This is a genomic window from Tsuneonella troitsensis (assembly GCF_001441535.1).
In the GTDB taxonomy this organism is placed as follows: Bacteria; Pseudomonadota; Alphaproteobacteria; order Sphingomonadales; family Sphingomonadaceae; genus Tsuneonella; species Tsuneonella troitsensis.
On record NZ_LMAU01000001.1, the window covers coordinates 112,545 to 166,289 of the forward strand.

Genomic DNA, 53,745 nt, shown 5'->3' on the forward strand with positions numbered 1-53,745 from the left:
TCCGCAGTTCGATACCCCAGTCGGTTTCGCTGGATGCACGGTCGTTAAGATCCGCCTCGCGGATCGGACCGTCCTGCAGCGACTGAAGAGTGGCATTCGCGGCGGAGAGGATCGAACGCTTCCATTCGAGAAGCAGCATCCGGAAGTAATCCTGCTGCGCCGGGCTCATGTACTCCTCGTCTTCCGACGGAGCGTAATCGGGCGCCAGCGACCGCCGGGCTTTTTCGAGTACATCGATGTCTTCGCTCGCCAAGGTGGCCATCGTCGCCCTCAATAATCCTGTCCCGCCAGGCCCGCTGCCCCGGGCGTTCCCGGTGGCACCATCCCGGCGGCCTCGGCGCGCCTATAGGGACGGGTCCGGACGGGCACAAGCCAACTCGCCGGTAGCGCGCCCCTAGGCGGGGAAAACTTAAGCGGGGCCGAACAAATCACGCTGTGGCCGATATTTTTCCGGCGCGCCGTTAACGACTTGTTGACCATAAAGCGGTGAAGTCGGGCCAACGGCGGCATGGGGGCCTGCCGGAGTTGGGGGGAATAACCGATGGAACTTCGCCGGATAGAAAGCGGGTCGATACTCAAGGGACCGACTGCCGCGGACATGCTTTTGGCGCACTGCCTTGCCGCCGCGGCGCAGGGCGATACGTCAGCGCTATACGACCTTGGAGTGGCCTACTCGACCGGAAGCCACGGCGTAAGCTGCGACCTGATCGAAGCCCACAAGTGGTTCAATCTTGCCGCGGTGCGCGGTCACGAGGAAGCGGCCTGGTGCCGCGCCGACATCTCCGACGAGATGACCGCTCGCGATATCGCTGAAGCCCAGCGCCGGGCGCGCGAATGGCTGCGGACCGGAGAACGCCGCGCCGCGTGATCGGCAGAACGCCTATCCCTTCTTGAAAGGCGTGCGTTCGGCCAGCCATTCGGCATCGACCGCCACGCCTTCGCGCTCGCGCTCGAGAAAATCGGCCACCGCCGCGCGGAAGCCGGGATCGGCGATCCAGTGGGCCGAGGTGGTCTGGACCGGGCCATAGCCGCGCGCGATCTTGTGCTGGCCCTGCGCGCCGGCCTCCACCCGCGACAGGCCCCGCTCGATCGCTTCGTCGATCGCTTGGTAATAACACAGCTCGAAATGCAGGAAGCGCCGGTCTTCCACGCAGCCCCAGTACCGCCCATACAACGCATCGTCGCCCGCGAAGTTGAGCGCACCGGCCACCGGCCGCTCGCCTTCGAACGCCATGACCAGCACGATTCGCGATCCCATCCGCTCACCCAGCAGATCGAAGGCCTCGCGTGTGAGGTACGGGCTGCCCCATTTGCGGCTGCCGGTATCCTGGTAGAACACCCAGAACGCGTCCCAATGTTCCGGCAGGATGTCCGCGCCCGAAAGGCGGCGTATCACCACCCCCTCTTGCGCGGCGGCGCGCTCCTTGCGGATCGCCCGGCGCTTGCGACTGGCGAGATCGCCCAGGAAGTCGTCGAACGAGCCATAGCCGCGGTTCTGCCAGTGGAACTGGATGTCGTGGCGGATGAGCCAGCCGGATGCCTCGAACAGCGGAACCTGCGCGGGTCCGACGAAAGTCGCGTGGATCGACGACAGCGCGTTCGCCTCGGCGAACTTCTCGGCAAAGCGCAGGAGATGCGGCGCCAGCGCCGGCTCCCGCGACAAGATGCGCGGACCGCTCGCCGGCGTGAACGGCGCGGCGATCTGGAGCTTGGGATAATAGCGCCCGCCGGCGCGATGCCACGCGTCCGCCCAGGCGTGATCGAACACGTATTCGCCCTGGCTGTGGCCCTTGAGATAGGCCGGCAGCGCGGCGACGAGCCTTCCCGCATCCTCCAGCACCAGCGGGGTCGGCAGCCAGCCGGTTCCTTCGCCCACGCTGCCCGAATCCTCGAGCGCGGAGAGAAACGCATGGGTCATGAAGGGATTGCTTCCGCCAGTGAGCGCGCCCCACTGATCTTCGGGCAGGCCGGCAACGCCGTCCGCCATGCGCGCGACGAGGGCACCGTCGCTCATGCCAGCCCCGCCCCTTCGGCGATCGGCGCGTCGGCATGGGCCGCCGCCCGCGCGCGCAGGTCCGGTGAGCGCACGGTCCAGGTCAATAGCGGCACGCCCCGCGCGCGGTGCGCGGCGGCAAAGGCGCTAGGAAGATCGCGCACGTCATAGGCCAGGAAATGGGGCCGAGCATGGCGGAATGCCAGTCGGCGTCGCAGGCGACCGGCCATGCCACGATCGTTTTCTTCGGTCACGACCAGACCGCGCACCACGCCGGGCGCATGATCAGCGAACCATTTCGGCACACGCGGGTCGAAACTCATAACCGCAACTGCGCCTTCGTGTGACCGCAGTGCTCGCTCGACCGCCGCACACAAGGGCACGGGATCAAACTCCCGCTTCGACTTGATCTCGATCAGGAGCGGAACCAGCCCCCCGACCTGCGCCAGCAACGCCTCGATCGTCGGAATGCGCTCTCCGCCCACGCGCAGAGCGATCCGTTCCAGCTCCGCGCAGTCGCGCGCGGCGACATCGCCCGCCTCATCCGTCAGCCGCTCCAGCGTCCAGTCGTGGAACACCATCGCGCGCCCGTCGCGGCTGATCTGGACGTCGCACTCGATGCCCAAGCCGCGGGCGATCGCGCCCTCGAACGCGGCAGTCGAGTTCTCGGCGACGCCATCGCCATGCAAGCCGCGGTGGGCGTATTCCCAATCGCGCAGCCAGCCGGCCCGCCCGGCGGCGGAGGCCGCAGCCTGCATTCGATCAGTCGGCGCGGATGGCGACAATCGCATCGACCTCGACCGCGGCGCCAAGCGGAAGCACCGGCACGCCGACCGCGCTGCGGGCGTGCTTGCCCGCCTCGCCGAACACGTCCGCCATGAGTTCGCTCGCGCCGTTGGCGATCTTGGGCTGGCCTTCGAAATCGGCGGACGAACTGACGAACGCGCCCAGCTTCACCACGCGCTCCACCCGGTCGAGCGATCCGAGCGCGGCCTTGAGCTGCGCCAGGATCATCAGCCCGCAAGCCCGCGCGGCGGCGACACCGTCTTCCATCGGCACGTTCTCGCCCAGCCGCCCCTTCACCAGCGCGCCGTCCACGAACGGCAACTGGCCAGAGACATAGGCCACGCCGCCATGGACGACGACGGGAACGTAGGCCGCGACCGGCGCGGCTGCGACCGGCAGCTCGATCCCAAGTTCGGCGAGACGGGCGTCGATACTCATGTGGTTTCCTCTTCGCGTATGATTTCGTCGAGCAGCCAAGGCAGGGCATGCTCCCAGGTATCGATCCGCGCATGGGCGTCGCCGACCCGATGCGCGCAGGTGATGCGCTCCGCCAGCATCGGCTCGCCGCACAGGTGCAGGCGGCGGATGTGCGGCACCTCGCTGCCGACCGAGGCGTGGTGCTGCGCCAGGTCGTCGATGAAGACCGCGCGGCTCGGCGCGTATTCGTCCATGATCGCCTTGAGCGCGGGCCCCTTGGGGCCCTGGTTGGTGAACACCCGCGTGTGAATGCCGTGACCCGCAAGCTGTTCGAAGCGCATGTCCCGGTGGCGATCGGTCAGGTTGGTAAGCACGACGACGTCGGCATGCTCGGCTAGCCTCGCCATGCCCTCGACCGCCCCCGGGATCGGGGTCTGGCGGTGCATTTCGGTGTCGAAGAATCCGCGCAGCAGGCGCCAGATCTCTTCTGGCGGGACCGGCGCATCGCCATCGGCATATTTCATCGCGCCGGCAAAATCATTGCCGACCATCTCGAAGCGGACACCCTGGCTCTCGTGCAGCCAGTCGCGAAAGGGCGCGACCATGTAGAGCAGGACCTCGTCGCAGTCGGAGATCACCAGCGGCCGGCTCATGCGGTAAGCTCCCGGTGCGCGGCGACAAGCTTTTCCGGTGGCACGTTAAGGGCATCGGCGGCGAGGAGCAGGTCGGGTTCGTGCCCGGCCAGATATTCGAGCACGGCGGCAAGCGTCGTGCGGTCGGTCAGGTTGTCGCGCAGCACGTCCGGCGTAAGGCCGGTGAGCGACAGCAGACGCTCCGCCCGATCGTCGTCGGCCAGCACCCAGCCGAGTGCCGACAGCGCGAGGGTATCGGCATCTCCGGGTCGATGATGAATTTCGGCGGTGATCGTCAGCGTCCCATTGTTTCGGTGAACCGTAGGCCCTAGTCGCGCCGAAGCCCGAGGTTCGGGCGCAACCGGGAGTGGCTCACGCAGTGGCAAAGAGAATCCTCGTTGTCGAGGACAACGACCTCAACCGCAAACTGTTCTGCGACGTGCTGCGCGCCAACGGTTTCGAGGTCGAGCCGGTGGCCGACGGGGAGTTGGTGCTGAATGCCGCACGGGCGTTCGCGCCCGACCTCGTGATCATGGACATCCAGCTGCCCGGCGTGTCCGGGGTGGACCTGATCGCGGCAATGCGGCGCGACGCGATGCTGAACGACACCCCCGTCCTTGCCGTGACCGCCTATGCCGGTAAGGGTGACGAGGAGCGCATCCGCGATGCCGGGGCGACCGGCTACCTGTCGAAACCGGTGTCGATCGGCCCGTTCATGGCGGCGGTCAAAGGGCTCGTTCCAGGCCAGGGACCGGCACCCGCCGCTTGACAAGCGCGCCTCCTGAACGCTTTCACCGCCGACGAACAACAGGACACCCCTTCCCATGACCCGCGATCAAGTCGACGCCCGCATCCGTGCCATCGCCGAGCCCTTCAACAAGAAGGGTGTGGAAATCGACGAGGACACGACGTTCGCCGGCGATCTGGAATTCGACAGCCTGACGGTGATGGATTTCGTCGCCGCGATCGAGGACGAGTTCGACATCATCATCTCGATGAACCAGCAGGCCGAGATCGAGAGCTGGGGCGACCTGGTCGACACGGTCGCAAAAATGGCTTCGCAGTGAGCGAGGGCGTTTCCCAGCCGGACCAGCCGCAGGCGCTGGCGGGAGAAGGGCGCGACCTGTTCTCCAAGTTCGATCCGCTCATCGCGATGCGCGAAGGATTGCTGGCGGGCGGCCAGGAGGATCCGTTCAACCTGGTGATGGAGAAAGTCCTCTCCCCCACCCGCGCCATCTGCAACGGGCGGGACACGATCCTGCTCGGCACCTACAACTACATGGGCATGACGTTCGACGAAGACGTGATCGCCGCGGGCAAGCAGGCGCTCGACGAGTTCGGCAGCGGCACGACCGGAAGCCGAGTCCTCAACGGGACCTACCAGGGTCACAAGGAGTGCGAGGACGCCTTGCGCGAGTTCTACGCCATGGATCACGCCATGGTGTTCTCGACCGGGTACCAGGCCAACCTCGGCATCATCAGCACGATCGCCGGCAAGGGCGATTACATCGTGCTCGACATCGACAGCCACGCCAGCATCTGGGACGGCTGCAAGCTGGGCGACGCCGAAGTCGTGCCGTTCAAGCACAACGACATCGAGGCGATGGACAAGCGGCTCGGCCGGATACCCGAGGGCGCGGGCAAGCTCGTGATCCTCGAGGGCGTCTATTCGATGCTCGGCGACGTCGCCCCGCTCAAGGAGATGGTCGCGGTCGCCAAGAAGCACGGCGCGATGGTGCTGGTCGACGAGGCGCACTCGATGGGCTTCATCGGCGAGCACGGGCGCGGTGTCTGCGAAGCGGCGGGCGTGATCGACGACTGCGACTTCATCATCGGCACCTTCTCCAAGAGCGTCGGCACGGTCGGCGGCTTCTGCGTCTCGAACCACCCGAAGTTCGAGATCATGCGGCTGGTCTGCCGCCCCTACGTGTTCACCGCCAGCCTCCCGCCGAGCGTGGTGGCGACCGCGGCGACATCGATCCGCAAGCTGATGCACGGCTCCAACAAGCGCGCGCACCTGTGGGAGAATTCCAAGCGCCTCCACGGCGGGCTCAAGGCGCTCGGCTTCCAGCTCGGCACCGAGACGCCGCAGAGCGCGATCGTGGCGGTCATCATGCCCGACCTCGAACGCGGCGCGATGATGTGGGAGGCGCTCCTCAAGGAAGGCCTCTACGTCAACCTCGCCCGCCCGCCGGCAACGCCCGCCAACATGACGCTGCTGCGCTGCTCGCTGTGCGCCGAACACTCGGCCGAGGAAGTCGAGACGGTACTCGGCATGTTCGAGCGCGCCGGCAAGGCGGTGGGGATCATCGAAGGCTAGGCTGAGGCGGGGAGCGTGCGCCGGGCGCGGTGCCGACAAATGCGGGGCAACCCGCCGAGGCTGCAAAGACGGTGGAGGATGCGCGAAGCACCCCCACCGCCGCGCCCGAAGGGGGGCGGCTCGTAGCGGCCGCCGCTCCTCCAACTGGTCACGCGACCGCGATCGCGGTTCGGCGCTAATGGGCGACACCGCGGGCAGCCCGTCGAGGGCCGCCGCAGCGGGTTCTGGATCCGAAGATGTTCTGGCGGCGGGCTCAGCCCCCGGGCGGGGCGAGTGGCGACGGCCGACGCGATGTGTGCTGCTCGATTCGCGCGCCGTATATAAGATTTTTCTTGATTAGCAAACGCTAATGCAAAGTGCCTGATTCGGCTATGCTTTCGCGAGCGACAATCGCGTCAGGCGCGCTCCACCAGCGTTGCCTGCGAGCACTTGTCGGTGGCCGCATCGTCGCCGTCGGACAGATAGGCCAGCGCGACGAAGCCGCCGACCAGCAGTACCGCGAAGATCGTGGTGAGCGTGCCCAGGTACTTGTCGATCATCCGCTTGATCGGCGCGCCGAACACGCGGAAGAGGATACCGACCGTCATGAAGATCAGCGCGCGCCCGGCGATGCTGGCCAGGATGAACGGCACCAGCGCCATCTCGATGAAGCCGGCGGTGATGGTGAGCAGCTTGAACGGAACCGGCGTCGCCCCGGCCAGGAAGATCACCTCCCAGTCGCGCTCGCGCAGGTGGCACGCGGCCACCGGGAAAGCTTCGGTGAGGCCCAGCATCCCGAGCATCGCCTGCCCCACGGTGTCGTAGAGCAGGTATCCGATCGCGTAGCCGAACAGGCCGCCCGCGACCGAGGCGATCGTCGCCACCGCGGCGAAGCGGATCGCCTTCTTCGGTTCGGCCAGGCACATCAGGCCCAGCAGCGGATGCGGCGGGATCGGGAAGAAGCTCGCTTCGATGAAGCTGATGAACGCGAGCCAGCCCACGGCGTGCGGGTGCGCGGCCTTGTCCATCGTCCAGTCGTAGAGCGCGCGCAGGGGTCTCATCACCATGATGCGGCGCGCGTTAGGCGGGCAGGCCCGGATAGGCAAGCAGCCGTTTATAACCTATTTGGCACTGAGCGGCGTGCTCGCCGCGCCGCCCGGAGCCCTCGCCCCCGAATTTGAGCAGTCGCTGCGGCGGCTGACCGCGCCCAACGGCGCTCAGGCTTATCTGTATTCGGCGGAAGAGCCCGAAACCTTGCGCGGCCCGCAGCACAGTCACACTCGCAGGTCAGGCACAGAAGGAATTCTTCGTGAATGCCGCTATCTCGCGGGCCGATGTCCTGTTGCGCCCCCTCATCGAGGCGGAGGTCACAAATCCACCGGAAGATCCCGTAGAGGGTTACTGCTGGCTCATCGCGGCGGATGCCACAGGAGAATGCGCCGAAATGCAGGGCAAGCTGGCGTATCGCCAGGCGGGCGAATGGCGGTTTGCAGAGCCTAGCGTCGGCATGCGCGTGTATGACCGGTCGAAAGGACAGTTCCTCATTTACCACACCGGGTGGACCTGCGCCGATCCCGTGGAAGAGCCGCAGGGCGGTTCCGTAGTGGATACCGAAGCGCGCATAGCGATCGGCCTCATGCTGGAGGCCTTGAAGGGCCAAGGGATTCTCCCGCAAATTTGACGGGAACCGCGCCACCGAAACTACGTTTAGGCCGCACAAGGAGGGCTTCAGCGCCAGATTATTCCGGACAGGCACCCAAACCGATGCTTATCTGCAACAGTTCGGTGCTAAAGCCTGCTTGCCACCCATGTGGGGAAAAGTTAGAAAATGATCCGCTCGATGGCTCAAATTCGCTAAAAAGGGGAATACTATAATGCGGAAACTCGTCATTGGCATGGCGCTGGCATCGACTGCCATCGCTTCGCCCTCTCTCGCCCGCGACGGCGCATGGTATGTCGAATTGAACGGCGGACCGATGATCGTCGAAGACATCGAATTCGATGTCGGCGCAATCGATAACGCCGTGACTGTCGACACCAAGAAGGGTTACGACTTCGGTGGCATCGTAGGTTACGACTTCGGCTTCATCCGCCTCGAAGCGGAAGGCAGCTATCGCTCGGCCGATATCGACACGCTGTCCTCGGCGACTGCTCTTCTTCCCACCAGTGCGGTAGGGGACGTTTCGGGAACCTACACTGCCGGTGGCGACGCCAACGTGCTGAGCTTCATGCTCAATGCGATGGCCGACTTCGGTCCCGACGACGGCCTGCAGGGCTTCGTCGGCGGTGGTGTCGGCGTTGCCCGCACGAAGATCGACGGCGCGACCGTCGACCTTTCGAGCCCCGGCTTCCTCGACGATTCGGACACTGGCTTCGCGTGGCAGCTGCTCGCAGGTGTTCGCGCTCCGCTGACCGAGACGATCGACGTCGGCCTGAAGTATCGCTTCTTCAACACCGCAACCAACGACTTCGTCGATGCGCGCGGTCGCGACGTAAGCGGCAAGTGGCGTTCGCACTCGCTGCTCGGCACCATCGGGTTCAACTTCGGTGGCGCACCTGCCCCGATGCAGACCTGCTGGGACGGCACGCAGCTTCCGATGGACGCAACCTGCCCCGCTCGGCCGGTTCCGCCCCCGCCGCCGCCCCCGCCGCCGCCGGTCGTTACCGCTCCGGTCTGCAACAAGGGCCCGTACATCGTGTTCTTCGAGTGGGACCGTTCGGACATCACTCCGGAAGCAGCGACGATCCTGAACAACGCCGTGTCGGCTTATGCCAACTGCGGCAGCGCAGCGGTCATGCTGGCCGGTCACGCCGACCGTTCGGGTGCGACCACGTACAACGTGGGCCTCTCGCAGCGTCGTGCCGATGCGGTACGTTCGTACATGTCGGCTCGTGGCGTTCCGGACACCCGGATCTCCAGCGAAGCGTTCGGCGAATCGCAGCCGCGCGTTCCGACCGCCGATGGCGTGCGCGAGCTCCAGAACCGCCGGGTGGAAATCACCTACGGTCCGGGTTCGGGCATGTAATCTTCGGCATCAGTCGAAAAATGGAACGGGGGCCGGAGAAATCCGGCCCCTTTTTCGTTTGATGCTTCGAACCCATCAAACGGAGAACGAGATGAACGCCCTACATCGCCTGTTGATCGTGACTGCTGCCCTGCCCGTCGGCGCGTGCAGTACCATCGCAGATCTGCCGAACGAACGGATCGGCGGCGCAACCCTTTCGCTGGCCAACGGTATGCCTGCCGGTACAGTCCAGCTGGTCGCGAACGGAAGCACGGTCAGCCTTGTCGCGGCGGTTACCGGCATATCTCCGGGGCCACACGGTTTCCATCTGCATGCCGTCGGAAGTTGCCAGGCGCCCGATTTCACTTCGGCAGGCGGGCACCTGAATCCGCTTTCACGCGAGCACGGGACGGCCAACCCCGACGGGCGCCATGTCGGCGACCTGCCCAATATCACGGTCCAGCCTTCCGGCACCGGCTCGCTGACAGCCGAACTTCCCGGCACACGCGCTCAGGTCGAGGAATGGGTGTTCGATACCGACGGGACCGCGGTCGTCGTCCACGCGAACGCCGACGATTATCGGACCGATCCGACCGGCAATGCCGGTGGCCGGATAGCCTGCGGAATTATCAAGCGGTCTTGAGCGCACCCTCGCCTGCCGCCTCTGCGCGCGCGAGAAGCGACGCGGAGGCGGCAGGGACGAGCCGGATCGCCGCGATCAGACAGGCGAGACCGATGGGAACGGCCCACAGGGTCGAGCGGACCCCGAGTGAAATGTCCCCTCCGTTCGATGCCGAGACCCATCCCGCCAGGAACGGTCCAAGTGCCAGCCCGACGAGGGTTGTTGCCAGGAAGAACGTGGCGGTCGCCACACCGCGCATCCTCGGCAACACCAGCGACTGGCTCGTGGCCGCCGCCGCACCCAGCGCGCTCGCCGCGAGGAACTGGCCCAAGGCCGCGCAAACATAGAAAACTGTCTCGGACTGGGTGGTGAAGGTGATCCAAATCACCGGAACCGGTGCAACCAGGCCGAACAGCACGACGAAGAGTCGTCCTGCGGCGAAGCGCACGAAGAGCCAGTCCGCCAGCCGCCCCCCGGCGATTACGCCCAGGAAGCCTGCAACAGCAGCGGGTGCGCCTACCAGCCAACCGATCTGCGTCTTCGGGATCGAGAATGCGATCTCACCGTATGGAGCCGCGAAAAACGAGGCCGCGTAGGAAACGAAAGACACCATGCCATAGCCCAGGATAGTCATCAGGAACGCCGGCGATCCCCAGGTAAGGCGGAAACTGGGAAGATCGCGGGCGCGTTGTCCGCAGGCCCAACTGAACACCGCATAATAGCCCACCCCAAGAAACAGCCACTGATCCGACACCGATCGGATGAAATTGCCTTCTCCGGCCGGAACCAGCGCAGTCATCGCCACAGCAGCGCCTGCAAATCCGATCGCCGCGAGGATATTGAGCAATAGCGCGCCCACACCGCGCCGCAGCGCCCCGATCAGAGTGAACGGCGGAATGATCTGCAGGAGCTCGTCGAAAAATCCACGAAACGGTGCGGGGTCGCGCGGCGTCGGGATGCCGTCGATCGCGCCACGAACGGGTTCGCGAAGCGTCAGGACCCAGACCGCCAGCAGCAGGCCCGGCAATCCGACGGCAATGAAGGCAGCCTGCCATCCCGCCAGGCCCAGCGGTCCGCCACCGGGATAGGCCTCGTTCCATCCCTCCACGATCAGGCCGCCGATCAGCAGCGAAACGCCGCCGCCGATGTAGAGGCCCGACGAGTAGATCGCGAGCGCGGTTGCCCGAAGACGTGCGGGAAACCAGTCGGAAATGAGCGAGTATGCCGACGGACCCGCCGTAGCCTCGCCCACGCCCACGCCGATCCGCGCGCCGGTGAGCATGGTGCCGTTCTTGGCGAAGCCCGACACCGCAGTCATCAGAGACCACAGGGCGAGACCGATGGTCATCAGGCGAACCCGGTGCCAGCTATCGGCGAGCTTCCCCAGCGGAATACCGAACAGCGCGTAGAAAATCGCGAAGGCGGTGCCGTACAGGAAGCCGAGAAACGCATCGTCGACCTTCAGGTCGGCTTTGATGTCGTTGGCCAAGATCGAGAGGATCTGCCGGTCGACGAAATTGAGCACATACACCAGCACCAGGACGCCCAGTGCGTACCAGCTGTAGGCCGGGACTTCCGCATCGTCCGGCACGCCCACAGCGGCCCCAGTGTTTTCGCTCAAAAACCCTCTCCCAAGTTGTTCGGTCGGTCGCCGAAGTAGGCGACCCTATCCGTCAATCCCGCGTCCGCGAAGCCCTTTCGACGCAAGCGGCAACTGTCGCAATGTCCGCACGCCGAACCATCGGGCGCCGGATCGTAACACGACCAGCTCCAGGCGGAATCGAGGCCCAGCCGCGCCGATTCGCGCGCAATATCGGCCTTGGTCATATGCTGGAGCGGCGCATGGATTGTGAAGGCATGGCCTTCTGCACCGGCTTTCGTGCCCAGCCGTGCCGTCTCGGCAAAGCTGGCGATGAACTCGGGGCGGCAGTCGGGATAGCCCGAATAATCGAGCGCATTCACCCCGATGAAAATGTCACGCGCGCCGGAGCTTTCGGCAAAGGCGGCGGTAAGCGCGAGAAACACGAGATTGCGCGCCGGCACATATGTCACCGGAATGTCGTCGCCGACACCGCCCTTGGGGACGGCAATGTCGTCGGTAAGCGCGGAGCCGCCGAAGCGCCTCAGGTCGAGCGGCAGCACGACATGCCGCTCCGCACCGAGACGGCTTGCGATGTCGCGAGCGCAGTCGAGCTCGCGAACGTGGCGCTGCCCATAGTCGATCGACAACGCGTGAATGATGAAGCCCTGTTCCCGCGCGATAGCGGCGGAAACCATCGAATCGAGGCCACCCGAAAGCAGGACCACGGCGATAGGGTGATCAGCGGACATGGCGCCCCGCTAGGCGGTCGCAAAGGCGTGGGCAACCGCCGTTTCTAGCGGCAAGGCCCCAGTCGCCGCGCCTCGGCGGTAAAAGCGAACGGCAGGCCGGCTGCGATACCCTGGCTGTCGATCTGAACGAGGCTCGCGCTCTCGCGGCGGATGTTCGTCCGCCCGTAGCCGTTCCCCTTGCAGGTGTATTGCACGGTCACTTCGCTCGCGCCGTCATCGACGATGAAACGACTGCAAGCCGGACCGGAATGCTGGAGCTGGATCAACTCGGTGCCCGAGCGGAGGCACATCCGGCGGCTCTCTCGCCCGTCACGGAACCGTATTTCCCACTGGCCGTCCTCGAGCGCACTCAGCATCGCCAGCGAAGGCGCTTGGGCGGCCGCGGGGGTGAGCAATCCGGTCGCGTACATGCCGGCCGCGATCGCGAATGATCGCGCCGCGGCCACAATCGCCAGTCGCATTGAAACAAACTCCACCTGCGCCCGCGAATTACCGTCAGAACGCGCTTTTAGCAGAAACCGCGCCGCCGATAAAGTGTTCCTCACGCGCGACGGAGCGTTAGTCCCGGATCGGGAACTGCCGCGAACAGAACGCGCAGTCGACCATGATCACCCCATCCTCGTTGCGCATCTCTGCGCGCTCCTCGGGTGGAAAGCGGGAAATGACCTTTGCGTAGTGCTCGGTCGAGCAACGACAGCCGCGCTCGATCGACGGACCGCGTTGCACGCGAACCTCATCCTCCTCATGAAACAATCGCCAGACGACCGCCTCGAGCGACAAGCCACCGTCGAGCAGTTCATCATGGCGAACACTGCCGGCCATGATCGAGACGTGTTCCCATTCCGGATGGTCCATCCGTACGTGGAGCCGCTCGCGCCCTTCCTCGCCGTCCGCGAGATGCTGGACTAGCAACCCGGCCGCGACCACGCCGGACGCGCCGGAGCGCACCGCCACACGGATCAGGGTCGGCACTTGCTCGGACTGGCTGAAATAGCTTTCGCACGCCTGCGCGAGCGATTCACCTTCCAGAGGCACGATCCCCTGATAACGACCTTCCCCGGCGGGAAGGTCGAATGTCATCGCAAGGTAGCCCTTCCCGAACAGCGCATAGAGCGACGGATTGGCACCCAGGGCCGCCAGTCGCTCGTGATCGAAATCGACGTAGCCGCGCAACTCGCCGCCGCGCCAATCACAAACCAGAAGCCGTACCACGCCACCCTCGGTCTGCGCCTGCATCGTCAGCTGCGCGCCCCCTTCGACGCTGTCGCTTTCCTTGAGCAGGCCGCCGATCAGCGCCGCGAGGACGAGGGCCTCGGCGAGCAGATGGGTGATCGCCGGTGGATAAGCGTGCGCCGACAGGATTTCTTCCAGCACGCCGTCGAGGCGCACGGCACGGCCCCGCGCATGGCGCGAAGGGATGGAGAAGCCGAGCATCCGCTCGGCATAGGTTTCTTGCTCGGTGTCGTTCATCGGGCGCGGATATGGGGCCGCGCGTGCCGGTTCGCTAGGTCAGAGCAGGCCCAGGCTCCACAGCAGCACGGATTTCTGCGCGTGGATGCGGTTCTCCGCTTCGTCGAACACCACCGACTGGTCGCTTTCGAAAACCTCCTCGGTCACTTCCTCGCCGACATGCGCGGGCAGGCAGTGGAGGAAGCTTGCATCGGGTTTGGCGAGAGCCATGAGGCGCGCATCGACCTGGAACGGCGCCATCGCCGCAAGCTTGTTGGGCGCATGGTCCTGCCCCATCGATACCCAAGTATCGGTGACGACGATGTCGGCGCCGCCGGCGGCTTCGGCGGCATCGCGCGTCAACGTCACTTTCGAACCGGCGGCGCGCGCCATTTCAACGAATGCGGATTCCGGTTCGTAACCTTGCGGGACTGCGACGCGGACGTTGAAGCCGAGCAGCCCGGCCGCCTCGAGCACCGAGTGCAGCACGTTGTTGCCATCGCCGAGCCACGCCAGTTCGAGACCTGCCAGCGACTTGCCCTGCTCTTCGATGGTCAGGAGGTCGGCGACGATCTGGCAGGGATGCGAACGATCGGTGAGCCCGTTGATGACCGGCACGGTCGAGTGCCGCGCCAGCTCTTCGATCTTCGCGTGATCGTCGGTCCGGATCATGATCGCATCGACCATCCGGCTCAGGACGCGGGCGGTGTCGGCAAGCGATTCGCCGCGCCCCAGCTGCGTGGTGCCTGCATCCATGATCAGCGCGGTTCCGCCGAGTTGCCGCATGGCCATGTCGAAGCTCACCCGGGTCCGGGTGGAATTCTTCTCGAAGATCATTGCCAGCACGTGCCCGGCAAGCGGAGCGTCGGCATCGGGTTTGCCCTTGGGCCAATCGCGCCGTGCGGCCTTGCGAATATGAGCGTCTGCGAGCATCGCCCGCAGCGCCGCGGGTCCCGCATCGGACAGGTCGAGGAAGTGCCGGCAGGCCATCACGCGGCCTCAGGCGGCTGGTAACTCGCTGCACCCGCCGACAGCTTGTCGAAGAACTCGTCGAACTCGGCGTCGCCCGCCACTAGCGGCGGCAGGATGCGCAAGGTGTTGTCGCCCGCCGCCACGGTCAGCAACTGGTGGCCATCGCGCAGGTGAACGTAGAACGGGCGGCTCTCACCCTTCATCTTGAGGCCGAGCATGAGGCCCTTGCCCCGGACGCTGTCGAACAGTTCGGGGTAGTTGCCGATGAACTGCTCGAGCCGGCTGCGCAGCCGTTCGCCCTTCTCCGTGACTTCGGCGAGGAATTCCTCGCCCGCCACGGCATCGAGGACTGCTTCGCCCGCAGCCATCGCCAGTGGGTTGCCGCCGTAAGTGGACCCATGACTGCCGACGACCATTCCGCGCGCGGCCTTCTCCGTCGCCAGGCAGGCACCGAGCGGGAAGCCGCCGCCGATACCCTTGGCGGTCGCCATGATGTCGGGCTCGATCCCGTAATGCTCGTATGCGTACATCTTGCCGGTCCGCGCGACGCCGCACTGCACTTCGTCGAGGACGAGCATCAGGTCGTGATCGTCGCAAAGCGCGCGCAAGCCTTGCATGAAGGCGTCGGATGCGGGCCGAATGCCGCCTTCGCCCTGAATGGGTTCGACCAGGAAACCGGCCGTGTTGGGGCCCATCAGCGCCTTCGCACTCTCCAGGTCGTCGAATTCCGCGTACTTGAAACCCGCGAGCAAGGGCAGGAAGCCCTTGTGCATCTTGTCTTGATTGGACGCGCTGATCGTCGCCATCGTCCGGCCGTGGAACGCGTTCTTGAACGTGATCAGTTCGTATTTGTCGTCGTTGCCGACATGGCTGTGATAGGCACGCGCCGCCTTGATCGCGCACTCGACGGCTTCGGCGCCGGAGTTGGTGAAGAATACCGTGTCGGCAAACGTCAGGTCGACAAGGCGCTGCGCCAGGCTTTCGCCCTGCGGGCTTCCGTAGAGGTTCGAGACGTGCATCAGCGTTGCCGCCTGCCGCTGGATCGCGCCGATCAGCCCTTCGTGGCTGTGGCCGAGGAGGTTGACCGCGATGCCGCTCGCGAAGTCGAGGTAGCGGGTCCCGTCTTCGTCGATCAGATGGCAATGCTCGCCGCGAACGGGGCGGACGCCGCACCGGGGATAGACGGGCATGAGCGGGGTGATCGACATCGGGAAAGTCCTCTTTGCGTGAATTCGGGTAGCTGAAAACGACGAATGGCGGCCCCGCCAATCACATGGAGGGGGGCCGCCATTCGCGCCGTTTATGGTCTGGCAAACGCCCGGCGCATGCACCGGGCCTTCGCCGACGGATCAGCCCTGGACGGGCACCAGGTTGACCGCCGAGTGCTTGCCTCGTCGATCGACCTCGAGGTCGAACTCGTACTTCTCACCCTCGTTAAGGCTCGAAAGGCCCGAACGCTCGACCGCGCTGATGTGCACGAACGCGTCCGGCTGGCCATCGTCGCGGACGAGGAAGCCGAAGCCCTTCATCGAGTTGAAGAACTTGACCGTTCCGGTCGCCTTCTCGCCGGTCAGCTCGCGGCGGGGCGCTGCTGCACCCGCGCCGAAGCCACCCCGGTCGCCGCCGCGATCACCGCGATCCTCGCGCGGCGGGCCGCGGTCGGTCACGGGAACGACGTCGCCGATGATCTGGAGATCCTGGGCCGAAATCTTGCCGCCACGGTCGACGAGGTTGAACGCCAGTTCCTGGCCTTCGCCAAGACCGGCAAGTCCGGCACGCTCGACCGCGCTGATGTGAACGAAAACGTCCTCGCCGCCTTCTTCCTGGGCGATGAAGCCGAAGCCCTTCTGGCCATTGAAGAACTTGACCGTGCCCTTTCCGGCACCGACGACTTGGGGAGGCATGCGGTTGAAACCGCCGGCGCCACCACCGCCGCCTGCGCCGCCACCGGGACGACCGCCGCCGAAGCCGCCGCCACCACCGCCGCTTCCGCCGCGGTAGCCGCCGCCACCGCCGCCGCCGCCGCCGCCGAAGCCGCCGCCGCCGCCGAAGCCGCCGCCGCCACCGAATCCGCCACGGTCACCACCGCCGAATCCGCCGCGGTCGCCGCCACCGAAATCGCCGCCACCGCCGCCGAACGGATCGAAGCCGCCTTCTTCACCGAAACCGTCGCGCTTGTCCTTGCCCCGACGCCGCCCTCTATCGTAACCCATAACCTGCTTCGTACCTTCGTATTCTCGCCGCCCCTGCTCCATTCCCCGAATCGCGCGGGCGGAGCGCGCCGGGACGGGTCGGACAGCCGGATCGAAAGCCCGCCCCCGTGATTTAGCGAGGGTTCATAGCGCAAGACCTGCCCTGTTGCGAACGATTTAACGCTTGGCGTCCCGCGGCCAGACACAGAGTCGATCCCGGTCCCCCATGCCGGCTTGTCAGACCGCGCGGGCGAAGGCATTGCGCCGCGATGGACATCATGGCTCTGCTCAGCGATCCGGCCGCCTGGCTCGCGCTTCTCACACTGATCGCACTCGAAGTCGTGCTCGGGGTCGACAACCTCATCTTCATCGCGATCCTGTCAAACAAGCTGCCCCCGGAACAGCAGTCGAAGGCGCGGCGGATCGGCCTGGCGCTGGCTCTCGTCATGCGAATCGGCTTGCTCATGCTGATCGGCTGGCTCGTGACGCTCACGAACCCGCTGTTCGACCTCGGCCTCGTCGGTTCGCCCAATGCCTATGGCGAGCCGAGTTTCGAGACGGCCTTCTCGGGTCGCGACCTGATCCTCCTAGCCGGCGGTCTGTTCCTGCTGTGGAAGGCGACGAAGGAAATCCACCACTCGATGGAGCCGGAAGACAACTCGGGCGACCTGCTCGACAAGACTCCCGGCGTGGCTGCCGCCGCTACCGCTACCTTTGGTGCGGTCATCGCGCAGATCATCGCCATCGACCTCGTCTTCTCGGTCGATTCGATCCTGACTGCTGTGGGCATGACCGACGAAGTGCCGATCATGGTCGCTGCGGTCGTGTTCACGGTCGGCGTGATGATGGTCGCTGCCGACCCGCTGGCGCGCTTCATCGAGCACAACCCGACGCTGGTCATGCTCGCACTGGCGTTCCTCGTGATGATCGGCCTGGTCCTGATCGCGGACGGTTTCGGCTTCCATGTTCCCAAGGGCTACATCTACGCGGCGATGGGCTTCTCGGTCGGGGTCGAAATGTTGAACATCTTCCAGCGCCGACGCCGCCAGCGGAAGAGAGAGGCATGAGCGACTTCCGCAAGCTGTCGGATACGATGTTTGCCAGCCCGCAGATCGGGCTCGACGACGTGGCGACAGCACGCGACCTAGGCATCGCTCTCATCGTCAACAACCGGCCCGAGGGTGAGAGCCCCGATCAGGTGCCCGGCGAGGAGATCGAAGCAGCGGCCAGAGATTTGGGAATCGCCTATCTCGCCATTCCGATCACCCACGCCGGATTCAGTCATCCGCAAGTCAGCGCTTTGGTCGAAGCGATGCAGTCCGCAGATGGTCCCGTCCTCGGTTACTGCCGCTCGGGCACGCGTTCGACCCTGCTGTGGGCGCTCGCGCGCGCAAGCATGGGCGAGGATCCGGCGGCGCTGGCCGACGCAGCAGCCAACGCCGGATACGATGTCGCCGCTATCCGACCGGCGATGGATGCGCTGGCCGCTCAGGCTGGCAATGGCAACTAATCGCCTTGGCCGCCAGTTGCGGTAGAATTCGCGAAGACAAATCACCCATATCGATGGAGCGGTAACCCAAGCGATCTGCCGCAGGGCTGGAATCGTCCTGCCGTTGCGCGTCGCAAGCCCGCTCGACGCGCATCAGGAGCTATGGCAATCGCCCCGACATGACTGCCGAGCTGATCCAGATGGGTGCCTCGCTTTTCGCTATTCTCGCGCTTGCGTGGATCGCGCTGAAGCTCGGACTGGGCGGTGATTCGCGCATTCGCGATGAGGCGCACCTTCGCGAACTGGCCGAAGAAGCGCTCTACGGTTTCGAGCCGATGGAGATCGCTATCGACCGCGCCGGTGTCGCTGCGCTGGCCCGCGATGCGGACGGGCGGGTCATGCTGCTGCGCCGCCATGGCGCGCACTTCGCCTCGCGCCTCCTGGACGGACACACGCATGTGCGGCTCGATCGACAGTTCCTAGTCGTGGGCACCAGCGACCGGCGGTTCGGCGAGATCACGCTCGACCTTGGCGATTCAGCTGCCACTTGGGCGGCGAGCCTCAGGCGGCTATAGCCCGACCACGATGCCCGATTTTTCTCCCGTCGACTATGCCGTGCCCGGCTTCGTGGCGCTCGTCCTGATCGAGATGGTCTGGGCGCGCCGGATGCGGCGCGAGGCATACGAGCCGAAGGATACGCTGACCTCGCTCGCGTTCGGACTGGGATCGACGGTCTCCGGCTTGCTGTTCGGCGGGGCCGTGGTCGCGCTGTTCCTGTGGCTGTGGCAATTCCGTCTGTTCGACGTGCCGTGGACTTGGTGGGCCTGGGGATTGTGCTTCGTCCTCGACGATCTCGCCTATTACTGGATTCACCGCTTCGGCCACCGGGTGAGGTGGTTCTGGGCCAGCCACGTGAACCATCATTCGAGCCAGCACTACAATCTGTCCACCGCGCTGCGTCAAACCTGGACGGGGTTCCTGACGCTCGGCTTCGTATTCAAGCTGCCGCTGGTGCTCGCCGGTTTTCATCCGGTGATGATTGCGGTGTGCGGCGGCTTCAACCTGATCTACCAGTTCTGGATCCACACAGAAGCTATCGGCAAGATGCCGCGCTGGTTCGAGGCGGTGATGAACACACCGAGCCACCACCGCGTGCACCACGCCACCAATCCGCGGTACCTCGACCGCAACTATGCCGGCGTGTTCATCGTCTGGGACCGGATGTTCGGCACGTTTGAGGAGGAGCGGCCGGACGAGGAGCGTATCCGCTACGGCATTGTGAAACAGCTCGGCAGCTTCAACCTGCTGTGGTCGGTATTCCACGAATGGATCGGAATCGCGCAGGACATGCGCCGCGCGCCGTGGCGGCACAAGCTGTCTTACCTGCTGCGCGAACCCGGCTGGACTCACGACGGGACCCGCGAAACCAGCGAAATGATCCGTGCGCGCTGGCAGGCCCGTCAGGTCGCGCGAAAATCGGTTGCGGGCGAAAACCCGATTGCGGAGCCGCGCGAGGCTGCCTAACCTTCCCGTCAATGAAAGCGCGGCCATCCTTCGGGACAGGTTCGAGCGCGAGGGAGAGGGAAGCAATGGACGAATTCGACGTCATCGTGATTGGCGGCGGCAGTGCCGGCAGCGCGGTTGCCGGACGGCTGGCGGAGGCCGGGTGCAGCGTGTGCCTGCTCGAAGCAGGTGGCCGTAACGACACGATGCGGGTCAAGACGCCCGGCTTCATGCCGTTCCTGCCCGACGCGGTGAACTACCGCTACGAAACCGTCCCGCAGAAGGGCCTCAAGGGCCGCACTGGATACCAGCCGCGCGGTCGCGGCCTCGGCGGGTCGAGCGCGATCAACGCGATGATCTATATCCGCGGCAACGCATGGGATTACGACAACTGGGCGTCGCTCGGCTGCACCGGCTGGGCATACGACGACGTGCTGCCCTATTTCCGCAAGGCCGAGCACAACGAACGCGGGGCGGACGATTTTCACGGCGCGGACGGCCCGCTGAATGTCAGCGACCAGCGCCACGCCAATCCCGGAAGCATCGCTTTCGTCGAAGCCGCCGCGCAACTCCAGCTTCCGCGCAACGCCGATTTCAACGGAGCCAGGCAGGACGGCTTCGGCCTTTACCAGGTAACCCAGAAGGGCGGCGAACGCTGGTCGGCGGCGCGCGCTTATGTCGAGCCGCTGCGCGGCAATCGCAATCTCGACGTGCGGATCGGGGTAACGGTCAAGCGGATCGAGATCGAACAGGGCCGCGCGACCGGCGCGACCTATATCGTCGCCGGCAAGGAGCGCACCGTGCGCGCGCGGGGCGGCGTGGTGCTCTCGGCCGGGGCGTTCAACAGTCCGCAGATCCTGATGCTGTCGGGCGTCGGGCCCGCCCAGCATCTGAAGCAGCACGGCATTGAAGTGGTCCGCGACGTTGCCGCCGTCGGCGACGACCTGCAGGACCACATCGACTATGTTTCGAGCTGGGGGACCGACAGCAAGGACTTCTTCGGAGACAGCCTTGCCGGCACCTGGCGCATGGTCAAGGCCATCGCCGAGCACCGCCGCAAACGAACCGGCATCATGACCACGCCGTTCGCCGAATCGGGTGGCTTCTGGACGGTCATGCCCGGCGCCCCTGCGCCCGACGTACAGTGGCACTTCGTCCCGGCGATGCTGGAAGATCACGGCCGGACCAAGGTGAAAGGTCACGGGTTCTCGCTTCACGCCTGCGTCCTGCGACCCGAGAGCCGAGGCACCGTTCGCCTGGCGAACGCCGATCCGCAGGCCGCGCCGGCGATCGACCCCAACTTCCTGGCCGACGAACGCGACATGGCGGTGCTCCGCGCCGGCGTGCGCTTGTCGCACCGGATCGTTTCGGCACCGGCGCTGGCGGAATACGCTCCGCGCGACCGCTATCCGATCGACATCGACGACGACGACGCGCTCGACGATCTCATCCGCAGCCGGGCCGACACCGTCTATCACCCGGTGGGAACCTGCCGGATGGGCGCGGACGATGCGAGCGTGGTCGACACCGCACTCAAGGCGCGCGGCATCGACGGACTGTGGGTCGCCGACGCCTCGATCATGCCACGGCTCGTATCGGGCAACACCAACGCGCCGAGCATCATGATCGGCGAGCGGTGCGCGGACTTCGTGAAAGCCACGCTTGCGGCTTAGGGAGCGGGCCAAGCTACTCAAGCGCGAGGCGCTGACGCTCTGGATCGCGGCGCGGGACCCGCGCACGCCGCTGGTCGCAAAGCTGCTGGCCGGTGCGGTCGCGGCGTATGCGTTCAGTCCGATCGACCTCATCCCGGATTTCATCCCAGTGCTGGGACTCCTCGACGACTTGCTGATCGTGCCCCTCGGGGTGTGGGCGGTGTTGAAGCTCGTCCCGGCGCCCCTCCTGGCCGAATATCGCGAGGAGGCCGCGCGCCTTGCCGAGCAGCCGATTTCCAGACGTGCTGCGGCGATCATCATCGCGCTCTGGATCGCAGCAATCGCCTTGGCGGCGGGGCTGATCGCTCGATAGCGCTCCCGTCTGACAAAAAAGGGACCGGAAGCGGATGGCTTCCGGTCCTTCGAAGGCGTTGTTCGCAGGAGGAACATCGGATGGCGGGGCCGGGGGAAAGGAGAGGATATCCCCCGACCCCGCCAAGCTGGTGATCAGTTGTAGGCGCGCTCTCCGTGCTCGCCGATGTCGAGACCGTCGTATTCGACTTCGGGGGTGACCCGCAGACCGGTGACGAGCTTGACGATGAATGCAGCAATCGCGGTGCCGATAGCGGCCCAGCCGATGGCAACCGCCACGGCGATGATCTGGGTCGTTACCTGGGCAGCCATTGCGGTCGAGCCGTCGCCCGGGCCACCGAACTGCGGCTGATAAACGATACCCGTGCCGATCGCGCCGATGATCCCGGCCACGCCGTGGATGCCGAACACGTCGAGCGAGTCGTCGTAACCGAACTTCGACTTGAGCTTCGACACCGCGAAGAAGGCGACCACCGAGGCGACGATGCCGAGAATGATTGCGCCGAACGGCCCGCTGTTGCCCGCCGCGGGCGTGACCGCGACGAGACCGGCGATCACGCCCGAGGCGAACCCGAGTGCCGAACCCTTGTGACCAGCAAGACGCTCGGTGACCATCCAGGCAAGAGCGCCCGCGGCCGTGGCGACGAAGGTATTGATCATCGCAAGGCCCGCGGTGCCGTCGGCTTCGAGCTCGGAACCCGCGTTGAAACCGAACCAGCCCACCCACAGCAGGCCGGCGCCGACCAAGGTAAGCGTCAGGCTGTGCGGCGGCATCGGCTCGGCAGGATAGCCACTCCGACGACCGAGGAACATGGCGAGGACAAGCGCCGAGACACCGGCGTTGATGTGCACCACGGTGCCGCCCGCAAAGTCCAGTGCGCCCATCTCGAACAGGAGGCCGCCACCTGCCCAGACCATGTGTGCGATAGGGAAATAGACGATCGTCAGCCATATTGCGGTGAACAACATTGCCGCGGAGAATTTCAGCCGCTCGACGGTGGCGCCCAGTACCAGCGCGGCGGTGATCGCGGCGAAGGTCATCTGGAAGCTGATGAACACGTATTCGCTGATCACTTCGTCGGAGAATGTGGCAGCCGTGCTGTCGGTCGTAACGCCGGCGAGGAAGAACTTGCCCCAGCTGATGAAGGCGTTGCCTTCGGGCCCAAAGGCGAGGCCATAGCCGTACATCACCCATATCAGCATGGCGAGGCACGCGGCCCCGCCCACTTGGGTCATCGTGGACAGCATGTTCTTCGAGCGTGTGAGTCCGCCGTAGAACAGCGCGAGGCCCGGAAGGATCATGAGCAGGACGAGTACCGTCGCGATCATCATGAAAGCGTTGTTGCCCGGATTGGGCACGGCGGCGGCGGCTTCCGCGGCTGCCGGAGCCGTAGTTGCGGCGGCCTCTGCAGCTGCCTCGGTCACCGCTTCGGCGGCGTTCTGCGCAAAAGCAGCGGTGGCGGCGAGCATCGAGGCTCCCGTGGCAACCGCGCCGGTAACGAGTTTGCGGATCATCTGATTACCCCTCATGAGTCCAGAGCGCGGATTACAGCGCGGTGTCGCCGGTTTCGCCGGTGCGGATGCGCGTGGCGGAGGCGAGGTCGAGCACGAAAATCTTGCCGTCGCCGATGGCTTCGGTGCGAGCCACAGCGGAAATGGTCTCAACCACCTGCGGCGCGACGGCATCGCTGGCGGCGATTTCCAGCTTCACCTTGGGGAGCATATTCGTCGAATATTCGGCACCCCGGTAGATTTCGGTCTGGCCCTTTTGACGCCCGAAGCCCTTGACCTCGGTCACGGTCATGCCGGCGATGCCGATGCCCGATAGCGCTTCGCGCACTTCGTCGAGCTTGAACGGCTTGATCACGGCGATGATGAATTTCATCGATGCCCCCTCGATACCCCGCCGGATGCTTTCCGACTTCGCAGGTGCAGCAAGAGCCGTGCCAGTCCGGCTATCGGGACGCGCGAGAGCGACTTAAGGGGCAGCGCGCAGTCGGCCACCGCACAACCGCGCCATTCCGTCTGCCTAATATGTGGGCAACTGCCTACTTTTGACGCAGCTCGAGTTTCGCCCATACCGGCAAGTGATCTGATGCCGCCGCTGCCATCGCACTGTGATGCACCCCGGTGCCGATCACCGTCCATTCGTGCGAGGCCACGATCCTGTCGAGATGGGCGACCGGCTGACGACTCGGGAAGCTCCGTCCCGGAGCCAGCGACTGCCAGGCGCTGCCGAATTCTCGCATGGCACCGGTGCCGACGCCCCACTGGTTAAAATCGCCCATCAGCACCGTGGGGCAGTGCCCCTCGCACTCGTCCACGTGCGTCAGGATCGCCTTGATCTGGTCGCGCCGCCGCAGACCTGAGAGGTCGAGATGCATGCCCAATGCCCGCAGGCGCACCCCGTCGACCGAGAAGTCGCCCCGTACGGCACCACGCGGTTCAAGCCGGGGCAAGGCGACCGCGTGCGCTTCGATCGGCTCGAACCTCCGGCGAACGAGTATGGCGTTACCGTGCCAGCCCAGACTCGTCGCGCGGCGCGCCACGGGAAGCGCGCGCCACGGACTGTCGTCGATGGCGGAGCGCTCCAGCACGCTGTCGCGTGTCCCGAAGCGAAGATCGCACTCCTGCAAGGCGATCACGTCCGCGTCGAGTTCGCGCAGCACCGTCAGGATGCGATCGGGATCGCGCCGACCGTCGGCCCCCACACCCTTGTGGATGTTGTAACTGGCGAAAGTAAGCTGCACGCGTGGGTTCAACGCGACTCAGTCGCGAACGGTCCCGTGCTCGCCGGCGATGTAGCGGTCTGTGGGCCGCGCGGGCAGCCCGTCGATGCTGGCAATCCGCGTGGAGTATTTCGCCGCCCATTCGGCCGGATTGGCCTGCGCGTGGTACTTGACCAGTGTCGCTCGGTCTTTTTCGTAGTCCATCAGCGGCACGCCCCAGCCGCAGCTCGTCTGCACGCTCTCCACGGCGATGTCGAATATCTGCCGCGTTCCGGGCAGCAGTTCGAAATGCGCCGCAAGCTCGGACCAGTCGGGATCGGCCGGAAGGACGGGACGACCCCGCCCGTAAATCCGCAGGATCAGCGCAGGCTGGCGGAAGTTGCATACCATCAGCGTGATGCGTCCATCCGCCAGCAGGTGCGCGTTGGTCTCGTTGCCCGAACCCCCGAGATCGAGATAGGCGACCCGAGTGGGTGAAAGCACCTTGAGCGTCTCTTCCAGTCCCTTGGGGCTGAGATTGATCCGCGTGCCTTCCGCTGCCGTGGCGACGAAGAAGATCGGTTGCGCCTCGATCATCGCAACGTGGTCGGGCAGCAGGGTGTCGGTGAAATCGGCCATCAGCGCATCAGCCCGCCGATGATGTTGCGGACGAAGGCGGAAACGCCGGTCTGCAAGGGATTGGCGCTCGACTTCTTGCCCAGCACGCTCGCCACCGCGATCGAGGTCAGCGATCCGGCTGCGGCGGTCGCGGCAGCCTTCCCGGCCTTGCCCCACATGGAGGTGGACTTGCGTTCTCGCTTTCCGACTTCCTCGCGCCCCTTTTCCTCCACTTCGACGGCGGTGGCAGCCGCGTCCGCGGCCTTGCGGGCGAGCACCTCCTCGGCACTGTCGCGGTCGACACGCTCGTCGTATTTGCCGTCGTGCGGGCTGATCGACTGGATGATCGCCCGCTCCTTCGCGTCGATCGGGCCCAGGCGGCTGCGCGGCGGCTTGACGAGTGTGCGCTGGACGATCGACGGCGCGCCGTCTTCCATCAGCGTCGATACCAGCGCCTCGCCGGTCCTCAGTTCGGTGATCGCCGTTTCCACGTCGAGCGCCGGATTGATGCGGAAGGTTTCCGAAGCCGCGCGGATCGCCTTCTGGTCGCGCGGGGTGAATGCTCGCAGCGCGTGCTGCACCCGGTTGCCGAGCTGTCCGGCGATCTTTTCGGGAATGTCGATCGGGTTCTGCGTCACGAAATAGACGCCCACGCCCTTCGACCGCACCAAGCGAACGACCTGCTCTACCTTGTCCTGCAGCGCACTGGGCGCGTCGTCGAAGAGAAGGTGCGCCTCGTCGAAGAAGAACACGAGCTTCGGCTTTTCAGGGTCGCCGACCTCGGGCAGCGTCTCGAACAGTTCGGCCAGCAGCCACAGCAGGAAGGTCGCATAGAGCTTCGGGCTCTGCATCAGCCTGTCGGCGGCGAGCACGTTGATCACCCCGCGTCCCCTGTCGTCGGTGCGGATGAAATCCTCGATCTCGAGTGCCGGCTCACCGAAGAACATCGCCCCGCCCTGGCTGTCGAGGCTGAGGACCTGGCGCTGGATCGTGCCGATCGAAGGCTTGGTGACATTTCCGTATTTCGCCGACAGCGCGCTTGCGTTCTCGCTCGTGTGCGCGAGCATCGCCTGCAGGTCTTCAAGGTCGATCAGCAGCAGGCCCTGGTCGTCGGCGAAGCGGAAGACGATATCGAGCACGCCCTGCTGCGTGTCGTTCAGGTTGAGCAGCCGACCGAGAAGCAGCGGGCCCATTTCGGAGATCGTCGTGCGGATCGGATGGCCCTGCTCGCCGTAGAGATCCCAGAACACCACCGGATTGTCGGAATAGGCGTAGTCGGTCATGCCGATTTCCCGCGCGCGGGTCTCCAGGCTGGCCGCATGCTTGAAAGTCGGAGAGCCCGGCATTGCGATCCCCGAAAGATCGCCTTTCACGTCGGAGAGGAACACGGGCACGCCTTCGGCCGAGAAGCTCTCGGCGAGGCCTTGCAGCGTCACCGTCTTGCCGGTGCCGGTCGCGCCCGCGACAAGCCCGTGGCGGTTGGCGCGCGACAGTTCGAGATACTGCCTCTCGCCGTTGTCGGCGAGGCCGATGAATATCTGACCCACTTCGTGCGTTCTCCCGCTTCCTCAAACCGCGGTGTCGCAGGCCGGCCCCCAAGCGGTCAAGCGGCCTCGACAGGAAAGGCGAAGACGCTAAGGCATGACGGATGGCCGCGCGCACTCCATTCGTACTGCTCGACGACGCGCGTGCCGACGGCGCGGCGGACGCGCACCTGTTCGAAAATCCGCGGCAGGTTTTCGTCGCCCGGCGCGCAAGCGACGTGGCCGCCGTGCTGGCTGCCGCCGACGCGGCGCGGCAGGCTGGCGGTACCCTGGCCGGCTACATCGCCTACGAAGCAGGCCTGGCGCTCGAACCGAAGCTGGCGGCACTGGCCGACGCGCGGACCGGGGCGGCCGGCCCGCTGGTCTGGCTCGGCCTGTTCGACGAGGCCAAGGTGCTCCCGGCAAGCGCCATGGCGGACTGGCTGGCCGAGCGAGCGAGTGGCCCCGCCAGTCTCGGCCCACTCGATCCTCAGATTACGCCTGGCGCTTACGATGACGCGTTCGCCGCGCTGCAGGAAGCGATCCGCGCAGGCGACATCTACCAGGCCAACCTGACTTTCCCCCTAGCCGGCAGCTTCCGCGGCGATCCCATGGCGCTTTACGCGAAGCTTCGGGCCGACGCGCGCAGCGGATACGGCGGCGTCGTGTTCGACGGTCAGCACTGGTTGCTGAGCTTGTCCCCGGAACTGTTCGTCAGCCTCAAGGGCAGCGAGGCGAAGGCCAAGCCGATGAAAGGCACCCGGCCCCGCGGCGCCGGCGAAGCTGCGGATACGGCACTTGCGGAGGAACTCGCACAGTCGGTCAAGGATCGGGCCGAGAACCTGATGATCGTCGACCTGATGCGCAACGACCTGTCGCGCGTTGCCGAAGCAGGCACGGTGCGGGTCGATGCGCCGTTCTCGGTGGAGACGTATCCGACCGTCCATCAGATGGTGTCCACCGTCAGGGCACGGCTGGCTGCGGACAGAGGCGCGATGGATCTGGTGCGCGCGCTGCTCCCATGCGGGTCGATCACGGGTGCGCCCAAGATTCGCGCGATGGAACTGATCGGCGATGTGGAGCGCGATGCGCGCGGACCCTATTGCGGGGCGATCGGACGGATCGAATCAGGCGGCGACGCTGCCTTCAACGTGGCGATCCGCACGCTCCGCCTGACCGAAGTGGAGAACGCGCACGGTACTGCGGTCTTGGGCGTCGGTTCGGCGATCGTCGCCGACAGCGACCCTATCGCCGAATGGCGCGAGTGCCACATCAAGGCCGGGTTCGCACTCCGCTCGGCGGCAGGCTTCGACCTGATCGAGGCGATGCGGTTCGATCCCGACGCCGGAATCGCGCTTCTCGAACTGCACCTCGAACGCATGAAAGCGAGCGCGGCCAAGCTTGGTTTCGCCTTCGACCGCCACGCCGCGCGCAACCGCATTCAGGCGCTGTGTTTCGAACTGGAAGCGCCCGCCAAGGTCCGGCTGTTGCTGGCCCGTAGCGGGGCGACCGCGCTCGAAGCGCGAGCGCTGGGTGACACGCCTCCCGAAACGACCTGTATCGCGCTGCCGCTCCCGGTCGATCCGGGCGACCAGCGGCTTGCGCACAAGACTTCGGACCGATGGTTCTACGACGCCGGCTCTGATGCCGCGCGCGATGAAGGCGCACATACGGCGCTGTTCGTGCGGGACGACGGACTAGTGACCGAAGCGATGACCGCCAATGTCTTCGTCGAGCGCGACCGAGTCCTGCTAACTCCGCCGGCATCGCTCGGCCTGCTACCCGGGGTCCTGCGCCGTTCGCTGCTCGAATCGGGCGCCGCGCGCGAGGCGGAGCTGGCCCTGGACGACCTGGCCAACGGATTTCTCCTGGGCAACGCGGTGCGCGGCCTGATGCCTGCGAGGCTGCAACAATGATTCCGATCCTGTTCGAGGACGGCGAAGCGCTGGTCATCGACAAACCTGCCGGCTTGCCGATCGAGCGCCCCCGCGCCGGTGGCCGTTCGCTCGACGATCACCTTGCCGAGCTGCGGCTGGGTTTTCAGCGCGACCCTGTGGCGGTTCATCGGCTCGACACCGACACCAGCGGCTGCCTGCTGCTCGCGCGCAACCCCAAGGCACTGGTGCGCTTCAACCGGGCGTTCGAGGATCGGGTGGTCGAGAAGCGCTATCTCGGCATTCTGGCGGGCGAACTCGCGGACGATGAAGGCACGATCGAACTCGCATTGAGCAAGATCAGCTCTGTCGAGAAAGGCTGGCGGATGATCCCGGCGCGCAAGGGCAAGCCGGCCGTGACCCACTGGCGCAAGCTGGCGACAGAAGGCGGGACGACCCTCGTGGAGTTCCGGCCGGAGACCGGCCGCACGCACCAGATTCGCGTCCACGCCGCCAGCGGTCTCGGCATCCCGCTGCTCGGCGACCCGGTGTATGGGCGCAAGGGATCCGCCGCCCGCACGATGCTCCACGCCGCCGGCCTCGTGGTCCCGCGCGACGGCAAGCCGGCGATCGAGGCGGCAGCGCCGATGCCGGCGGATTTCACGCGGCTCGGCTTCGCCGATGGCTGAAGGCAGCGATCCGGTGGGTGAGGCGGTCGCCCGCGCGCTCGCCTCGGTCGAGGAAAGCTTCTTCGCCGCGTCGGGTCCGGGCGGGCAGAACGTGAACAAGGTCGCGACCGCCGTGCAGCTGCGGCTGAACGTCTATGCCCTGCGCCTTCAACCGCAGGTGTTCGCCCGGCTCAAGACCGCGGTGGGCAGCCGGATGACCGCCGCTGGCGAGATCGTGCTGACCGCCCGGCGCTTTCGCACGCAGGAGGCCAACCGGGCCGATGCACGCGAGCGGCTCGCCGGACTGATTCGCGGCGCCTTCGATGCGCCCGCCCCCCGGGCGAAGTCGCGCCTCAACCGGATCGGCAAGGAAGCGCGCATCAAGGAGAAGAAAACCCGCGGGACCATCAAGGCCAATCGCGGCAAGATCGAGTGGTGAGCAGGTCCTCTCCGGCTTGACTTTCGCACGCCTTTGCACCAATGGCCGCCCCCGACGGGCGGTGCGCGTGCGCCGCCCTTGGTATTTCAGGCCAGCTGTGGCCGAATCAAAACTTACAGGAATTTGCCATGGCGAAGCCCGCAACCGTCAAGATCCGGCTGGTCTCGACCGCCGACACCGGCTTCTTCTACGTGACGAAGAAGAACCCGCGCAACCACACCGAGAAGTTCACCTTCCGCAAGTACGACCCGGTTGCGAAGAAGCACGTCGAGTTCAAGGAAGCCAAGATCAAGTGATCCTGGCTGAACGCCCGGAACTCTTGGGGTTCACAGGGTGTTCAACGCTCCGCACCTAACGACCGGAGCATGCGAAACTTGACCAATATTTCGAAATCGATCCTGCGCGCCGGACCCCTCAAGATGGTGGTCGCCGGCGCGCTGGCCGTTGGCACGCCTGCCGCACTGCTAACGCTGCCCGCCGCGCCCGTAGCGGCCCAGCAGGGCCAGCTCGACCAGGCGGTCGCCGCGCTGCGCGGCATCTCGACCATGAAGGCCGACTTCACCCAGACCGACCGCAGGGGCCAGACGCTCTCGGGCGTGCTGACGCTCAAGCGTCCCGGCAAGATACGCTTCGAATACGGCAAGGGCGCCGATATGCTCGTCGTGTCGAACGGCAAGTCGCTCTACATGGTCGACTACGAAGTGAAGCAGGTCCAGCGCTGGCCGATCGGCAGTTCGCCGCTTGGAGCGCTGCTCGATCCCAACCGCGACGTGAAGCGCTTCGGCAAGCTGGTGCCCGCCGGAAACGACAGCGTCGTCGGCGTGGAAGTGCGCGACCCGAAGCGTCCCGAGTTCGGCGTCATCACGCTCATCTTCGTCAAGAATGCATCGGCGCCTGGCGGGCTGCAGCTCGCAAGCTGGGTCGCGCTCGATTCGCAGAACGGGCGAACAACGGTGCGGCTGTCTAACCAGCGCTATGGCGTGGCGGTGGCCGACAGTGCGTTCAGTTTCCAGGACCCGCGTCGCTCGTCCGGTCGCCGGTAAGCCTCGCTTCGCCGGACAGGCGTTCGGCGACTGCGACAAACGGCGGCGCGCGTTCATGCAGGTGAAAGCCGGGGCGGCGTAAACCTCTCCTTGCGGAACGGCTCGAGGCGGGTTTCCCCCCTGTTGCCCGACCTTCTCAAGAGGCCGCCCGCAAGCGTGACGAACGCTCAAGAACGAACCCTCGCGCCAATGCCCCCGGCGCGGGGGTTTTTCTTTTCCCGCGCTTCAGTCGGCGGAGGACCCTCTCTTGCGGCGAACCGCTGCGCTGCTATCCGCAACGCATGATCTCCGTTGCCACCTGGAATATCAATTCGGTTCGCCTGCGACTGGACCAGGTTGGCCGGGTGCTGCGCGAGCAGCAGCCCGACGTCTTGTGCCTGCAAGAGATCAAGTGCCAGGAGCACCAGTTCCCCGCAGCCGCGCTTGCAGAGCTCGGCTATGTGCACCAGGCGGTCCACGGGCAGAAAGGCTATCACGGCGTGGCGACGGTCAGCCGCCTGCCGTTCCGCGAGTTGCACCGGCACGACTGGCAGGACAACGGCGAGGCGCGCCATGTGGGCGTCGAACTCGACGGGTCCGGCATCGTGATCGAGAACGTCTATATCCCTGCGGGCGGCGATGTGCCTGATCGCGAGGCCAATCCGAAGTTCGGCCAAAAGCTCGATTTCCTCGACCGCATGACCCGCTGGGCCGACTCGCTCGACCGGCCGACGCTACTGGTGGGCGACTTCAACGTCGCACCGCTCGATTGCGATGTCTACGACCACAAGGCGTTGCTCAAGGTGGTCAGCCACACAACTGTCGAGGTCGAGGCGCTGCAGAAGCTGACCGACGCGCATGGCTGGGTGGACCTGGGTCGCCAGTTCATCCCGGCGCCCGAGCGTAACTATTCGTGGTGGTCGTACCGGAGCTACTGGCGCCAGAAAGACCAGGGGCGGCGGCTGGATCACATGTGGGCGAGTCCCGACCTTGCCAAGCAGGCGCGCAGCCATCGTTTCGTCGAGGATACCCGCCGCTGGGATGCGCCGAGCGATCACGTACCGCTGGTGACGGAGTTCGACCTCTGAACGAGGTGTCCCCGGCACGGCGCGCGGCGCAGGCGGTCGACGCATTGCGGCACGGCTGGGCGATCGCGCTCGACGGCGGACCCGTCCTGCTTCCTGCCGAAACCGCCTATGCCGCCGTGGCTACATCCGAACGGATGCTGATCGGGGCGGCGCGGGCGGAAACGCTCAGGCTCGCCAACCAGCGCGAGGCGGCCGTGCCGCACGCGCCGGTCCTGCTCCGCGGCGCGGAGGCGTTCGACCTTGCCGCGGCGCGCGCGGTGGCCGATCCTGCTCTCGACCTCGCCAATCCGATGAAGGGCCCGTTCCGCGCCGAGCCGCTTGACTGGACCGAAGGCGCCACAGCGGCGCTCGAACTCGCGCGGATCGCGGGCATCCTGCCGGCCTTCCTCGTCGATCCTGCAAATGCCGGCGAAGCCCAGCGGTTTGGGCCGACGGACCTAGCCGCATTCGTCGACCCGTCACGCCTGGTCATTGCCGCGCGCGCGCATCTACCGGTGGCGGCGGGGGAGGAATGCGAGATCTTCGCCTTCCGCGCCCCCGACGACCTGCGCGAGCACGTGGCACTGATGTTCGGAGATCCCAATGGAGATCGGCCCCCGCTGGTGCGGTTGCATTCCGAATGCCTGACCGGCGACGTGCTCGGCAGCCTCAAGTGCGACTGCGGCCCGCAGCTCGACGCGGCGCTGCACGCGGCCGCGCGAGAGGCTCGTCATGGCGGCTGGGGCGTCGTTCTCTACCTCCGGCAGGAAGGGCGCGGGATCGGCCTCGTCAACAAGCTGCGCGCCTACCGGTTGCAAGACGAGGGGTTCGACACGATCGACGCCAATCGGCGGCTTGGTCTGCCGGACGAGGCGCGCGACTTTCCGGTCGCGGCGCGGATGCTGGGACTGATCGGCGCGCGGCAAGTTCGGTTGATGACCAACAACCCCGAGAAAGTGGCCGCGCTCGAAGCGGCAGGCGTCCAGGTGACCGAGAGGGTGCCGCACCGCCTGCCCGACAATCCCCACAACGCCCGCTACCTTGCCACCAAACGCGACCGGGCGGGGCACCTATTGCCGTGATCGAGGTTGCGTTGCGCGCGGAAAGGCCGGGCGACGAGGCCGCGATCCATGCACTTACACTGAAGGCATTCCGCACCCAGCAGCACTCAGGGGGTAACGAGCAGGACATCGTCGACGCGCTGCGCCGCTCTGGCGATCTTTCGCTGTCGCTGGTCGCGGAAAGGGATAGCGCCATCGTCGCGCACATCGCCTTTTCGCCAGTGACGATCAGCGACGGCACCCCGTCATGGTACGGGCTCGGCCCCGTCAGCGTAACGCCCGAATTGCAGGGCGAGGGGATCGGGTCGACGCTGATTCGGCGAGGAATCGCCGAGCTGCGCGCGATGGGCGCTCGCGGTATCGTACTGTTGGGCGCTCCGGCTTATTATGGCCGCTTCGGCTTCGCGCACGATCCGGCCCTCGCCTATCCCGGCCCGCCTGCCGAATACTTCCAGCGCCTCGTCCTCGCGGGTTCCGCGCCGACCGGGACAGTGACTTACGCGCCGGCCTTCGGCTGACTGCTAGAGCCGGCGACCGATCGCTTCGCCCATGCGGACTTTCGCGCCGGGGACCAGCGTGTCGAGCCACTCGACCTGCCCCGCTTCGAACAGCAGCACGACGGTGGAGCCGAGGTAGAACCGGCCCATCTCGTCTCCCGCGCCAAGTGCAATGTCCCGATGCGCGGCATCGATCACCGTGCGGCCATGCGGCTGGACCCGCCCGCCCCACACGGTCGCGATCCCCGCCACGATCATCGCGCCGACCATTACGCTGGCGAAAGTCCCCAGCTCTCCATCGAACAGGCAGGAGAGCCGCTCGTTGCGGGCGAACAGGTTCTCGACCCCTTCAGCGGTCACCGCGTTGACCGAGAACAGATCGCCGGGGACGTAGACCGTCCGCTTCAGCGTTCCGGCCGCGGGCATGTGCACCCGGTGGTAGTCCTTGGGCGAGAGATAGATCGTGGCGAAGCGGCCGCCTTCGAACCGGGCAGCCGCTTCCCCGTCGCCGCCGAGCAGTTGAGCGACCGAGTAGTCTCGACCCTTGGCCTGCACGATCCGCCCGTTCGCGACCTGCCCCGCCTGGCTGACCGCGCCATCCGCCGGACTGAGGACGAAACGCGCGGCATCGGCCAGCGGGCGCGCACCGGGCTTGAGTGCGCGGGTGAAGAAGTCGTTGAACGTCCGGTACTCGCCGAGCGGCCGCTCCGCCTCGGCCATGTCCACGTCGTAGGTCGCCGCAAACCGGCGGATCAACACATCCTTCAGCCACGGATTGGTGCTGTCGGCGAACCGGCCGGCGAGCTTCGACAGTGCGTGCTGCGGCGCAAGGTGCTGCGCGCGTATGAAGGCTGAGCTCATGACGAGGCGATGGACAGGACCGCGGCGTTCGTCAACGCAACTGGCTGTCCTTGCTGCCCCGCCGGTTGATTGCCGAATGACGCACCGCGCCATCGCGTTCGGCCTGACAAGCGATGCAGGTGCGCACACCCGGCAGCGCCTCGCGCCGACGCGACGCGATGGGCTCTCCGCAATCGTCGCAGAATTCGGCGCTCGGCCCGGTCGGCGTACGTGCGCGTGCCGCCGCCACCGCATCTTTCACCGTGTCGTCGATCTGATCCTGCACCGCACCGTCGCGGGTCCATCCGCCTGCCATCGTCGCGCTCCTTGCCCGATCAACCGGCCAGGCGGGACGCGGGTTCCGGAAACGCTCAGCGTTTCTCGAACAGGCGGAGCCCGGTACCCAGCGCATTGGCGTCCAGTTCCAGCCGGTCGCCCGACCAGTCAGCGACGAAAGCGGTGGTGCGGCGCACGTTCGGGGCGAGACGGGCGTCGTTGTCCGCGATCGTTAGGCCGTCGGCGCTATGCGCATGGTTCTCCGCCGCGACCGCGATGAAGGCGGAGTAGTTCTCCTTGTCGCGCCCCTGCACGAACCAGTTGTTGGCGATCCGGCCCGTCGCGCCGTCGGGCAGGTCGATCATGTAGTTGGTCCCGCGCCCCGCCGAATCGTCGAAGCTGTTGCTGGCGACATCGACCGTCCTGGCGCGCGATTTGAGATAGTGCCCGCCGGTCCCCCGCTCGAAGCGGCTGCGGGTCACTTTAAGGCTGCCGTAGTCGCCGATGTAGATCGAGTGCGCGCACCCCGCCGAGTTTTCGCAGGTGCCGAGCCCGGAGAATGTCGTCTTGTCGATCACGATCGCGCTGGCGGGATCGTCGGCGGTCAGGATGCCCTGCTGGCTGTCGAGGAACCAGCTTTGCGCGATGGTGAGGTCGCCCTGTTCAAGCCGCACGCCTGCGCCGTTGCCGTCGGGCACCGCCATGCCGTGGAACACGAGGCCGGACAGACGCGCACTGCGGCCCCGCAGGACGAGCGCGGCCTTGCCTTCGCAGGTGGTCCGGTCGAACACCGCCTTGCCCGGTTCGCTCGCCACGATGGTCAGATCGCCGGCTTCCTGAACGGCGCATTCGCGATAGGTGCCCGGTGCCACTGCGATCGTGCCACGCCCGGCGCCGATGGCATCGACCGCCTGTTGCAGCGTAGGATAGGCGTTGCCGCTTTCCACGATCGCGAACGGGGCGGGCGCAGCAGGCTGGGCGAGGACGACGGCGGCGGGAATGGCGGCGATCGCGATCACGGCCAGAACGAGGACAGGAGTCAGCGACGGGCGGGGCGTGGTGCGGGCAAAACGGTCCATCGCGGCAGACTAGGAAATAAGGGTTAAGGCCGCGCTAAGCCTTTCAACGGACAGCGCGCCGGCTCAGCGCCAGCGCCCCGGGGTCCGGTTGCGGGCGATCACCATCATCAGTCCGGTCGCAAGCACCATGCCGACCGCCCACATCACGTAGTCCGCCATGCTCGGGCGAACCAGCAGACGCGAAAGGCCCATGACGACGCCGATATAAGTCACGATAACGACCCAGCCCTGCCACGCGGTCGGCACACCCGAACCCTTGCCCCGCTTCTTGGGCGCGAACCAATCGCCCGGCTCGAAGAACTTGTGCAGCATAGGCTATTCTCCCTTCCTGCCCGCCGGAGCGGAGACGAAGCTTGCAATCGCCTCGACCAGTTCGGGAGCGATCGGCAGCGAAGGGTCGGCATAGGCGGCGTAGTTGGCCGCGGGCTCGTTGCTCGTCACGTTCTTGAGGACATGGTTCATCGCTGGAGCCACCACATAGGTCGCCGATGCCTTGCCCGCGTGGAGCGCCTCGCCGTCGGCAACGGTGATCTGCAGATCGCGATCGCCCTGAACGATCAGCACAGGAAGATCGACGCCTGCCAGGAGAGTCGCGGGATCGCGCGACAGCATGTCGATCAGGTATCCCTGCACGGCCGGCGCAAACAGCCCCTGCAGGGCCGGGTGCATGGCGCCGACATCGACCCGCTCGCCCTTTTCCAGGCGCTCGATCGCGCTCATGGCGTCGGGGAGGAGAGGGGCATTGGCGGGATTGGCGGAGAGCTGTTCGCGCAGGATCGTGCCCATCGGGCGTCCGGGTGCGGCGACCAGGATCAACCCGCACAGGTGCCGGGCCTTTTCGGCTGCGACGAGCGCCACCAAACCGCCTTCGCTATGTCCCAGGAGCCAGACGCACTGGGCGCCGGTGGCATCGCGCGTGGCATCGATCCATGCCAGTACGTCTGTCGCGTAGGCGTCCAGCGTGACCGCGTTGGCGTCTGCCACCGCCGCCTTGCTGCCGAACATCCCGCGCTTGTCGATCCGGACCGTACCGATGCCGCGCGCGCCGAGCGCCTCGGCCAGCAGGCGATAGGGTGCCGCGGTGACGCCGGCGGGGTTGTTGCCGTCGCGGTCGGTGGGGCCCGAGCCGGGGATCATCAGGATGACCGGCTGGCCCTCTGCGGGCCGGACGAGCGTTCCGGCGAGAACTCCCTGCGGCCCGGCGGCGGTCAGCGGCTCCTGCCCAAAGGCAGGGGAAGCGGCGGCAAGCAGCATTCCCGCAAGCGATACCAGGTGGGCCTTCATTTCAATCCTCCTTCGGCGGGCGCCCGCGGCGCGCCGCCTCGGTTTTCCCGACATGGACGCCGCGCGCCTTCAGAGCTTCGCGCAGCAACATCTCGATCTCGGCGTTCGCGCTGCGCAGTTCGGCGCCCGCCAGTCGCTCTACCGCGGCGAAGACCGCCGGGTCGAGGCGAAGGGCGAACGCCTTTTTCTGCGAGCCGCTCACGCCGGGCCGTCCTTACTGGTACAGCGTTCCGGCGTTGACCACCGGCTGCGCCTCGCGCTCGCCGCACAGGACGACCATCAGGTTCGACACCATCGTCGCCTTGCGTTCGTCGTCGAGCTCGACGATCCCGTCCGCGCTCAGCTTCTGCAGCGCCATCTCGACCATGCTGACCGCGCCCATCACCAGCTTGGCCCGCGCGGCGATGACCGCCTCGGCCTGCTGGCGGCGGAGCATCGCCCCGGCGATTTCGGCGGCGTAGGCGAGGTGCGTGAGGCCGGCTTCGTCCACCACGATCCCGGCAACGTGCAGCCGCTCGTTGAGCTCGGTCTGCAGCTCGCCGTTGACCACGTCGGGACTGCCGCGCAGCGTCACTTCCTCTTCCTCGAGGTCGTCGTACGGGTGCCGCGCGCCGACGGTCCGCAGGCCCGCCTCGATCTGGATCTCGACGAACTGCTTGTAGTCGTCGACGTCGAACACGGCCTGCGCGGTATCGGCGACGCGCCAGACGACGTTGCAGGCGATGTCGATCGGGTTGCCCTTTAGGTCGTTGATCTTGACCCGGTCGGAATGAACATTGTGCGCGCGCGCCGACAGCTTCTTGCGCATCATCCACGGCCACACCCAGCGCAGGCCCTCGGTCCGGTCGGTGCCCTTGTACGCGCCGAACAGCGTGATGACCGCCGCCTGGTTGGGCTGGATCATGTAGAACCCGGCCATCGCAAGGACCGCCAGGAACAGGAGGATCAGCGCCCCCGCCACCTCGAACCCCGCAGGCTGGTTGGTATCGACGAGCCGGACGAACAGCACGAAACGCCACGCCGCCAGCGCGCTCAGCACCAGCGCCACCAGCAGCATCACGTAACCGTTGAACGTCTCCGCCGCGCGTTCGCGGCTGACATTCATCCCCTTGAGTTCCACCGTCATGACGAATCACCCCTTCGATATAATTGTGATATCGTTTTTATAGCAGCACGATTTTTTCGCAAGCGGGTTCTTGAAAGGCTGCTCGTCCGACCCATCTGGAAGGAGCGGACCGGGCCCCTCTGGCGCGGCGCTTCGCCCCAAGCGGGTTTTGCGCCGTGTGATGTCGGACCGCATCGGAAGTTGCCGATGCCGGGCCCGGGTCACGACCCCTCCCCCCAAAGTGCCCGCCGGCGTCGGCAATTCCGATCGAACTGCAACCTGTTCGATAGGGAGTACCATATGTCCGATCGGCTTTATCGCCTGATGGAACGCCACCAGAAACTCGACCGGCTGATCGCCGCCGCGCAGAAGCGCCGGCTGCCCGATCCGTTCGAGATACTGCGGCTCAAGAAGATCAAGCTCGCGGTGAAGGACCGCATCGCCCACGCCCTGCGGCGGCGATCCCCCGCGCACTGAACCTTTTCTCGAACTTGTCCCGCGGGGGTGCCTGGTCGGCGCCCCCGCCTCGTTCGCTCCAGTCGGAGTAAGATTTCATGGAATTCCTGTTCGCCGACTGGCTCGGCACGCCGGCCTGGTTCTGGCTGGCCTTCATCGGCATCGTCGCCGCACTGACCGCGTTCGACCTCGGGGTCCTCCACAAGGAAGATCGCGAGATGGGAATCGGCGAAAGCCTGAAGCTCAGCGCGTTCTACATTGCGGTGGCGCTCGCCTTTGGTGCGTGGATCTGGGCCGAGCGCGGCGCGCAATCCGGCATGGAATACTACACCGGGTTCTTCATCGAAAAGGCGCTGTCGATCGACAACGTCTTCGTGATCAGCCTGATCTTCACCTACTTCGCCATTCCCGCGAAATACCAGTACCGCGCCCTGTTGTGGGGTATCATCGCGGTGATCGTGCTGCGCGGCCTGATGATCGCGGGCGGCGCCGCGCTCGTCGCGGAAGCATACTGGGTGCTCTACATCTTCGCCGCGTTCCTCGTGTTCACCGGCCTGAAGATGTTCTTCGCCGGCGACCACGCGCCCGATATCGCGAACAATCCGGCGGTTAAGTGGATATCCCGCCACATGCGGGTCACGCCGCAGCTCCACGACCAGCACTTTTTCGTAAAGGTGCCCGACGACAAGACCGGCAAGCTGGTCACCGCGGCGACCCCGCTGTTCCTGGCGCTGGTGGTGATCAACCTGGCCGACCTCGTCTTCGCGGTGGACAGCGTCCCGGCGATCTTCGCGATCACGACCGACACCTTCATCGTCTACACCAGCAACATCATGGCCATCCTCGGCCTGCGTGCGCTCTACTTCGCGCTCGCGGCGATGGTGCACCGCTTCTACTACCTGAAGTACGCGCTCGCCGCCGTGCTGGTGTTCATCGGCGCCAAGATCTTCGTCGCCGACTTCGTGCTGGGCGGGGATAAGTTCCCGCCGCTGCTGAGCCTCGGCGTCACTGCCGCGCTGATCGCGGGCGGGGTCCTCTATTCGCTGTGGAAGACCCGCCACGGCGAGGATGCCGCGCCGCACCTGCCGGATCGACCGGCGCCCCAATCGACCATTGCAACCACAGGGAGTACTCACGATGCTTGATCTCGATCGTCGCCAGGTTCTCGGCTCAGCGGCAACCTTGGGCGCGGCGGCTTCGCTGGCGACAGTGGCAGCGGCACCGGCTTCGGCCGCCGCCACGCAAGGCGCTGGGTTGACTCCGGACCAGGCGCTGGCCCGCCTGCGCGATGGCAACCGCCGCTTCGTCGAGGACACCTCGCCGCGTCCCGACATCACCACCAGCCGCCGCCTCGCGATCGCGCAGGGACAGACGCCGTTCGCGGCGCTGGTCGGTTGCGCGGACTCGCGCGTCGGCCCCGAGTACCTGTTCGGAACGGGACTTGGCGACCTGTTCATCGTGCGGACCGCCGGCAACTATGTCGACGATGCGGGCTTCGGCTCGCTCGCCTACGCGGTGGCCGAATTGAAGGTGCCGCTGATCGTCGTCCTCGGTCACGAGAAATGCGGCGCGGTCGCGGCGGCGAATGCGGTCGTGAACGATAACACCCAGTTGCCGCCCTCGCTTCTGCGGATGGTCCAGCCGATCCTTCCGGCATCCATCGATGCGCGGGCGCGGCGCGAGCCGGGCGAGGGCCTGCTCGATCGGGCGGTCCATCTCAACGTCAAGCGCGTGGCCGAAAGCCTGCGCGCCACATCCGACCCGCTGCTCGCAGCGCCGCTCGCGGCCAGAACGCTGCGGGTGGTGGGCGCATACTACGATCTGAAGACCGGGGCGGTGGACTTCTTCGACACCTGACCCGCGCTAACCGGCAAGAAGGGCGAGGAAGCGCGGGCCGTATGTCTCGAGCTTCTTCGCCCCCACGCCCGGCAGCGCGCCCAGCGCCGACAGCGTGGCGGGCCGGGCCGAGGCCATCTCGCGCAAGGTGGCGTCGTGGAACACCACGTAGGGCGGCACCCCTGCCTCGCGCGCGATCTCGCGGCGCAAGTCGCGCAGGGCTTCGAACAGCGGATCGCCGACCGGGTTGTCCGCATTGCCGCCGCGCCGTCCACGCGACCGCTCGCGCGCCGGCGGGACGCCGATCTCCACCTTCTGCCCGCCGGTGAGGATCGCCTTGGCATCGCCGCCCAGTTGCAGCCCGCCGTGCTCGGTCGCCACGAGCGCGCCGCGCGCCTGAAGCGCGCGGGCAAGCGGCTGGAGCAGCCGCGCGTCGTCCGCACCGACGATCCCGAACACGCTCAACCGGTCGTGGCCGCGCTGCACCACCCGTTCGTCGGAGCTGCCGGTCAGCACCTTCTGCAGGTGGCCGAAGCCGAAGCTTTGCCCGGTGCGATAGGCGGCGCTGAGGAGTTTCTGCGCCAGTTCGGTCGCGTCGGTCACGCCCGGCGCTTCGATGCAGTTGTCGCAATTCCCGCAGCTTGCCGGCGGGTCCTCCCCGAAATGCCGTAGCAGGACCGCGCGGCGACATCCGGCGGTCTCCACGAGGCCGGCCAGCGCATCGAGCCGGGTGCGTTCCGATGCGCGCCGTTCCTCCGGCACTTCGGCCAGTCGCTGGCGCCCGCGCGCGAAATCCTCGGCGCCCCACAGCATGACTGCCTGTGCCGGGTCCCCGTCGCGCCCGGCCCGGCCCGTTTCCTGGTAGTAAGCCTCGATCGACTTGGGCACGCCAGCATGCGCGACGAACCGCACGTCGGGCTTGTCGATGCCCATGCCGAAGGCGATCGTGGCCACGATCACCATATCCTCGCTCTCGACGAACGCCGCCTGGTTGCCCGCGCGCATCGCCGGGTCGAGCCCGGCGTGATAGGGTCGTACCTCGCGTCCGGTCGCCGCGCCGAGCTTGTCGGCGATCTGCTCCACCTTGGCCCGCGTCTGCGCATAAACGATGCCCGGCCCCGGCTGGCTGCGCATCAGGTCCGCGATCTGGCGCACCGCGTTATCGCGGTGGCGGATGGCATAGCGGATGTTGGGCCGGTCGAACCCGGCAACGATCAGGCCATCGTCCGGGATGCCGAGCTGGGCCAGCACGTCGGCCCGGGTATGCGCGTCCGCCGTCGCGGTGAGCGCCAGCCGGGGAACGTGCGGAAAGGCATCCATCAACGGGCGGAGCTGGCGATAGTCGGGGCGGAAGTCGTGCCCCCATTCGCTGACGCAGTGCGCCTCGTCGATCGCGAACAGCGCCAGCCGCGCGGACGAGAGCAGGTCGCGAAAGCCCGGCTGGCTCGCCCGCTCGGGCGCGACATACAAGAGGTCGAGCGCACCGCTGCGGAACGCCTCGATCGTCTCGCGCCAGTCGGAATCGGCGCTGGTCAGGGTGGCGGCCGCGATGCCGTTGGCGCGGGCGGCGCGAAGCTGGTCGTGCATCAGCGCGATCAGCGGGCTCACGACCACGCAGGTCCCCGACAGCATCGTCGCGGGAAGCTGGTAGGTCAGCGACTTGCCCGCTCCGGTCGGCATGACCGCCAGCGTCGATTCGCCCGCCAGCACGCGGGCGATCACCTGCGACTGGGAGCCGCGAAAATCGTCGAATCCGAATACCTCGCGCAGGCGCACCCGGGCCTCGTCGAGCCCATATGCGTGACCGGGGGAAGCTGCGACCGTCGCCATGCGGGCGCCTTGGCATAGGGCGGCGGGCAAAGGAAATGCGCCGGTTGTGGACAGAGACGATTGCGGCGCGAATGTGGCACGGGTAAGAACACGCCCAGACACTGTCCAACGGAGACTACCCCCATGAAGAAGATTGCCCTCGTCGCCGCCCTTCCCGTCGCGCTCGCGCTTTCGGCTTGCGGCAACACCGATGACGCTTCGGCTGCTGCCGAGGCCGACACCGTCGAAATGCCCGCCGACGAAGCGATGGCCGACGTGACCGAGATGCCCGCCGCCGACGCAAGCGCGAATGCCGCCGCCGATGCCGCCGCCGAACCGACCGAGACCGTCGAGGCGACCGCCGAGGAAGCCGGCGCGAATGCCGCCGACGTTGCCGCCCGCGCACAGGAAGCCGCTGCGGCTGCCGAAGCGGCTGCCACCACCGAATAAGGCCGACGCTGCCTCAGGGCGCAATGAAAGGCGGGCGGATCGCATGGGCGATTCGCCCGCTTTCTCTTTTTCGTGGGCAAGGTATGGCAGGGCCATGCGCATCACGGCCCTGCTCCTGCCATTCGCCTTTCTCGCCCTCGCCGCCTGCGGTCCTGCCGACAGCGATCCCGGCCCCGGCGGCGTGACCGTCAGCGAGGCCAAGGCGCTCGACGAAGCCGCCGCGATGCTGGACGAACGGCTCGAGGCAGCCGAGGCGGGCAAAGCCGAAGCGGTCGCCACGCCATCCGAGGGAGAGGAAGAATGAGCGGTATGGACCCCGAATTGTTCGAACAGTTCATCGACCAGCTCGAACGTTATGTGCGCGAGCGGCTGATCCCTGCCGAGCGCGAGGTGATCGCGAACGACCGAATCCCGGACGCCATCGTGCAGGAAATGCGCGACATGGGCCTGTTCGGCCTGACCGTGCCCGAGGAATACGGCGGCGCGGGCCTCAGCACCTCGCAATATGCGCGCGTGGTGAAAGCGATGGCCTACGCCGCGCCGGCCTTCCGCTCGATCTTCTCGATCAACGTCGGGATGTTCAACTCCGCGATCAAGAACGGCGGCACCGATGCGCAGAAGGCCGAGTGGTGGCCACGCATCGCCGCGGGCGAGATCGCCTGCTTCGGCCTGACCGAGCCGGGATCGGGCAGCGACAGCGCGGCGATGGCGACGACCGCGAAACCCGACCCGTCGGGCAACGGCTGGATCCTCAACGGCACCAAGCGCTACATCACCAACGCGCCGCACGCCTCGGTCGGCCTGATCATGGCCCGCACCGAAAAGGACAACCTGCCCAAGAACGCGCACGTATCCGCCTTCATCGTTCCCATGGACACGCCCGGCGTGACCGTCGGCAGCCCCGACCACAAGATGGGCCAGTCGGGCAGCCACATCGCCGACGTCATCCTGGAAGACGTCCACGTCCCCGGCGAGGCACTGCTGGGCGGCGAGACCGGCAAGGGCTTCGTGTTCGCGATGAAGAGCCTCGACAACGGTCGCATCTCGGTCGGCGCGGCATCGACCGGCTACGCCCGCCGCGCGCTCGACAGCGCGCTGCGCTATGCCACCGAGCGCAAGGCTTTCGGCGAGCCGATCGCCAACTTCCAGCTGATCCAGCAGATGCTCGCCGAGAGCGAGACCGAGATCTACGCCGCCGAATGCATGATGGCCGACGTTACCGCGCGCGCCGACGCGGGCGAGAACATCCTGCGCAAGGCCGCTGCGTTCAAGGTCTTCGCGTCCGAAATGTGCGGCCGGGTGGTCGACCGGGTGGTGCAGATCTACGGCGGCGCGGGCTATTTGGCCGAATACGACGCCGAGCGATTCTTCCGCGATGCGCGCATCTACCGGATCTACGAAGGCACCACGCAGATTCTGCAACTGCAGATCGCCAAGCACATGCTGCGCGATTTTCAGGCGCAGGCGTAGATGTACCGACTCCTCTCCGACGTCTCGATCGTCGAGGTTTCCAGCTTCGTCGCGTCGCCGACCGCCGGGCTCTATTGCGCGCAGATGGGGGCGGAGGTCGTCCGGGTCGACCAGATCGGCGGCGGGCTGGATTACGATCGCTACATGCTCACCGCCGAAGGGCGCAGCCTCGCCTGGGAGAACCTGAACCGCGCCAAGAAGTCGGTCGCGCTCGACCTCAAGTCGGCAGAGGGGCGCGAGCTGTGCGTCGAACTGGCGCGAGCGACCGGACAGCTAATCACCAACCTGCCGGAAAAGAGCTTTCTCAGCCACGCAGCGGTCATCGAAGGGCGGCCCGACATGGTCAGCGTGCGGATCATGGGCTGGCACGACGGGCGCCAGGCGATGGATTTCACCGTCAATGCCGCCAGTGGTTATCCGCTGATGACCGGACCCGAAGACTGGGACGCCGCAAGCGCCCCCCCGGTCAACCAGGTGCTGCCCGCGTGGGATTTCATCACCGGCGCCTATTGCGCGTTCGCGCTGATGGCCGCGCTCCACCACCGCGCGGCGACCGGAAAGGGCAGCGAAGTTCGCGTGCCGCTGGGCGACGTGATGATGGGTACCGTCGCCAATTCGGGCGCGATGGCCGAAATGCTCTATCGCGGGGCGGATCGGCCGCGACTGGGCAACGCGATCTGGGGCGCGCTGGGGCGCGACTTCACCAGCCGCGACGGCAAGCGGTTCATGGTCGCGGTGCTAACGCCAAACCAGTGGAACGCCATGATCGCGGCGCTCGAGATCGCCGAGCCGGTTGCCGCGCTCGAGGCGGAGACCGGCGTGGAGTTCGCCCGGTCCGACCACAACCGCTTCGTTCACCGCGAGGCATTGTTCGCCATCGTCCAGCACGCTGCCAGCCGGTTCGACTATGCCGACCTGTCCGCCCGCCTCGGCAAGGCGGGCGCGACGTTCGAACGATACCGCACGATGCACGAAGCCGCGAGCGATCCCGCGCTGGTGGCGGACAATCCGCTATTCGGCCCTTCTCCCGCCAACCCGAGCGGCTTTGCCTACCCCGCCGCGCGTTCGCTCGCCAACCTGGGCGGACAGCCAGCCGGAGACCCTCGCCCCGCGCCGTACCTGGGCCAGCACAGCGAAGAAGTGCTGGCCGAGCGACTGGGCCTGGCGTCCGGCGCAATCGGCGACCTGATCGATCGCGGCGTGGTCGCACGAAGCGACAAGAACGAACCGAGGAAAAAGCCATGACCAAGCGCCGCGCCGCCATCGTCAGCCCCCTGCGCACGCCGGTGGGCCGGTTCCAGGGTACCCTGGCCCCGCTGAACGCGGGCCAGCTTGGCGCGGCGATCCTCAAGGCGCTGGTGGAGCGCAGCGGAATCGATCCCGCGCGGGTCGACGATGTCGTGTTCAGCCAAGGCTACGGCAACGGCGAAGCGCCCGCGATCGGGCGCTGGAGCTGGCTTGCCGCCGGACTGCCGCTGGAGGTGCCGGGCTACCAGCTAGACCGGCGCTGCGGTTCGGGCCTGCAGGCGGTGGTCAATGCCGCGATGATGATCGAGAGCGGTCATGCCGACGTCGTCGTCGCGGGCGGATGCGAGAGCATGTCCAACGTCGAGCATTACACCACCGCGCTGCGCGGCGGGGTGAAGGCGGGCAACCTCGAGCTTTGGGACCGACTGACGCGCGGCCGCCTGATGAGCCAGCCGGTCGAACGGTTCGGCGTGATCAGCGGGATGATCGAAACGGCAGAGAACCTGGCAAAGGATTACGGCATCTCGCGCGATGAAGCCGACGCCTTTGCCGTCCGCAGCCACCGGAACGCCGCCGCCGCTTGGGAGGCGGGCAAGTTCGACGCGCAGCTCGTGCCCATAGATGTGCCCCAGAGGAAGGGCGATCCGATCGTGTTCGACCGCGACGAGGGTTTCCGCGCCGACGCCTCGATGGAATCGCTCGGCAAGCTGCGCGCGATCGAGGCGAAGTCGAACCCCGACGCGGTCGTGACCGCCGGCAACGCCAGCCAGCAGAACGATGCCGCGGCCGCCTGCCTGGTGGTGGCGGAGGACAGGCTCGAGGAGCTGGGACTCGAGCCGATGCTGTGGTTCTCGGGCTATGCGGCGGCCGGCTGCGACCCGAGCCGCATGGGCATCGGTCCGGTTCCCGCGGTGGAGCGCCTGTTCGCCCGCACCGGCATGGGCTGGGACGACATCGAGATGGTCGAACTGAACGAGGCATTCGCCCCGCAGGTGCTCGCCGTGCTCAAGGGCTGGGGCTGGTCGAACGACGATTCGCGCCTGGACCTCCTCAACGTCAACGGATCGGGCATCAGCCTGGGCCACCCGATCGGCGCCACGGGTGGGCGCATCCTGGCCGACATGGCGCACGAGATGCATCGCCGGAGCGCGCGGTACGGCCTCGAAACGATGTGCATCGGCGGCGGACAGGGCATCGCCGCGATCTTCGAGCGGGCGGCCTGATCGGCGGATCTAGTCCACCGGGTAGTCGGCGATCGGCTTCAACACGCCGTACTTCTCCTTGCGAAGCTTTCCGGCAAGCGGCGGAAAGTCGAGCTGTTCCGGTTCGACCGAGGTGTCGGGCAGCCGGTCGAGCAGGTCGCGGATCAGCGTCAGCCGACCGCGTTTCTGGTCGTTGAAATCGACCAGCGTCCACGGCGCATGATCGCTGTGGGTCGCGGCCAGCATCGCTTCGCGGGCGCGCGTGTATGCATCGTAGTGCTGCCGGGCGGCGAGATCGATCGGCGAGAGTTTCCAGCGCTTGAGCGGATCGTCGAGCCGTTCCTTCAGCCGCTCCTCCTGCTTGTCCTGATCGGTCGTCAGCCAGTACTTGAACAGCAGGATTCCGCTGTCGACGAGCAGGCGTTCGAACCGGGGCGCATCGTGCAGGAATGCCGTGACCTGATCTTCGGTTGCGAAGCCCATCACCTTTTCCACCCCTGCGCGGTTGTACCAGCTGCGGTCGAACAGCACGATCTCTCCGGCAGAAGGAAGGTGCGCGGCGTAGCGCTGGAAATACCACTGGCCCGCTTCGGCCTCGGTCGGCTTTGGCAGCGCGACCACCCGGCACTGGCGCGGATTGAGCGGACCGGACAGCGCGCGGATCGCCCCGCCCTTGCCCGCCGTGTCGCGGCCCTCGAGCAGCACGACGATCCGTGCGCCTGTGGCCGCGACCCAGTGCGCCATCGACACAAGTTCCAGTTCCAGCGGTTCGTACAGCTTGGCGAACTGCTTCGACTTGAGATCACCCATTCCCCGTGTCCTCCGTTTGCCCGCAACCGCGCCGGGTGCTAGACGTTTCAGCTGAAACCATGGCCACACTCGCACAATCCGAAACCGACTTTACCACGCTTCCGGCGCTGCCGCGCGAGGTGTTCACCGCGCCGCTGAAAAAGCCCGACTATGTCGGCGACGACTGGCTGGAGCCCAGGCAGGCCGACTATTCCTCGGAAGACGATGCGATCTGGAACGATCTGTTCGCGCGCCAGATGGACGTGCTGCCCGGCCGGGCCGCATCGGCATTCATGGCCGGGCTGCAGAAGCTCAACCTCAATCGCGGAGGCGTGCCCGAATTCGGCAAGCTGTCCGAGGACCTCTCGGCACTGACGGGGTGGAGCGTCGTGCCCGTGCCGATGCTGATCCCCGATCACGTGTTCTTCTGGCACCTGGCCAACCGGCGATTCCCCGCGGGCAACTTCATCCGCACGCGCGAGACGTTCGACTACATCCAGGAACCCGACGTCTTCCACGACGTGTTCGGCCACGTGCCTATGCTGACCGATCCGGTCTATGCCGACTACATGCAGGAATACGGGCGCGCCGGGTGGAAGGCGATGCGTTACAACCGGTTGAAGGCACTGGGCGCGCTCTACTGGTACACGGTGGAATTCGGGCTGATCGAGGAAGCGGGCGCGATCAAGGCCTATGGTGCGGGCATTCTGTCGGGCCCGACCGAAGTGATCTATGCCACCGAGGCGCAAAGCCCCAACCGCATCATGCTGAACGTCGACCGCGTCATGCGAACCGACTACGTGATCGACGACCTGCAGCCGACATATTTCGTGATCGAGAGTTTCGAGGACCTCTATCGCCAGACGGTGGAGCGCGACTTCGACCGGCTCTATCGATCGCTCTCGCCCGGTTTCACATTCGCGAACAGCGCGGTGATCGACCTCGACAACGTGGTGCATCGCGGCACGCAGGAGTACCTGCTGCGCGGCGGACGCGGCAGCGGCGCGACGCCGATATAGGATAGATACGAAAACGGCTCCGGATTTCTCCGGAGCCGCCTTGCGTAATCGGTCTTGCGAACGATCAGGTCGGGTCGGTGGTGGTGCCGGCGGCCTGGTCGGCAGCTTCGCCGGTCTCTTCCATGGCGTCAGCCTTGTCTTCGGCGGCGTCCGTCATCGCGTCGGCTTCGGCGTCGGTGATGGCACCGGCGTCTTCCATGGCTTCAGCTTCTTCGTTCACGACTTCGGCAGCCTGCTCGCCCGAATCTTCCATGGCGTTTTCCTGCGGGCCGTCACAAGCGGCGACGGTGAGGCCGAGGGCCAGCGCCGACGAAATGGCAATGATCTTCTTCATTTCAATCTTCCCCTTTTTGGATGGGGGGCCTGCATATCAAGGGTGGCCCCCGGTGGTAAGTCAAAAATGTGGCAAAAAATGTGGCAATCGATTCAGCGCGCTATCCGCATGCGCGCGGTGGCAAGCAATCCGAGTAGAAAGATCGCGCCGGCCACCCCCGCCAGGAGTGCGACCGGCGAAACGCCGACGAGCAGCGATTCCCGGCTTGCCAACGCGCCCGCTGCAATTGCTCCGATCGCTCCGACAGCCAGATGCTGCCCGACCGACCGCGCGTCGTCGCGATGCATGATTATCGAAGCGAGCCATGCAAGCACGGCCCCAACGGCAAAAAGAACGACGAAACCCACCAGATACTCTCGCGCATTACACGGATACTAGACCGCAAAAGCGCCGAATGACGGGAAGGTTCCGCTCGATGCGACGAACCGTTGGGCTCAGCGCATCGTCAGCCAGACTATCGCGGCCCCGCCGACGACGATCCGGTACCACGCGAATGGCGCGAAGCCGCGGCGCGACACGTAGGCGACGAACGCGCGGATTACGACCATCGCCACCAGGAACGCCGATCCGAACCCGGCGGCGATCTCCGCCCAGCCGATCGTCGTCTGTCCAGCGAGAAGGGCGGGGTCGTCGAGGATCTTGACCGTCGCGGCACCGAGCATGGTGGGGATCGCCAGGAAGAACGAGAATTCGGCCGCGGTCTTGCGCCCGACGCCCATCGCCAGCGCGCCGAGGATCGTCGCGCCCGAGCGGCTGGTGCCCGGGATCATCGCGAGGCACTGCGCCAAGCCGATCAGGAACGCGGTGCGCATGGTCAGTTCGGAAACGCCTTCGTCGGGGCGCGGCTCGATAGTGCGCTCGAGGACCAGCATGGCCACCCCGCCGACAACCAGCGCGACGGCGACGACCATCGGGCTGCCGAGCATCACGTCGATCGCGTCCTTGGCAAACAGGCCGATCACCGCGGCGGGGAGGAAACCGAGCAGGATATTGCGGACGAAGCGGATCGATTCGCCCTTGCCGCGCAGCAATCCGACGCCGGTGAACCAGAACAGGTTGCGATAGGTGACGATCACCGCGGTGATCGCGCCGAGCTGGATCACGATGTTGAACTGCGACCACTCGCCCGGATCGTAACCGAACAGTGCCTGCGCCAGGATCAGGTGGCCGGTCGAGGATACCGGCAGGAATTCGGTCAGCCCTTCGAGCATCCCGAGCAGAATGGCGGTGAGTATCAGGCTCATGGGCCGCGCCTCATGAAGCAAGGGCGGGGCAAGTCAAGCGACTGCCCCGCCCTCGCGGATGGTAACGGGCGCGATTACCAGATTTTGACGCGCTGTTCCGGCGGCAGGTAAAGCGCATCGTCGGGCGTCACGTTGAACGCCTTGTACCATTCGTCCATCTGGCGAACGACGCCGTTGGTGCGGTACTGCTCCGGGCTGTGCGGTCCGGTGACGAGGCGCTGGCGCAGCGCGGCTTCCCGGGTCTGCGCGCGCCATACCTGCGCCCAGGCGAGGAAGAAGCGCTGGTCGCCGGTCAGACCGTCGATCACCGGGGCCTCCTTGCCGTTCAGCGACAGGCGATAGGCGCGGTAGGCAAGGCTGAGCCCGCCGACGTCGCCGATGTTCTCGCCCAAGCTCAGCCGGCCGTTCACGCAGGTCTTGCCGTCGTCGAACGGGCAGAACGCGTTGTACTGTGCGACCAGCATGTCGCCCCGCTTGTCGAACGCGGCGCGGTCGGCGTCGGTCCACCAGTTGCGCAGCATGCCCGTGCCGTCGCTCTTGGAGCCCTGGTCGTCGAACCCGTGGCCCATTTCGTGGCCGATAACCGCGCCGATGCCGCCGTAGTTGACCGCCGGGTCGGCGGTCAGTCCGAAGAACGGCTGCTGCAGGATGCCCGCCGGGAACGCGATCTCGTTCTTGGTCGGATTGTAATAGGCGTTCACCGTCTGCGGCAGCATGCCCCATTCGGTCCGGTCGATCGGCCCGCCGAGTTGGCCGAGGCGATAGGCCCGGTTCCACTCGCTCGCAGCTATGCGATTGGCCAGCGGGGCGTTGGGGACGATTTCGAGACCTTCGTAGGTTTCCAGGTTGTCGCGGTAACCGATCTTCGGGTCGAACGCCTCGAGCTTGGCCATCGCCTCCTTCTTGGTTGCCGCGCTCATCCAGTCGTTTTCCTGCAGGCTGATCGCCATCGCCTTGCGCAGGTTGACCACCAGTTTCTCCATCGCCGCCTTGTTCTCGGCGGGGAAGTAGCGCGCGGCATAGGCGGCGCCCACGCGCTCGCCGATCAGCGATTCCGCTTCGCCGATGGCGCGCTTCCAGCGGGGCCGCTGCTGCGGCGTGCCATTGAGCACGGTGCCGCGGAATGCGAAGTTCGCCTCGTCGATGGCGGTCGAAAGGACTGCTGCGTTGCTGTCCATGAACGACTTCACGGTCCAGGCCTGCAGCACTTCGACCGGGGTCGCGCGCAGCAGCGCCATCATCGCGGGCGTGCCGCCGCCGATCTTGGCGACCGTCGCCTGGTCGAGGCCGAGTTCGCTTATACGCGCTTCGCCGGGCGGAAGATCGCCGACGATGAAACGGTCGGTCTTGTCGTAGCCCGAGGCGCTCAGATAGACGCCGAGCGGAAACGCCGGGTCGAGCGCCGCCAGTTCGGCGGGGCTCAGCGCATTGTACGTCAGGTCGCGATTGCGGCGGGTGGCGCGGTCCCAGGCCACGGTGCGGGCGATCTGGTCCTCGAAGGCATAGACCTTCTGCGCCATGCCGGCCGCATCGGCATAGCCCGCCTGGCCGAGGAGGAAGGCGAGGTATTCGCGGTACTTCGTCTGGATTTCGACGTCGCGCTCGCCGGTCTTGAGGTAGTTGTCGCGGTCCGGCAGGCCGAGCCCGCCCGCGCCGAAGGCGACCGAATAGCGGGTCGGCTCCTTGGCATCGACGGTCACCCCGCCGCCCAGCGGCGACGGCATTCCGGGCTGGCCCCACACGGTGGCGAGTTCGCCCAGCGTGTCGGCGCCCTTGATCGTGTCGAGGTAAGGCTTGGCCGAAGCGAGGCCCGACGCGTCGATCGCGGACGTATCGAAATAGGCGTTGTACGCGGCGACGATGCGCGCCTCGTCGTTGGTCAGCGTCGCCGGGTCCTTGGCGACCAGCTCGTCGATGATCGTCTTGACGTCTGCGGTCGACTTCTCGTCGAGCAGGGTGAAGGCGCCGTAGCGGCTGAATTCGGGAGGCAGCGGGTTGGCGGCCAGCCACTTGCCGTTGGCGTAAGCGAAGAAGTCGTCGCCCGGATCGACGTTGGCATCGAGACCGGCGGGATCGAAGCCCCAGTCGCCGAACGACATGGTCGGCGTGGTCGTGGCGGCAGCCGGTGCGGCCGGAGCAGCGGGCGCATCCTGCGCCAGAACGGGCGAGGCTACGGCGAGCGCGATTGCGCTGGCGCCAACGGCGAAAAGCTTGCTGATCATATCTGTGTCCCTAAGCGTCCCCGCACGGGCGCGAACGGCCCGGCTTGTGTCGGTTACCGCACCCGCTTGCGCGGGGTGCGTCAACGCCGTTCGTCGACGGCTGTCTGCACTTGGTAGAACCTGTTGGATGAGAGCGCGCTGAACGCGGCGTTCAGGCTGCCTGGGTGGCCCCGAACTGGAGCTTGGCGAGGCGCGAATAGAGCCCGCCCCCGGCCGCGAGGACGCCGTGACTGCCCTGTTCGACGATGCGCCCTTCGTCCATCACCACGATCCGGTCGGCGGCGCGCACGGTGGCGAGGCGGTGCGCGATGACCAGCGTGGTGCGGTCCTTCATCAACCGGTCGAGCGCCTGCTGGACCAGTTGCTCGCTTTCCGCATCGAGCGCGCTCGTCGCCTCGTCGAGCAGCAGGATCGGCGCATCGCGCAGGATTGCCCGCGCGATCGCGACGCGCTGGCGCTGGCCGCCCGAAAGCTGGGTCCCGTTCTCGCCCAGGAACGTGTCGAGGCCTTGCGGCAGGTCGCGCAGGAACGCCTCGGCGTTGGCGGCGCGCGCCGCTTCCCAGATCTGCTCGTCGGTCGCGTCCCAGTTGCCGTAGCGCAGGTTGTCGCGCGCATTGGCGCTGAACAGCACGCCTTCCTGCGGGACGAGCGCGATGCGCCTGCGGATCTCGGCCGGATCCGCGCTCGTCAGCGGCACGCCGTCGAGGCGGACGGTGCCCGCCTGCGGATCGTAGAACCGTTCGGCCAGCTGGAATATCGTGCTCTTGCCCGCGCCCGACGGCCCGACGATCGCGACCGTCTCGCCCGGCTGGATCTCGAGAGTGAAGTCGCGCAGCGCAGGGCTTTCGAGCCGGGTGGGATAGCGGAAGCTGACGTTGCGGAAGCTCAGCGAACCGCGCGGCGGAACCGGCAGCGCCTCGGGGCGCGCGGGCGCGGCGATGGCGGGTTCTTCCTGCAGCAGCTCGGCCAGCCGGCTCGCGGCCCCTGCCCCCCGGAGCAGGTCGCCATAGACCTCGGTCAGCGCCCCGAACGCGCCTGCCACGAGGCCCGCGGTGATCACGAGCGCGGCGATCGTCCCTCCGGAAATCTCGCCGCTGGCGACGCCGACCGCGCCGCGCCACATCAGCATGACGATCGCGCCGAAGACGATCAGGATGATGATCGCCGTCATCGCCGCGCGGATGATGATCCGCCGACGCGCCGTGGCGAAACTCTGCTCGACCGCATCGCGAAAGCGCGCGCGCTCGCGCGCTTCCTGATTGAAGGCCTGGACGATCTTCATCGCGCCGAGCACCTCGGTCACCATGGCGCCGATGTCGGCCACCCGGTCCTGGCTGGTGCGCGACACGTTGCGCAGCCGCCGTCCGAACACCGCGATCGGGATGACGACCGCGGGGATGATCAGCACCATCCAGACGGTCAATTGCGGGACGAGGTAGAACAGATAGATCGTCCCGCCGACCGCCATCAGGATGTTGCGGAGCGCGACCGATACGGTGGTGCCGACGACCTGCTCGATCAGCGTCGTATCGCTGGTCATCCGGCTGGAAATTTCCTTGGGACTGTTCTCTTCGTAGAAGCCGGGCGCGAGGCGCAGCAAATTGTCCTGCACCCGTTCGCGGATATCGGCCACGACCCGCTCGCCCAGCCAGCTGACGAAATAGAACCGCATCGCCGTGCCGGCCGCCAGCACCACGACGACCGTCATCATGAGCTGAAAGGCGCGCTCGATCTGGTCGAGATCGCCGCCGGACGAGAATCCTTCGTCGATGATCAGCTTGAAATAGGCAGGGATCGCCAGCGTCGCCGCCGCGGTGATCGACAGCGCGATGAGCGCCAGCACCACCCGACCCGGATAGTTCAGCGCCTGGCGCCAGATCATCACCAGCGG

The 53,745-nt window shown here is 66.4% G+C and carries 63 protein-coding genes and 1 pseudogene (2 of these 64 running past the window's edge); 31 read left to right on the forward strand and 33 right to left on the reverse strand.

All coding sequences use genetic code 11. The annotated features are described in order from the left end of the window. Positions 1–262, reverse strand: the 5' portion of a protein-coding gene (gene dksA / locus AR323_RS00540) for an RNA polymerase-binding protein DksA (protein WP_057882000.1). The gene continues 197 nt to the left of window position 1, outside the view; the window shows 262 of its 459 coding nt (coding positions 1–262); it begins with the start codon at positions 260–262; its stop codon lies beyond the left edge, outside the window. Between the two features lie 279 nt (positions 263–541). On the opposite strand from dksA, the gene AR323_RS00545 reads away from it, so the two are divergent. Beyond that, positions 542–868, forward strand: a complete 327-nt coding sequence (locus AR323_RS00545) for an SEL1-like repeat protein (protein WP_057882001.1) — start codon at positions 542–544, stop codon at positions 866–868. A gap of 12 nt (positions 869–880) precedes the next feature. Here the strand turns inward: AR323_RS00545 and AR323_RS00550 are convergent, their stop codons facing one another. The 5 genes from AR323_RS00550 to AR323_RS00570 are packed head-to-tail and all read right to left on the reverse strand — an operon-like array spanning position 881 to position 4,214. Next, positions 881–2,014, reverse strand: a complete 1,134-nt coding sequence (locus tag AR323_RS00550; protein WP_057882002.1) for a GNAT family N-acetyltransferase — start codon at positions 2,012–2,014, stop codon at positions 881–883. Then, complete coding sequence (locus AR323_RS00555) at positions 2,011–2,751, reverse strand: glycerophosphodiester phosphodiesterase family protein (protein WP_235510407.1); 741 nt, start codon at positions 2,749–2,751, stop codon at positions 2,011–2,013. The genes AR323_RS00550 and AR323_RS00555 overlap by 4 nt, the downstream gene beginning before the upstream one ends. Before the next feature lie 4 nt (positions 2,752–2,755). After that, entirely contained in the window at positions 2,756–3,217 is a 462-nt protein-coding gene (locus AR323_RS00560) for a RidA family protein (RefSeq protein ID WP_057882004.1), read from the reverse strand. Continuing rightward, positions 3,214–3,849: an HAD family hydrolase gene (locus AR323_RS00565; protein WP_057882005.1), complete on the reverse strand. Its 636-nt coding sequence runs from the start codon at positions 3,847–3,849 to the stop codon at positions 3,214–3,216. The genes AR323_RS00560 and AR323_RS00565 overlap by 4 nt, the downstream gene beginning before the upstream one ends. Continuing rightward, positions 3,846–4,214 carry a DUF3572 domain-containing protein gene (locus AR323_RS00570; RefSeq protein WP_321164518.1) on the reverse strand — a complete coding sequence of 123 codons (369 nt, stop codon included), beginning with the start codon at positions 4,212–4,214 and terminating at the stop codon, positions 3,846–3,848. Before AR323_RS00570 ends, AR323_RS00565 begins: the two co-directional genes overlap by 4 nt. Here AR323_RS00570 and AR323_RS00575 point away from each other — a divergent pair. From AR323_RS00575 to spt, 3 genes are read left to right on the forward strand one after another with little or no spacing between them, the layout of a single operon-like run. Further along, the gene (locus AR323_RS00575; protein ID WP_057882006.1) at positions 4,208–4,597 is read left to right on the forward strand and encodes a response regulator; all 390 of its coding nucleotides are present in this window, start codon (positions 4,208–4,210) and stop codon (positions 4,595–4,597) included. The two genes, AR323_RS00570 and AR323_RS00575, sit on opposite strands and share 7 nt — an antisense overlap. Positions 4,598–4,652: 55 nt before the next feature. Further along, positions 4,653–4,895: an acyl carrier protein gene (locus tag AR323_RS00580; RefSeq protein ID WP_057882007.1), complete on the forward strand. Its 243-nt coding sequence runs from the start codon at positions 4,653–4,655 to the stop codon at positions 4,893–4,895. Further along, positions 4,892–6,148 (forward strand): serine palmitoyltransferase, encoded by a 1,257-nt coding sequence (spt, locus tag AR323_RS00585; protein ID WP_200956654.1) that lies wholly within the window; start codon positions 4,892–4,894, stop codon positions 6,146–6,148. The genes AR323_RS00580 and spt overlap by 4 nt, the downstream gene beginning before the upstream one ends. Before the next feature lie 395 nt (positions 6,149–6,543). Here spt and AR323_RS00590 read toward each other — a convergent pair whose 3' ends face one another. Next, positions 6,544–7,194 (reverse strand): YqaA family protein, encoded by a 651-nt coding sequence (locus AR323_RS00590; RefSeq protein WP_057882008.1) that lies wholly within the window; start codon positions 7,192–7,194, stop codon positions 6,544–6,546. A 67-nt stretch (positions 7,195–7,261) separates the two neighbouring features. Here AR323_RS00590 and AR323_RS15315 point away from each other — a divergent pair. The 4 genes and pseudogenes from AR323_RS15315 to AR323_RS00610 all read left to right on the forward strand — a co-directional run. Then, positions 7,262–7,405: pseudogene (locus AR323_RS15315) on the forward strand (ATP-binding protein); the annotation flags it as partial. A 31-nt stretch (positions 7,406–7,436) separates the two neighbouring features. Further along, complete coding sequence (locus AR323_RS00600; protein ID WP_057882010.1) at positions 7,437–7,808, forward strand: DUF2793 domain-containing protein; 372 nt, start codon at positions 7,437–7,439, stop codon at positions 7,806–7,808. 193 nt (positions 7,809–8,001) lie between these two features. Further along, positions 8,002–9,153, forward strand: a complete 1,152-nt coding sequence (locus tag AR323_RS00605; RefSeq protein ID WP_057882011.1) for an OmpA family protein — start codon at positions 8,002–8,004, stop codon at positions 9,151–9,153. Positions 9,154–9,244: 91 nt separating this feature from the next. Then, the gene (locus AR323_RS00610) at positions 9,245–9,775 is read left to right on the forward strand and encodes a superoxide dismutase family protein (protein WP_057882012.1); all 531 of its coding nucleotides are present in this window, start codon (positions 9,245–9,247) and stop codon (positions 9,773–9,775) included. Here the strand turns inward: AR323_RS00610 and AR323_RS00615 are convergent. From AR323_RS00615 to AR323_RS15280, 7 genes are all read right to left on the reverse strand, one after another. Beyond that, positions 9,762–11,375 (reverse strand): MFS transporter, encoded by a 1,614-nt coding sequence (locus AR323_RS00615; protein WP_200956655.1) that lies wholly within the window; start codon positions 11,373–11,375, stop codon positions 9,762–9,764. The genes AR323_RS00610 and AR323_RS00615 overlap by 14 nt on opposite strands. Continuing rightward, positions 11,372–12,085, reverse strand: a complete 714-nt coding sequence (queC, locus tag AR323_RS00620) for a 7-cyano-7-deazaguanine synthase QueC (RefSeq protein WP_057882013.1) — start codon at positions 12,083–12,085, stop codon at positions 11,372–11,374. Before queC ends, AR323_RS00615 begins: the two co-directional genes overlap by 4 nt. A gap of 44 nt (positions 12,086–12,129) precedes the next feature. Next, the gene (locus AR323_RS00625) at positions 12,130–12,546 is read right to left on the reverse strand and encodes a DUF3617 domain-containing protein (RefSeq protein ID WP_321164519.1); all 417 of its coding nucleotides are present in this window, start codon (positions 12,544–12,546) and stop codon (positions 12,130–12,132) included. Between the two features lie 97 nt (positions 12,547–12,643). Next, positions 12,644–13,555 carry an Hsp33 family molecular chaperone HslO gene (gene hslO, locus AR323_RS00630; protein ID WP_057882014.1) on the reverse strand — a complete coding sequence of 304 codons (912 nt, stop codon included), beginning with the start codon at positions 13,553–13,555 and terminating at the stop codon, positions 12,644–12,646. 39 nt (positions 13,556–13,594) lie between these two features. Further along, positions 13,595–14,524: an ornithine carbamoyltransferase gene (gene argF, locus AR323_RS00635; RefSeq protein WP_057882015.1), complete on the reverse strand. Its 930-nt coding sequence runs from the start codon at positions 14,522–14,524 to the stop codon at positions 13,595–13,597. After that, entirely contained in the window at positions 14,524–15,714 is a 1,191-nt protein-coding gene (locus AR323_RS00640; protein ID WP_057882016.1) for an aspartate aminotransferase family protein, read from the reverse strand. The genes argF and AR323_RS00640 overlap by 1 nt, the downstream gene beginning before the upstream one ends. Positions 15,715–15,855: 141 nt before the next feature. Next, positions 15,856–16,719, reverse strand: a complete 864-nt coding sequence (locus AR323_RS15280) for a cold-shock protein (protein ID WP_057882552.1) — start codon at positions 16,717–16,719, stop codon at positions 15,856–15,858. Positions 16,720–16,967: 248 nt separating this feature from the next. On the opposite strand from AR323_RS15280, the gene AR323_RS00650 reads away from it, so the two are divergent. From AR323_RS00650 to AR323_RS00675, 6 genes are all read left to right on the forward strand, one after another. After that, entirely contained in the window at positions 16,968–17,765 is a 798-nt protein-coding gene (locus tag AR323_RS00650) for a TerC family protein (RefSeq protein ID WP_057882017.1), read from the forward strand. Beyond that, entirely contained in the window at positions 17,762–18,208 is a 447-nt protein-coding gene (locus AR323_RS00655) for a TIGR01244 family sulfur transferase (RefSeq protein WP_057882018.1), read from the forward strand. The genes AR323_RS00650 and AR323_RS00655 overlap by 4 nt, the downstream gene beginning before the upstream one ends. Before the next feature lie 158 nt (positions 18,209–18,366). Next, on the forward strand, positions 18,367–18,762 hold the full coding sequence (locus AR323_RS00660; protein WP_057882019.1) for a hypothetical protein: 396 nt from the start codon (positions 18,367–18,369) through the stop codon (positions 18,760–18,762). 10 nt (positions 18,763–18,772) lie between these two features. Continuing rightward, positions 18,773–19,711 (forward strand): sterol desaturase family protein, encoded by a 939-nt coding sequence (locus AR323_RS00665; protein ID WP_057882020.1) that lies wholly within the window; start codon positions 18,773–18,775, stop codon positions 19,709–19,711. A 65-nt stretch (positions 19,712–19,776) separates the two neighbouring features. After that, a complete protein-coding gene (locus AR323_RS00670) occupies positions 19,777–21,363 on the forward strand; it encodes a GMC family oxidoreductase (protein WP_057882021.1) in 1,587 nt (528 codons plus the stop codon). Further along, positions 21,353–21,715, forward strand: a complete 363-nt coding sequence (locus AR323_RS00675; protein ID WP_057882022.1) for a YkvA family protein — start codon at positions 21,353–21,355, stop codon at positions 21,713–21,715. The genes AR323_RS00670 and AR323_RS00675 overlap by 11 nt, the downstream gene beginning before the upstream one ends. A 134-nt stretch (positions 21,716–21,849) precedes the next feature. Here AR323_RS00675 and AR323_RS00680 read toward each other — a convergent pair whose 3' ends face one another. The 5 genes from AR323_RS00680 to AR323_RS00700 form a co-directional block, all read right to left on the reverse strand. Further along, positions 21,850–23,229 (reverse strand): ammonium transporter, encoded by a 1,380-nt coding sequence (locus AR323_RS00680; protein ID WP_057882023.1) that lies wholly within the window; start codon positions 23,227–23,229, stop codon positions 21,850–21,852. 31 nt (positions 23,230–23,260) lie between these two features. Further along, positions 23,261–23,599 carry a P-II family nitrogen regulator gene (locus AR323_RS00685; RefSeq protein ID WP_057882024.1) on the reverse strand — a complete coding sequence of 113 codons (339 nt, stop codon included), beginning with the start codon at positions 23,597–23,599 and terminating at the stop codon, positions 23,261–23,263. A 163-nt stretch (positions 23,600–23,762) separates the two neighbouring features. Continuing rightward, on the reverse strand, positions 23,763–24,464 hold the full coding sequence (locus AR323_RS00690; RefSeq protein WP_057882025.1) for an endonuclease/exonuclease/phosphatase family protein: 702 nt from the start codon (positions 24,462–24,464) through the stop codon (positions 23,763–23,765). Positions 24,465–24,482: 18 nt separating this feature from the next. Then, on the reverse strand, positions 24,483–25,061 hold the full coding sequence (locus AR323_RS00695; protein WP_057882026.1) for a pyridoxamine 5'-phosphate oxidase family protein: 579 nt from the start codon (positions 25,059–25,061) through the stop codon (positions 24,483–24,485). Then, a complete protein-coding gene (locus AR323_RS00700; RefSeq protein ID WP_057882027.1) occupies positions 25,061–26,587 on the reverse strand; it encodes a helicase HerA-like domain-containing protein in 1,527 nt (508 codons plus the stop codon). Before AR323_RS00700 ends, AR323_RS00695 begins: the two co-directional genes overlap by 1 nt. 101 nt (positions 26,588–26,688) lie before the next feature. Between AR323_RS00700 and pabB the strand changes: the two genes are divergently transcribed. The 8 genes from pabB to AR323_RS00740 all read left to right on the forward strand — a co-directional run bounded on the left by pabB (position 26,689) and on the right by AR323_RS00740 (position 33,212). After that, on the forward strand, positions 26,689–28,479 hold the full coding sequence (gene pabB / locus AR323_RS00705) for an aminodeoxychorismate synthase component I (RefSeq protein WP_057882028.1): 1,791 nt from the start codon (positions 26,689–26,691) through the stop codon (positions 28,477–28,479). After that, entirely contained in the window at positions 28,476–29,126 is a 651-nt protein-coding gene (locus tag AR323_RS00710; protein ID WP_057882029.1) for an RluA family pseudouridine synthase, read from the forward strand. Before pabB ends, AR323_RS00710 begins: the two co-directional genes overlap by 4 nt. Continuing rightward, the gene (gene arfB, locus AR323_RS00715) at positions 29,119–29,544 is read left to right on the forward strand and encodes an alternative ribosome rescue aminoacyl-tRNA hydrolase ArfB (RefSeq protein WP_057882030.1); all 426 of its coding nucleotides are present in this window, start codon (positions 29,119–29,121) and stop codon (positions 29,542–29,544) included. The genes AR323_RS00710 and arfB overlap by 8 nt, the downstream gene beginning before the upstream one ends. A gap of 128 nt (positions 29,545–29,672) precedes the next feature. Beyond that, complete coding sequence (gene rpmG / locus AR323_RS00720; protein WP_057882031.1) at positions 29,673–29,840, forward strand: 50S ribosomal protein L33; 168 nt, start codon at positions 29,673–29,675, stop codon at positions 29,838–29,840. A gap of 123 nt (positions 29,841–29,963) precedes the next feature. Beyond that, a complete protein-coding gene (locus AR323_RS00725; RefSeq protein WP_235510439.1) occupies positions 29,964–30,587 on the forward strand; it encodes a LolA family protein in 624 nt (207 codons plus the stop codon). A 281-nt stretch (positions 30,588–30,868) separates the two neighbouring features. Then, entirely contained in the window at positions 30,869–31,654 is a 786-nt protein-coding gene (gene xth, locus AR323_RS00730) for an exodeoxyribonuclease III (protein WP_057882033.1), read from the forward strand. Between the two features lie 5 nt (positions 31,655–31,659). Further along, the gene (ribA, locus tag AR323_RS00735; protein WP_057882034.1) at positions 31,660–32,715 is read left to right on the forward strand and encodes a GTP cyclohydrolase II; all 1,056 of its coding nucleotides are present in this window, start codon (positions 31,660–31,662) and stop codon (positions 32,713–32,715) included. Beyond that, positions 32,712–33,212 (forward strand): GNAT family N-acetyltransferase, encoded by a 501-nt coding sequence (locus AR323_RS00740; RefSeq protein ID WP_123321873.1) that lies wholly within the window; start codon positions 32,712–32,714, stop codon positions 33,210–33,212. The genes ribA and AR323_RS00740 overlap by 4 nt, the downstream gene beginning before the upstream one ends. 3 nt (positions 33,213–33,215) lie before the next feature. On the opposite strand, the gene asd is transcribed toward AR323_RS00740, so the two are convergent. From asd to AR323_RS00775, 7 genes are all read right to left on the reverse strand, one after another. Continuing rightward, complete coding sequence (gene asd, locus AR323_RS00745; protein ID WP_057882035.1) at positions 33,216–34,052, reverse strand: archaetidylserine decarboxylase; 837 nt, start codon at positions 34,050–34,052, stop codon at positions 33,216–33,218. A 31-nt stretch (positions 34,053–34,083) separates the two neighbouring features. Next, positions 34,084–34,347, reverse strand: a complete 264-nt coding sequence (locus AR323_RS00750; protein ID WP_057882036.1) for a DksA/TraR family C4-type zinc finger protein — start codon at positions 34,345–34,347, stop codon at positions 34,084–34,086. Between the two features lie 55 nt (positions 34,348–34,402). Next, the gene (locus tag AR323_RS00755; RefSeq protein ID WP_057882037.1) at positions 34,403–35,386 is read right to left on the reverse strand and encodes a right-handed parallel beta-helix repeat-containing protein; all 984 of its coding nucleotides are present in this window, start codon (positions 35,384–35,386) and stop codon (positions 34,403–34,405) included. A gap of 63 nt (positions 35,387–35,449) precedes the next feature. Then, positions 35,450–35,698 carry a hypothetical protein gene (locus AR323_RS14890; RefSeq protein ID WP_057882038.1) on the reverse strand — a complete coding sequence of 83 codons (249 nt, stop codon included), beginning with the start codon at positions 35,696–35,698 and terminating at the stop codon, positions 35,450–35,452. Between the two features lie 3 nt (positions 35,699–35,701). After that, positions 35,702–36,670 (reverse strand): alpha/beta hydrolase, encoded by a 969-nt coding sequence (locus AR323_RS00765; protein ID WP_057882039.1) that lies wholly within the window; start codon positions 36,668–36,670, stop codon positions 35,702–35,704. 1 nt (position 36,671) lies between these two features. Further along, complete coding sequence (locus tag AR323_RS00770; protein WP_057882040.1) at positions 36,672–36,872, reverse strand: hypothetical protein; 201 nt, start codon at positions 36,870–36,872, stop codon at positions 36,672–36,674. A 12-nt stretch (positions 36,873–36,884) separates the two neighbouring features. After that, complete coding sequence (locus AR323_RS00775; protein ID WP_057882041.1) at positions 36,885–37,796, reverse strand: SPFH domain-containing protein; 912 nt, start codon at positions 37,794–37,796, stop codon at positions 36,885–36,887. A gap of 279 nt (positions 37,797–38,075) precedes the next feature. Between AR323_RS00775 and AR323_RS14275 the strand changes: the two genes are divergently transcribed. The 3 genes from AR323_RS14275 (at position 38,076) to AR323_RS00785 (ending at position 40,088) form a co-directional block, all read left to right on the forward strand. After that, positions 38,076–38,252 carry a YdcH family protein gene (locus AR323_RS14275; RefSeq protein WP_083495175.1) on the forward strand — a complete coding sequence of 59 codons (177 nt, stop codon included), beginning with the start codon at positions 38,076–38,078 and terminating at the stop codon, positions 38,250–38,252. Between the two features lie 77 nt (positions 38,253–38,329). After that, complete coding sequence (locus AR323_RS00780; protein WP_057882042.1) at positions 38,330–39,376, forward strand: TerC family protein; 1,047 nt, start codon at positions 38,330–38,332, stop codon at positions 39,374–39,376. After that, on the forward strand, positions 39,369–40,088 hold the full coding sequence (locus AR323_RS00785; RefSeq protein ID WP_057882043.1) for a carbonic anhydrase: 720 nt from the start codon (positions 39,369–39,371) through the stop codon (positions 40,086–40,088). The genes AR323_RS00780 and AR323_RS00785 overlap by 8 nt, the downstream gene beginning before the upstream one ends. Before the next feature lie 6 nt (positions 40,089–40,094). Here the strand turns inward: AR323_RS00785 and recQ are convergent, their stop codons facing one another. Continuing rightward, the gene (gene recQ / locus AR323_RS00790; RefSeq protein ID WP_057882044.1) at positions 40,095–41,897 is read right to left on the reverse strand and encodes a DNA helicase RecQ; all 1,803 of its coding nucleotides are present in this window, start codon (positions 41,895–41,897) and stop codon (positions 40,095–40,097) included. Positions 41,898–42,020: 123 nt separating this feature from the next. On the opposite strand from recQ, the gene AR323_RS00795 reads away from it, so the two are divergent. The 5 genes from AR323_RS00795 to AR323_RS00815 all read left to right on the forward strand — a co-directional run bounded on the left by AR323_RS00795 (position 42,021) and on the right by AR323_RS00815 (position 46,267). Beyond that, positions 42,021–42,326 carry a hypothetical protein gene (locus tag AR323_RS00795; RefSeq protein ID WP_057882045.1) on the forward strand — a complete coding sequence of 102 codons (306 nt, stop codon included), beginning with the start codon at positions 42,021–42,023 and terminating at the stop codon, positions 42,324–42,326. A 94-nt stretch (positions 42,327–42,420) separates the two neighbouring features. Further along, a complete protein-coding gene (locus AR323_RS00800; RefSeq protein WP_057882046.1) occupies positions 42,421–42,630 on the forward strand; it encodes a hypothetical protein in 210 nt (69 codons plus the stop codon). A gap of 5 nt (positions 42,631–42,635) precedes the next feature. Then, a complete protein-coding gene (locus AR323_RS00805; protein WP_123321887.1) occupies positions 42,636–43,796 on the forward strand; it encodes an acyl-CoA dehydrogenase family protein in 1,161 nt (386 codons plus the stop codon). After that, the gene (locus AR323_RS00810; RefSeq protein ID WP_057882048.1) at positions 43,797–45,041 is read left to right on the forward strand and encodes a CoA transferase; all 1,245 of its coding nucleotides are present in this window, start codon (positions 43,797–43,799) and stop codon (positions 45,039–45,041) included. It begins immediately after the preceding gene. Next, the gene (locus tag AR323_RS00815) at positions 45,038–46,267 is read left to right on the forward strand and encodes an acetyl-CoA C-acetyltransferase (RefSeq protein ID WP_057882049.1); all 1,230 of its coding nucleotides are present in this window, start codon (positions 45,038–45,040) and stop codon (positions 46,265–46,267) included. Before AR323_RS00810 ends, AR323_RS00815 begins: the two co-directional genes overlap by 4 nt. Before the next feature lie 9 nt (positions 46,268–46,276). Here the strand turns inward: AR323_RS00815 and ppk2 are convergent, their stop codons facing one another. After that, a complete protein-coding gene (gene ppk2 / locus AR323_RS00820) occupies positions 46,277–47,056 on the reverse strand; it encodes a polyphosphate kinase 2 (RefSeq protein WP_057882050.1) in 780 nt (259 codons plus the stop codon). Positions 47,057–47,115: 59 nt separating this feature from the next. Here ppk2 and phhA point away from each other — a divergent pair, with 59 nt between their 5' ends. Continuing rightward, complete coding sequence (phhA, locus tag AR323_RS00825; RefSeq protein WP_057882051.1) at positions 47,116–48,054, forward strand: phenylalanine 4-monooxygenase; 939 nt, start codon at positions 47,116–47,118, stop codon at positions 48,052–48,054. 64 nt (positions 48,055–48,118) lie between these two features. On the opposite strand, the gene AR323_RS00830 is transcribed toward phhA, so the two are convergent. From AR323_RS00830 to AR323_RS00850, 5 genes are all read right to left on the reverse strand, one after another. Continuing rightward, positions 48,119–48,388, reverse strand: coding sequence for a hypothetical protein (locus AR323_RS00830; protein WP_057882052.1), 270 nt, complete (start codon positions 48,386–48,388; stop codon positions 48,119–48,121). A gap of 92 nt (positions 48,389–48,480) precedes the next feature. Next, positions 48,481–48,735 carry a hypothetical protein gene (locus tag AR323_RS00835; protein WP_057882053.1) on the reverse strand — a complete coding sequence of 85 codons (255 nt, stop codon included), beginning with the start codon at positions 48,733–48,735 and terminating at the stop codon, positions 48,481–48,483. Between the two features lie 87 nt (positions 48,736–48,822). Continuing rightward, positions 48,823–49,632: an undecaprenyl-diphosphate phosphatase gene (locus AR323_RS00840; RefSeq protein ID WP_057882054.1), complete on the reverse strand. Its 810-nt coding sequence runs from the start codon at positions 49,630–49,632 to the stop codon at positions 48,823–48,825. Between the two features lie 74 nt (positions 49,633–49,706). Next, complete coding sequence (locus AR323_RS00845; protein ID WP_057882055.1) at positions 49,707–51,854, reverse strand: M13 family metallopeptidase; 2,148 nt, start codon at positions 51,852–51,854, stop codon at positions 49,707–49,709. Between the two features lie 151 nt (positions 51,855–52,005). Further along, positions 52,006–53,745, reverse strand: the 3' portion of a protein-coding gene (locus AR323_RS00850; RefSeq protein ID WP_057882056.1) for an ABC transporter transmembrane domain-containing protein. The gene runs 93 nt beyond the window's last position; only the last 1,740 of its 1,833 coding nucleotides appear in the window; its start codon lies beyond the right edge, outside the window — the gene reads right to left on this strand; the stop codon is at positions 52,006–52,008.

What these genes read in the sequence shown, in the direction of transcription:
- AR323_RS00725 (WP_235510439.1), top strand. Translation starts at nt 29,964, where the DNA reads ATGGTGGTCGCCGGCGCGCTGGCCGTTGGCACGCCTGCCGCACTGCTA.
- AR323_RS00710 (WP_057882029.1), top strand. Translation starts at nt 28,476, where the DNA reads ATGATTCCGATCCTGTTCGAGGACGGCGAAGCGCTGGTCATCGACAAA.
- arfB (WP_057882030.1), top strand. Translation starts at nt 29,119, where the DNA reads ATGGCTGAAGGCAGCGATCCGGTGGGTGAGGCGGTCGCCCGCGCGCTC.
- AR323_RS00800 (WP_057882046.1), top strand. Translation starts at nt 42,421, where the DNA reads ATGCGCATCACGGCCCTGCTCCTGCCATTCGCCTTTCTCGCCCTCGCC.
- AR323_RS00810 (WP_057882048.1), top strand. Translation starts at nt 43,797, where the DNA reads ATGTACCGACTCCTCTCCGACGTCTCGATCGTCGAGGTTTCCAGCTTC.
- AR323_RS00665 (WP_057882020.1), top strand. Translation starts at nt 18,773, where the DNA reads ATGCCCGATTTTTCTCCCGTCGACTATGCCGTGCCCGGCTTCGTGGCG.
- AR323_RS00750 (WP_057882036.1), bottom strand. Translation starts at nt 34,347, where the DNA reads ATGGCAGGCGGATGGACCCGCGACGGTGCGGTGCAGGATCAGATCGAC.
- queC (WP_057882013.1), bottom strand. Translation starts at nt 12,085, where the DNA reads ATGTCCGCTGATCACCCTATCGCCGTGGTCCTGCTTTCGGGTGGCCTC.
- AR323_RS00655 (WP_057882018.1), top strand. Translation starts at nt 17,762, where the DNA reads ATGAGCGACTTCCGCAAGCTGTCGGATACGATGTTTGCCAGCCCGCAG.
- AR323_RS00695 (WP_057882026.1), bottom strand. Translation starts at nt 25,061, where the DNA reads ATGGCCGATTTCACCGACACCCTGCTGCCCGACCACGTTGCGATGATC.
- AR323_RS00805 (WP_123321887.1), top strand. Translation starts at nt 42,636, where the DNA reads ATGGACCCCGAATTGTTCGAACAGTTCATCGACCAGCTCGAACGTTAT.
- AR323_RS00650 (WP_057882017.1), top strand. Translation starts at nt 16,968, where the DNA reads ATGGACATCATGGCTCTGCTCAGCGATCCGGCCGCCTGGCTCGCGCTT.
- AR323_RS00680 (WP_057882023.1), bottom strand. Translation starts at nt 23,229, where the DNA reads ATGATCCGCAAACTCGTTACCGGCGCGGTTGCCACGGGAGCCTCGATG.
- recQ (WP_057882044.1), bottom strand. Translation starts at nt 41,897, where the DNA reads ATGGCGACGGTCGCAGCTTCCCCCGGTCACGCATATGGGCTCGACGAG.
- hslO (WP_057882014.1), bottom strand. Translation starts at nt 13,555, where the DNA reads ATGAACGACACCGAGCAAGAAACCTATGCCGAGCGGATGCTCGGCTTC.
- AR323_RS14275 (WP_083495175.1), top strand. Translation starts at nt 38,076, where the DNA reads ATGTCCGATCGGCTTTATCGCCTGATGGAACGCCACCAGAAACTCGAC.
- AR323_RS00580 (WP_057882007.1), top strand. Translation starts at nt 4,653, where the DNA reads ATGACCCGCGATCAAGTCGACGCCCGCATCCGTGCCATCGCCGAGCCC.
- AR323_RS00545 (WP_057882001.1), top strand. Translation starts at nt 542, where the DNA reads ATGGAACTTCGCCGGATAGAAAGCGGGTCGATACTCAAGGGACCGACT.
- asd (WP_057882035.1), bottom strand. Translation starts at nt 34,052, where the DNA reads ATGAGCTCAGCCTTCATACGCGCGCAGCACCTTGCGCCGCAGCACGCA.
- AR323_RS00775 (WP_057882041.1), bottom strand. Translation starts at nt 37,796, where the DNA reads ATGACGGTGGAACTCAAGGGGATGAATGTCAGCCGCGAACGCGCGGCG.
- AR323_RS15280 (WP_057882552.1), bottom strand. Translation starts at nt 16,719, where the DNA reads ATGGGTTACGATAGAGGGCGGCGTCGGGGCAAGGACAAGCGCGACGGT.
- AR323_RS00640 (WP_057882016.1), bottom strand. Translation starts at nt 15,714, where the DNA reads ATGTCGATCACCCCGCTCATGCCCGTCTATCCCCGGTGCGGCGTCCGC.
- AR323_RS00550 (WP_057882002.1), bottom strand. Translation starts at nt 2,014, where the DNA reads ATGAGCGACGGTGCCCTCGTCGCGCGCATGGCGGACGGCGTTGCCGGC.
- phhA (WP_057882051.1), top strand. Translation starts at nt 47,116, where the DNA reads ATGGCCACACTCGCACAATCCGAAACCGACTTTACCACGCTTCCGGCG.
- AR323_RS00755 (WP_057882037.1), bottom strand. Translation starts at nt 35,386, where the DNA reads ATGGACCGTTTTGCCCGCACCACGCCCCGCCCGTCGCTGACTCCTGTC.
- AR323_RS00605 (WP_057882011.1), top strand. Translation starts at nt 8,002, where the DNA reads ATGCGGAAACTCGTCATTGGCATGGCGCTGGCATCGACTGCCATCGCT.
- argF (WP_057882015.1), bottom strand. Translation starts at nt 14,524, where the DNA reads ATGGCCTGCCGGCACTTCCTCGACCTGTCCGATGCGGGACCCGCGGCG.
- AR323_RS14890 (WP_057882038.1), bottom strand. Translation starts at nt 35,698, where the DNA reads ATGCTGCACAAGTTCTTCGAGCCGGGCGATTGGTTCGCGCCCAAGAAG.
- AR323_RS00565 (WP_057882005.1), bottom strand. Translation starts at nt 3,849, where the DNA reads ATGAGCCGGCCGCTGGTGATCTCCGACTGCGACGAGGTCCTGCTCTAC.
- pabB (WP_057882028.1), top strand. Translation starts at nt 26,689, where the DNA reads ATGGCCGCGCGCACTCCATTCGTACTGCTCGACGACGCGCGTGCCGAC.
- AR323_RS00685 (WP_057882024.1), bottom strand. Translation starts at nt 23,599, where the DNA reads ATGAAATTCATCATCGCCGTGATCAAGCCGTTCAAGCTCGACGAAGTG.
- AR323_RS00560 (WP_057882004.1), bottom strand. Translation starts at nt 3,217, where the DNA reads ATGAGTATCGACGCCCGTCTCGCCGAACTTGGGATCGAGCTGCCGGTC.
- rpmG (WP_057882031.1), top strand. Translation starts at nt 29,673, where the DNA reads ATGGCGAAGCCCGCAACCGTCAAGATCCGGCTGGTCTCGACCGCCGAC.
- AR323_RS00840 (WP_057882054.1), bottom strand. Translation starts at nt 49,632, where the DNA reads ATGAGCCTGATACTCACCGCCATTCTGCTCGGGATGCTCGAAGGGCTG.
- AR323_RS00845 (WP_057882055.1), bottom strand. Translation starts at nt 51,854, where the DNA reads ATGATCAGCAAGCTTTTCGCCGTTGGCGCCAGCGCAATCGCGCTCGCC.
- AR323_RS00610 (WP_057882012.1), top strand. Translation starts at nt 9,245, where the DNA reads ATGAACGCCCTACATCGCCTGTTGATCGTGACTGCTGCCCTGCCCGTC.
- AR323_RS00780 (WP_057882042.1), top strand. Translation starts at nt 38,330, where the DNA reads ATGGAATTCCTGTTCGCCGACTGGCTCGGCACGCCGGCCTGGTTCTGG.
- AR323_RS00590 (WP_057882008.1), bottom strand. Translation starts at nt 7,194, where the DNA reads ATGGTGATGAGACCCCTGCGCGCGCTCTACGACTGGACGATGGACAAG.
- AR323_RS00660 (WP_057882019.1), top strand. Translation starts at nt 18,367, where the DNA reads ATGACTGCCGAGCTGATCCAGATGGGTGCCTCGCTTTTCGCTATTCTC.
- AR323_RS00670 (WP_057882021.1), top strand. Translation starts at nt 19,777, where the DNA reads ATGGACGAATTCGACGTCATCGTGATTGGCGGCGGCAGTGCCGGCAGC.
- AR323_RS00785 (WP_057882043.1), top strand. Translation starts at nt 39,369, where the DNA reads ATGCTTGATCTCGATCGTCGCCAGGTTCTCGGCTCAGCGGCAACCTTG.
- AR323_RS00815 (WP_057882049.1), top strand. Translation starts at nt 45,038, where the DNA reads ATGACCAAGCGCCGCGCCGCCATCGTCAGCCCCCTGCGCACGCCGGTG.
- AR323_RS00765 (WP_057882039.1), bottom strand. Translation starts at nt 36,670, where the DNA reads ATGAAGGCCCACCTGGTATCGCTTGCGGGAATGCTGCTTGCCGCCGCT.
- AR323_RS00795 (WP_057882045.1), top strand. Translation starts at nt 42,021, where the DNA reads ATGAAGAAGATTGCCCTCGTCGCCGCCCTTCCCGTCGCGCTCGCGCTT.
- xth (WP_057882033.1), top strand. Translation starts at nt 30,869, where the DNA reads ATGATCTCCGTTGCCACCTGGAATATCAATTCGGTTCGCCTGCGACTG.
- ppk2 (WP_057882050.1), bottom strand. Translation starts at nt 47,056, where the DNA reads ATGGGTGATCTCAAGTCGAAGCAGTTCGCCAAGCTGTACGAACCGCTG.
- AR323_RS00625 (WP_321164519.1), bottom strand. Translation starts at nt 12,546, where the DNA reads ATGCGACTGGCGATTGTGGCCGCGGCGCGATCATTCGCGATCGCGGCC.
- AR323_RS00830 (WP_057882052.1), bottom strand. Translation starts at nt 48,388, where the DNA reads ATGAAGAAGATCATTGCCATTTCGTCGGCGCTGGCCCTCGGCCTCACC.
- AR323_RS00555 (WP_235510407.1), bottom strand. Translation starts at nt 2,751, where the DNA reads ATGCAGGCTGCGGCCTCCGCCGCCGGGCGGGCCGGCTGGCTGCGCGAT.